This window comes from Streptococcus suis (genome assembly GCF_002960625.1).
GTDB lineage: Bacteria > Bacillota > Bacilli > Lactobacillales > Streptococcaceae > Streptococcus > Streptococcus suis_T.
In genome coordinates, this window is the sequence record NZ_POJH01000016.1 from 57672 (window position 1) to 107290 (window position 49619).

The 49619-nt window shown below is 42.9% G+C and carries 42 protein-coding genes, 3 tRNA genes, 3 rRNA genes and 1 pseudogene; 3 read left to right on the forward strand and 46 right to left on the reverse strand.

The genetic code is table 11. The features are described 5' to 3' along the window. Window positions 1-43 precede the first annotated feature (43 nt). The 32 genes from C1G49_RS02045 to C1G49_RS02195 all read right to left on the reverse strand — a co-directional run bounded on the left by C1G49_RS02045 (window position 44) and on the right by C1G49_RS02195 (window position 31630). Window positions 44-721, reverse strand: a complete 678-nt coding sequence (locus C1G49_RS02045) for an SEC10/PgrA surface exclusion domain-containing protein (protein WP_105124419.1) — start codon at window positions 719-721, stop codon at window positions 44-46. 376 nt (window positions 722-1097) lie between these two features. After that, entirely contained in the window at window positions 1098-2435 is a 1338-nt protein-coding gene (locus tag C1G49_RS02050; RefSeq protein ID WP_105124420.1) for an ISLre2 family transposase, read from the reverse strand. Between the two features lie 309 nt (window positions 2436-2744). Further along, window positions 2745-2984, reverse strand: coding sequence for a hypothetical protein (locus C1G49_RS02055; RefSeq protein ID WP_024396444.1), 240 nt, complete (start codon window positions 2982-2984; stop codon window positions 2745-2747). Between the two features lie 63 nt (window positions 2985-3047). After that, window positions 3048-3845, reverse strand: a complete 798-nt coding sequence (locus C1G49_RS02060) for a ParA family protein (RefSeq protein WP_105124421.1) — start codon at window positions 3843-3845, stop codon at window positions 3048-3050. A gap of 15 nt (window positions 3846-3860) precedes the next feature. Then, window positions 3861-3995 carry a hypothetical protein gene (locus tag C1G49_RS11360; RefSeq protein WP_269088198.1) on the reverse strand — a complete coding sequence of 45 codons (135 nt, stop codon included), beginning with the start codon at window positions 3993-3995 and terminating at the stop codon, window positions 3861-3863. Between the two features lie 91 nt (window positions 3996-4086). Continuing rightward, window positions 4087-4671 (reverse strand): recombinase family protein, encoded by a 585-nt coding sequence (locus tag C1G49_RS02065; RefSeq protein ID WP_105124422.1) that lies wholly within the window; start codon window positions 4669-4671, stop codon window positions 4087-4089. Between the two features lie 106 nt (window positions 4672-4777). Continuing rightward, entirely contained in the window at window positions 4778-6418 is a 1641-nt protein-coding gene (locus C1G49_RS02070) for a helical hairpin domain-containing protein (protein ID WP_105124453.1), read from the reverse strand. Between the two features lie 5 nt (window positions 6419-6423). Continuing rightward, complete coding sequence (locus C1G49_RS02075) at window positions 6424-6798, reverse strand: plasmid mobilization protein (RefSeq protein ID WP_074485284.1); 375 nt, start codon at window positions 6796-6798, stop codon at window positions 6424-6426. Window positions 6799-7000: 202 nt separating this feature from the next. Further along, window positions 7001-7261: a hypothetical protein gene (locus tag C1G49_RS02080; protein ID WP_024396451.1), complete on the reverse strand. Its 261-nt coding sequence runs from the start codon at window positions 7259-7261 to the stop codon at window positions 7001-7003. A gap of 66 nt (window positions 7262-7327) precedes the next feature. After that, on the reverse strand, window positions 7328-10738 hold the full coding sequence (locus tag C1G49_RS02085; protein WP_105124423.1) for a PBECR4 domain-containing protein: 3411 nt from the start codon (window positions 10736-10738) through the stop codon (window positions 7328-7330). Further along, the gene (locus C1G49_RS02090) at window positions 10739-12466 is read right to left on the reverse strand and encodes a DNA topoisomerase (protein ID WP_105124424.1); all 1728 of its coding nucleotides are present in this window, start codon (window positions 12464-12466) and stop codon (window positions 10739-10741) included. 1 nt (window position 12467) lies between these two features. After that, entirely contained in the window at window positions 12468-12809 is a 342-nt protein-coding gene (locus C1G49_RS02095; RefSeq protein WP_024396454.1) for a hypothetical protein, read from the reverse strand. Window positions 12810-12957: 148 nt separating this feature from the next. Continuing rightward, window positions 12958-14799, reverse strand: a complete 1842-nt coding sequence (locus C1G49_RS02100; RefSeq protein ID WP_105124425.1) for a VirD4-like conjugal transfer protein, CD1115 family — start codon at window positions 14797-14799, stop codon at window positions 12958-12960. Then, window positions 14800-15339 (reverse strand): hypothetical protein, encoded by a 540-nt coding sequence (locus tag C1G49_RS02105; protein ID WP_105124426.1) that lies wholly within the window; start codon window positions 15337-15339, stop codon window positions 14800-14802. 63 nt (window positions 15340-15402) lie between these two features. After that, window positions 15403-16314 carry an LPXTG cell wall anchor domain-containing protein gene (locus C1G49_RS02110; protein WP_105124427.1) on the reverse strand — a complete coding sequence of 304 codons (912 nt, stop codon included), beginning with the start codon at window positions 16312-16314 and terminating at the stop codon, window positions 15403-15405. Between the two features lie 67 nt (window positions 16315-16381). Next, window positions 16382-17356: a hypothetical protein gene (locus C1G49_RS02115; protein WP_105124428.1), complete on the reverse strand. Its 975-nt coding sequence runs from the start codon at window positions 17354-17356 to the stop codon at window positions 16382-16384. Beyond that, complete coding sequence (locus C1G49_RS02120) at window positions 17340-17606, reverse strand: hypothetical protein (RefSeq protein WP_105124429.1); 267 nt, start codon at window positions 17604-17606, stop codon at window positions 17340-17342. Before C1G49_RS02120 ends, C1G49_RS02115 begins: the two co-directional genes overlap by 17 nt. Window positions 17607-17633: 27 nt before the next feature. Beyond that, the gene (locus tag C1G49_RS02125) at window positions 17634-18296 is read right to left on the reverse strand and encodes a hypothetical protein (RefSeq protein ID WP_105124430.1); all 663 of its coding nucleotides are present in this window, start codon (window positions 18294-18296) and stop codon (window positions 17634-17636) included. A 20-nt stretch (window positions 18297-18316) separates the two neighbouring features. Next, the gene (locus tag C1G49_RS02130; RefSeq protein WP_105124431.1) at window positions 18317-20908 is read right to left on the reverse strand and encodes a phage tail tip lysozyme; all 2592 of its coding nucleotides are present in this window, start codon (window positions 20906-20908) and stop codon (window positions 18317-18319) included. 11 nt (window positions 20909-20919) lie between these two features. Next, window positions 20920-23286, reverse strand: coding sequence for a VirB4-like conjugal transfer ATPase, CD1110 family (locus tag C1G49_RS02135; RefSeq protein WP_105124432.1), 2367 nt, complete (start codon window positions 23284-23286; stop codon window positions 20920-20922). Then, the gene (locus C1G49_RS11135) at window positions 23240-23596 is read right to left on the reverse strand and encodes a PrgI family protein (protein WP_172041059.1); all 357 of its coding nucleotides are present in this window, start codon (window positions 23594-23596) and stop codon (window positions 23240-23242) included. The genes C1G49_RS02135 and C1G49_RS11135 overlap by 47 nt, the downstream gene beginning before the upstream one ends. Window positions 23597-23666: 70 nt before the next feature. Further along, window positions 23667-24089: a lactose transporter gene (locus tag C1G49_RS02145; protein WP_238595835.1), complete on the reverse strand. Its 423-nt coding sequence runs from the start codon at window positions 24087-24089 to the stop codon at window positions 23667-23669. A gap of 45 nt (window positions 24090-24134) precedes the next feature. After that, window positions 24135-24866 carry a type IV secretion system protein gene (locus C1G49_RS02150; protein WP_105124433.1) on the reverse strand — a complete coding sequence of 244 codons (732 nt, stop codon included), beginning with the start codon at window positions 24864-24866 and terminating at the stop codon, window positions 24135-24137. A gap of 20 nt (window positions 24867-24886) precedes the next feature. After that, on the reverse strand, window positions 24887-25114 hold the full coding sequence (locus tag C1G49_RS02155) for a hypothetical protein (protein WP_024396466.1): 228 nt from the start codon (window positions 25112-25114) through the stop codon (window positions 24887-24889). 4 nt (window positions 25115-25118) lie between these two features. Next, window positions 25119-25352, reverse strand: coding sequence for a YdbC family protein (locus C1G49_RS02160; RefSeq protein ID WP_029749933.1), 234 nt, complete (start codon window positions 25350-25352; stop codon window positions 25119-25121). A 98-nt stretch (window positions 25353-25450) separates the two neighbouring features. After that, window positions 25451-25786, reverse strand: a complete 336-nt coding sequence (locus tag C1G49_RS02165; RefSeq protein ID WP_105124435.1) for a hypothetical protein — start codon at window positions 25784-25786, stop codon at window positions 25451-25453. Between the two features lie 283 nt (window positions 25787-26069). Continuing rightward, entirely contained in the window at window positions 26070-26963 is an 894-nt protein-coding gene (locus C1G49_RS02170; RefSeq protein WP_105124436.1) for a replication initiator protein A, read from the reverse strand. After that, window positions 26963-27154 carry a hypothetical protein gene (locus tag C1G49_RS11140; protein ID WP_024396470.1) on the reverse strand — a complete coding sequence of 64 codons (192 nt, stop codon included), beginning with the start codon at window positions 27152-27154 and terminating at the stop codon, window positions 26963-26965. Before C1G49_RS11140 ends, C1G49_RS02170 begins: the two co-directional genes overlap by 1 nt. A 150-nt stretch (window positions 27155-27304) precedes the next feature. After that, window positions 27305-27934, reverse strand: a complete 630-nt coding sequence (locus tag C1G49_RS02180) for a copper homeostasis protein CutC (protein WP_105124437.1) — start codon at window positions 27932-27934, stop codon at window positions 27305-27307. Window positions 27935-27983: 49 nt separating this feature from the next. Then, complete coding sequence (locus C1G49_RS02185) at window positions 27984-28892, reverse strand: DMT family transporter (RefSeq protein ID WP_105124438.1); 909 nt, start codon at window positions 28890-28892, stop codon at window positions 27984-27986. 74 nt (window positions 28893-28966) lie between these two features. Continuing rightward, window positions 28967-30448 carry a UDP-glucose--hexose-1-phosphate uridylyltransferase gene (gene galT, locus C1G49_RS02190; RefSeq protein ID WP_105124439.1) on the reverse strand — a complete coding sequence of 494 codons (1482 nt, stop codon included), beginning with the start codon at window positions 30446-30448 and terminating at the stop codon, window positions 28967-28969. Window positions 30449-30457: 9 nt separating this feature from the next. Continuing rightward, window positions 30458-31630, reverse strand: a complete 1173-nt coding sequence (locus C1G49_RS02195; protein WP_105124440.1) for a galactokinase — start codon at window positions 31628-31630, stop codon at window positions 30458-30460. A gap of 132 nt (window positions 31631-31762) precedes the next feature. Between C1G49_RS02195 and C1G49_RS02200 the strand changes: the two genes are divergently transcribed. Beyond that, entirely contained in the window at window positions 31763-32761 is a 999-nt protein-coding gene (locus C1G49_RS02200; RefSeq protein ID WP_105124441.1) for a LacI family DNA-binding transcriptional regulator, read from the forward strand. 52 nt (window positions 32762-32813) lie between these two features. Here C1G49_RS02200 and gatB read toward each other — a convergent pair whose 3' ends face one another. From gatB to C1G49_RS02235, 6 genes are all read right to left on the reverse strand, one after another. Continuing rightward, the gene (gene gatB / locus C1G49_RS02205; RefSeq protein WP_105124442.1) at window positions 32814-34253 is read right to left on the reverse strand and encodes an Asp-tRNA(Asn)/Glu-tRNA(Gln) amidotransferase subunit GatB; all 1440 of its coding nucleotides are present in this window, start codon (window positions 34251-34253) and stop codon (window positions 32814-32816) included. Continuing rightward, window positions 34253-35719: an Asp-tRNA(Asn)/Glu-tRNA(Gln) amidotransferase subunit GatA gene (gatA, locus tag C1G49_RS02210; RefSeq protein WP_105124443.1), complete on the reverse strand. Its 1467-nt coding sequence runs from the start codon at window positions 35717-35719 to the stop codon at window positions 34253-34255. The genes gatB and gatA overlap by 1 nt, the downstream gene beginning before the upstream one ends. Next, the gene (gene gatC, locus C1G49_RS02215; RefSeq protein WP_105124444.1) at window positions 35719-36021 is read right to left on the reverse strand and encodes an Asp-tRNA(Asn)/Glu-tRNA(Gln) amidotransferase subunit GatC; all 303 of its coding nucleotides are present in this window, start codon (window positions 36019-36021) and stop codon (window positions 35719-35721) included. Before gatC ends, gatA begins: the two co-directional genes overlap by 1 nt. A gap of 282 nt (window positions 36022-36303) precedes the next feature. After that, window positions 36304-36855 carry a cysteine hydrolase family protein gene (locus tag C1G49_RS02225; RefSeq protein ID WP_105124446.1) on the reverse strand — a complete coding sequence of 184 codons (552 nt, stop codon included), beginning with the start codon at window positions 36853-36855 and terminating at the stop codon, window positions 36304-36306. A gap of 1 nt (window position 36856) precedes the next feature. After that, window positions 36857-37645, reverse strand: coding sequence for a GTP-sensing pleiotropic transcriptional regulator CodY (gene codY / locus C1G49_RS02230; RefSeq protein WP_105118588.1), 789 nt, complete (start codon window positions 37643-37645; stop codon window positions 36857-36859). Between the two features lie 163 nt (window positions 37646-37808). After that, window positions 37809-39023, reverse strand: coding sequence for a pyridoxal phosphate-dependent aminotransferase (locus C1G49_RS02235; protein WP_105118589.1), 1215 nt, complete (start codon window positions 39021-39023; stop codon window positions 37809-37811). 154 nt (window positions 39024-39177) lie between these two features. Here C1G49_RS02235 and C1G49_RS02240 point away from each other — a divergent pair, with 154 nt between their 5' ends. Beyond that, a complete protein-coding gene (locus tag C1G49_RS02240) occupies window positions 39178-39630 on the forward strand; it encodes a universal stress protein (RefSeq protein WP_105124447.1) in 453 nt (150 codons plus the stop codon). Window positions 39631-39648: 18 nt separating this feature from the next. Here C1G49_RS02240 and C1G49_RS11270 read toward each other — a convergent pair. Then, window positions 39649-41014, reverse strand: a pseudogene (locus C1G49_RS11270) (Cof-type HAD-IIB family hydrolase). Between the two features lie 69 nt (window positions 41015-41083). On the opposite strand from C1G49_RS11270, the gene C1G49_RS02255 reads away from it, so the two are divergent. Next, on the forward strand, window positions 41084-42043 hold the full coding sequence (locus C1G49_RS02255; RefSeq protein WP_105124450.1) for an asparaginase: 960 nt from the start codon (window positions 41084-41086) through the stop codon (window positions 42041-42043). Between the two features lie 64 nt (window positions 42044-42107). Here the strand turns inward: C1G49_RS02255 and recG are convergent, their stop codons facing one another. The 7 genes from recG to C1G49_RS02290 all read right to left on the reverse strand — a co-directional run bounded on the left by recG (window position 42108) and on the right by C1G49_RS02290 (window position 49315). Continuing rightward, window positions 42108-44126: an ATP-dependent DNA helicase RecG gene (recG, locus tag C1G49_RS02260; RefSeq protein WP_105124451.1), complete on the reverse strand. Its 2019-nt coding sequence runs from the start codon at window positions 44124-44126 to the stop codon at window positions 42108-42110. Window positions 44127-44185: 59 nt separating this feature from the next. Then, a tRNA-Glu gene (locus C1G49_RS02265) sits at window positions 44186-44257 on the reverse strand. A 23-nt stretch (window positions 44258-44280) separates the two neighbouring features. After that, window positions 44281-44353: transfer RNA gene (locus C1G49_RS02270), tRNA-Asn, on the reverse strand. A gap of 5 nt (window positions 44354-44358) precedes the next feature. Continuing rightward, a 5S ribosomal RNA gene (gene rrf / locus C1G49_RS02275) occupies window positions 44359-44474 on the reverse strand. Between the two features lie 92 nt (window positions 44475-44566). Then, window positions 44567-47469 (reverse strand): 23S ribosomal RNA (locus C1G49_RS02280). A gap of 164 nt (window positions 47470-47633) precedes the next feature. Then, a tRNA-Ala gene (locus C1G49_RS02285) sits at window positions 47634-47706 on the reverse strand. 52 nt (window positions 47707-47758) lie between these two features. Continuing rightward, window positions 47759-49315: ribosomal RNA gene (locus C1G49_RS02290) — 16S ribosomal RNA — on the reverse strand. The 16S, 23S and 5S rRNA genes sit together here with 3 tRNA genes alongside, the layout of an rRNA operon. Between the last annotated feature and the right edge of the window lie 304 nt (window positions 49316-49619).

Consider the following 49619-nt stretch of genomic DNA (forward strand, 5'->3'; position numbering starts at 1 on the left):
AAAAGGAAAACACCCGGTGGACCCGAGTGCCTATTCTACGAACCTATTTGCTTTCTAAAATCCAACCCTTAGGAATGAAAATCATATGGGTCAACAACCAATCAATATCCAGCGAGTATTTTGAAAAGGCAAATCCAATTTCCTCAACACCAGAATCATCCTCATCCATGCCTAAAATCGTCGTCGCATGCCCATAGTCTGCATGACTGTCATCAAAGAGGCGCCAAGTTAGAGCCTTGTAAACCAATTTTTTGGCATCATAGAGCGTATAAGCCTCTCGATATTCTGAAAAGGCTAGACAGTCCTTGCCTTTTGGCTCGACACCCTTAATTTGAGCAATAGCAATCAAGCTATCATAGTTGTGATAACGGAGGGAGCTACTCAAGGATTGAGCCAAACTAACCGCATAATCCAAGGCCAAATCACTGACCTCCACAGCTACAGTTCCCAACTGTTCCCGCAGTGGATTAAGCAAATTCGCAGCAAAGCGAGCTAACTCTTCACGGATCTCTTGAGGCAAATTCTCTATATCTTCCAGAATAACCTTCCTATCCTGCTCAGAACCCTTATAGACATTGGTTTCAAGCCCCTGCTCACCCAGTTTTTCCAGTTCCGAATCAAAACCTGTTTTCCCAGCTTGAACATATTGAGCGAGAGTTTCATAGTAGCCTTCTGGCAAGATGATACGATCTAGGTTGTCAGCTCTTTCAATGATTGTCATGGTTTTCTTCCCCCCTATGTTTGATATTCTTATTGTAACAAGATAAGGGGAAATTGTAAACCTTTTCAACTTTTGTGAATGTGTCTGTTTTTAGGAGAAACTGAAAAAGCATCAAGAGAACGAAAATTAAGACCGAAACACTTGGACTTTTTTCTTGTTTCAGTCTTGAATTATTGCTCTGTTGATGTTACAATATATCTAAACTGATTGAACAAGTGCCCTTTGTTTAATCGGTAAGGCGGAAGGTGTTGTCGCACCTTCCGTCTTTTCTTCGTGTTTTTCTATGAATCATATTATATCACAATCGTATCAAAATGCAAGCATTTTCTATGGAAATATTATCAAAAACCTTGACATCTCAAGTTTTTTTTGATATTTAGTCTCTTTCATCTGTAAGGCTTACACCATATTTCGGCTTAACATTCGGACGTTTTAACTGGGGCAATGTATAGGAGGATTGGACATTGCAAAATTGACCAAGGAGATTACTCTCTTGGTCTTTTATTTTTTGATAGGATTGTCGCCATTCTCCAAAAAAGAGGTCTCTCAATTCTCCTGCATGACTCAAAAGAATAGTCTGACTCATAGTATCTGCGCCTTCTTTGCTCCAATACATCCCCCTGTTTTTCATCCGATAGGTTATTTTACGATGCTGAGACTCCATGATACCAATACCACTTGTAGACAGACCAAACGTTTCAGGACTTTCCGTGTATTTGAAATTTCTCACGAGTTGCCGTCTGAAGCGTTGAAAGTTTTCTAGTTTCTCGTCACTATCAATCAAAGACTCAGCTGTATCTAATACTAACTTCAGCTGACTCTTATCCCTATTTTTGAGGGCTTGAAATGCCTGCTTGGTCAGTTCTGAAGGAAAAGGTCTAAGCTGTGTCTTGATGGCTTGATTCACATGAAAAGCATCCCAAAAATGAAAATGTTCTTTAGGTCTGAACCCACTGACAAGCTCCTTGAAGAGATTAGGAGAGTAGCCCTTTCCACCATCTGAGTTGGTTACAATGACCGTTTCAGGCGTTAGCTCAAAGCGCTCCATAATCAAATCAAGGAATTTGTCTTTAGCCTGATGATAGTGTGTCGATATGACCTCAAATTTATCCTTCAGAATATTTCTTTTACCTGTCTTACTCCCTGTATGGACGACAAAATGGCTGAGTTCTACGGACTTCCCTTTCTTGTTTGGGGTGGATTGTTTAACCCAAACGCCATCGCCTTCAATATACAGCCGTCTGGCTTTGATTTTGCTTGGTCTATCGGATAACTTATCTGCTGATAAGGAATCATAGTCAGCCTTATCCTCTAGGAGCTGACCTGCGACATCGAGGGCATGCTGAACAGTATTCTTCGTGATATAGATTGACTTGAGAAGCTCCATCACTTCAACTACTTTCCGATAGGGCATATAGTTAGACAGCCTTGTAATTTGGTAAAGGAGTTCTTGAGAAAATCGTGACCGTGGCTCAAGTCCTAATTTTTCATCTACTGGGATTCTAACCGTATCACCTTTTTTCCATCTACTCCTTGAAAAAGTCATTTCCCCAAAAGAGAAAATAACTGTCCGCTCCTTCTGATTGATTCTTTTGAATCCCTGTGCTCTCATACTTGGGGCAATAGACTTCTCATAGTCTTCAATCATCTTCAAAAATGTTTTCTGATTGTCTGTTTTTAACCGTTCTGAAAAAACTCTCTCATCCAGCATCATCTCTTCCCCTTTTCTTACAATATGTCTATTATAACGGAAATTAGGACAATAAAAAAAGACCTCTCCATTTGGAAAGGTCACTATTGTTACAATAATATTTATTATTATTTTTATATTGATTTTAATAGCTATTTATATCATGATTAAAATAGCTATCTAAAGAGAAAGGTCTTCTTCTTTGCTGGGGGCTACCTTCTTTGTAGTGCCTTGAGTTTCTTTCTTCAGCCTTTAATCTCGTGATGAAATCCATAAAGCCTCCTTTTATGTTGATTAAAATAGTGGTTTATATAAACATTAAAATCATGATACTTATTCTTGATACTGTTCAATCCACTCATCAAGGAAGGTGGATGCACCACTATATCCTGATGCTTCTGCGATTCTATCCAGCTTCTCCCGATTTTGGGGTTTCAGTGTAAACTGATAAGGAAATTTGGTCTTCCCTGATGGACGACCAGCTTTTCGCCCTCGTTTCTTTTGTGGCTTAGGGTCTTTAATCTCTTCCTGAAGGACTTTACTGATTTTCTCTTTTTTAGATTCAAACGCCATGCTATACCTCTTTTCGATAGTGATTTTTATAATGATTAAAATAGTGATATATAATGATGAAAATTAAGCCATATCTGTGAGTTCCTGAAGCTCATTCAATGTGTCAGTCAAGGCTGAAAAGAAATTCTTATGTTCCCTCTTCAATGTTGAGTCAAGCATCATGTCTATAACCGTTTCATCTTTGGTGGCACGGTTAAACAGTTCCTTTTGAGGAATTAGACCAACGACTGAAGAATCAGTTTTCAAGGCTTCTAATAGCTCTTTTGATTTTGCCGTATTATGCTTAATCATATTTGGCAAGAAATAGAGGTGAGCCGTAATCAATGATTCCCGACTAGGGCGGACAATTTCCGTCCTACGGTATTGTTCTAGGCGAACTTCTAAATTCTCCTTAGCTTCAAAAGCAAAATCACTAGGGGTAATTGGGCTAAAAAGCGTGTGACTGACTGCGATAGCGTTTCTTGTCGCAATCCCAAAATCGGGACGACAATCCAAAATGACATAATCGTATTGGTCAAGATTTTTGGACTCTAAATTATCCCCCAGCCAATCATAGAGATACATATTTTGATTAGGGTCAGTTTCTAGCTTTCTTTCCGATTCATCCAATTTCATTGACCCAGCAATGAGGTCAATGTTAGGAGCAACAGACAAGATAGCAACATCATCCGAACCAGCAAAAACATTGGCAACAGTTGACGTGTCTTCATAAACATCATAGAAATGTGTCAGGTTGCACTGATGGTCAAGGTCAATAAATAAGACCTTGTACCCTTTACTAGCTAGGTACTGACCATTTAGAAGGGCTAGGGTAGTTTTTCCTACCCCACCCTTAATAGCTACAAAACTAATGAGCTTCATTCTTTATCTTCCTCTCTAGCTGATTTCTTCAAATCGTAATTCATCAAAAGTCAGCGGAAACCACGATTTGTATTGAGTTTGAACTTCTTCTAGGGTCTTATCCTCAATACGATTCAGTTCTCCTTGGTCTATACTTGTCACAATAATCATCTTCATTCCCCCTTTTTCTATACTCTTATTATAATATAAATCACTATAAAAATCAATATTAAAATCATTATTTTAATCAATATTTTTATCGCTATCTTTTTATGTCATATTTTTCACGATACCGTCTGAACGTCCTCTCATTGATGCCTGTCAAGCTCGCCACATCCTTATCTGTATAGCCTTTTTGATAGAGTTCAAAAGCGTGTTTCAATCTGATGTCACCATCTGAAAAAAGGGCTTTACGTCCCCTGTACTTACCTTGTGTCTTTGCAATGGCGATACCTTGCGCTTGTCTTTCCTTAATACGTTCCCTTTCAGCCTGTGCCTGATATTTGTATAGCTCCAAAATCAGGTTGTTCAAAAGCCGTCTGAGGTTATCATCTTCAATCCCACGAAGTGTAGGAAGATTCAGAACTTCCAAAGTTGCCCCTTTGGTCTGAATCTCATTCATGACCTCGGTCAGTTCCTTGTTATTTCTTCCCAATCGTTCCAACTCAGTCACAACGACTCTGTCCCCTTCTCGGATATAATTAAGCATCGCCTTCAGCTGAGGGCGGTCTTTACTTGCTCCGCTCATAGCTTCCTGAAACAGTTTATCAACCCCCTTCAGTTGTTCCAGTTGCCTAGCCATGTTTTGGTCTGAAGCGCTGATTCTAGCATAGCCGATTTTAGCCATTTTCTACCTCCATATTTGCCTAACCCTATTGTCCGCTTGTCAAATCCCATAAAATCAAGTGCCACGTTTAAGGACAATAGGGCATACTTTATTGTCCGCTCACGTGCTAACGTTCCACCTCGTCTTTTGGTTTTTGGTCAAGCGTTGGTGATTGTCGTCTTGCTTCAGCGTGACGTTCCAATTTTTCATACTGAGTAAAGTCTTTGATAATACTATCAAATTTTTCCTTCAGGGCTTTCCGTTCGATGGAAACTTCGACCACCTGCTTTTCAATCTCTTTAGGATTGACTGAAGAAGAAATATTGAGTTCCTCCAAAATCTGATAAGCGACCTTAGCATCTATTGGATTGTCAGAAGAAATATCTTCCAGCGCTGAAGCGATTTTGTTCAGGTGCTCGACTTTCTCATCTAAGCGGTTCAGTGATTCTTGCGTTTCTTCAATTTGTTCAAGGAAGCGGTCACGCAATTCATAGAATTGGTCTGATTCAGACACGCCATGACTAACAAGATAGTTATACTCTTTGACTAACAAATCTAGTTTAGAAATGTTTGGATTTTTGGTCAGGATATACTCACCACTTTCATAAGCAAGCTGATTGATAAGTGTTGACCCTCTCATGAATTTGTTACTGGTGGAATTGTCAGGATTGATGAAATAGAAAAAGTCCGATTTCTTGATAAAAATATCAAAGCTCCCGTCCTCTTGCTTATCCACTAAGCGACTTGGAATTTTGACCGTTCCTTGATTAGCTATCCCATATTGCATCTGAAGATAGATGCCCGTGTTGGTTTCATGTTCCACCTGCCACGGTTCAATCTTAACCCTGATTTCAAAATCGTCAGCCTTTTCAGCCTGCTCTTTGTCATACTCATCTTTAATAGATTCTAGCGGATGGACGATTTCATTTTTAGCTATCCGCTCTTCAATTTGCTCCAAAGAATACCGCCCCTTTTTGGATAGAGTGCTATCCCTTGTGTTCCTCTTTTGCTCTTTATCTAGTAATTTGTATTTGGCATATTTACCCAAAAAATCAACTGCAAGACCTAGCGCTTTTGCTTTCTCTTGAAAATCCGCTAGACTGGTTGAATGCTTCAGGAGAAATTCAAGACGGGATTTTATTTCTAGCTTGAAGATATTCTCTTTTTGATAAGCAGAATATTCTTTGTGACCAAATTGATTTTTATGTTCAAGGATTTTAGCACCTGCTAAATCCGCATACTTATCAGAAATTTGTTCAAGGGCTTTCTTCGTTCCTTTCTGCCATCTGAATTTATTCAAGGTTATCGAATTAGTGGAATTGATATAAATGTGATTGTGTAGATGCCCCTTATCCATGTGAGTCGCAATGATAAACTGATGACTGCCACCTGTCAACTCCAAAGCTGTCTTTCGTCCTATCTCGTGAACCTGTTCAGGTGTCAGATTGTCTTCAGGAGAAAATGACTGAATGACGTGGTGCGCTAAAACATCATTTTTGAGCAACTCCTCATTATTGATAGGTCTGCCCTTTTCTAAATTGGCAAGTTGCTTTAACATCATAAATTCAGAATAGGCGGATTCAACATCAATGACTAAATTTCCTGAAACCAGCTGGGACACAAATTGACCATTTACCATTTTGACAGGAAAGTTCATTTTAGAATCAATCAATTCAGCTCCAATTGTTTTAGCCCCATCTTCAATATACTTGAGACCGTCTGACAATTTATTGACGGATTTTATTTGTTTGACTTTGGTAACAACCAATTCATTCACTCCCTTCTTTCTTTCAGAACTCTTTCAATGATAGCAACTTCCTTGTCAAAGTTTTCATCCATCAGTCGCTTAACTTCCAAAAGTGATGCCTGTAAAGATTGATAATTTTCAAGACTAACCTCTTCATTGGTATTGACGTATTTGGCAAGTTGGTTGATATTTGTTCCGATCCGATTGATTTCAGTTCGCAATTTGACCAGTTCGGAGTAATCAACTGTTACCACTTCACCTGTCAAAAGCATATAACGGGCGTAGGTATTAAAATTCTTAAAGCCGTGAAGTGTCATCCGTTCTTTTATCAACTCATTTTCTCGTGGTGTGACCCTAAATTTTCTTTGAATCTGACGATACAATTTTTTCTCATCACTCATGTTTTACCTCATTCTTTTTCTTGACATCCTGCCTAGTTCCCTCTATACTTTTCAAACTGGCAAGCATAGCAAGGTGGTACCACCTTGCAGAAATTAAAAGATTTTCCCACTCCCCAAATCTGGCAATTCTGCCAAAATGGGGATGGGTCAATCTTTCAAGTTTTGGGGAATATCCCCAAACCCCTGAGTGTCCTCTCGGACATTAGTTGCTGTCAACTCGTGACAGCAATTCTTCTTTTAGTTCTTGATATGATTCATCTGAAAGAGAGTCAAGATAGCTAATAGTCTCTTGGTATTCTTCAGCTAAATCAGGGTCAATTTCTTTTAGTTCATCCGCATCCTCATCTAAAAGGGCGATGGCTTTTCTGCGCTTGGCTTCAATGAAATTGTCATTTCTTGCATACGCTCCATTCTCAAAATAGAAGAGGTTGAGAAGTAGGGTTGTTTCGATAGTGTCGTTCATGGTGTTAGTCCTCCGTTTGTTTTCTACGACTCATAAAGCCTGCTGATAATTGAGCGACAAGGTCTTTTACAGGCTCATCTCGTTGTCGCTCTTCTGCGCTTTTTTTGGCTCGTCTTTCGCCTGCGCTTTCTCTTTAGGCTCAACTGATTTTTCCTTTTCTTTAGTTTTCAATCGCTTCAGTTTTTCCTGAAAAGCATCTTTGGTCAGTTCCTTATTTTGGTATTTTTCAAGTGATTTATCAATTCTTGAAATCAAGCTGTCTGCTTCTTTTTGGACAATTTTGATTTGTGCTTCAAGGTCAGATAGCCCTTCAGGGTCTTGTGACCATGTTGCCAAATAACCGAAACTGTACTCACTTGTATCCAGTCCGTAATGGCTGGCAACGACAAAAGCGACTGACTCTGCTTGTAGTTCTGCGGTACTTCTTTTCAGTGGCGCTTCTTGTAATTTTTCCAAATTGTGCAAGTCTGAATGTGCCATTTCATGAAAAATAGTTTTTAGGGTCTGTTGCTCAGACATCCCTTGTTTAATCACAATATGATTGTCTTTAGGAGAATAATATCCATTGGCTGTTCCTGTGTCATTGCTGAAAGAAAGTGGTACGCCATTAGCTTCTGAAACCTCTTTTGCTGACTTGTAGAGGTTGCCATAATCTTCATAAGTTCCCTCAAGGTCATAGATAGGTTTAGCTAATTCTTTTCCGCTGGTTTGTGAGACATCAAAGACAGGGACAAGTTTGAAGGACGTGTAAGTTTGTTCATTGCCATTCTCATCAAGTAGTGGCTCTTTGGTTTTCGGGTCTTTTCTTTTTAGCGTAATCGGGGCAAAAATTCGTAAAGCCTTCTCGCCTTTATTGACATTTCTTTCAAAATCATCCTTCCACTTTTTGAAAGAAGCCACGTGAGAAGCATCAGGATTTTGAGTCATAATCAACTGAATATTTCTCGGAGAATAGTTGTGAAACTTGCTCATTGTCTCAAGGTATTGTTTGTAGGTATCTGATTCAAAATAATCATTGACACCATCCTTCAATAGCTGAGAAAGTCCTTTACTGTCTTTTGCTTCAATCAGTTCTGCGACAGTTCTAGTTGGTTTTACTGATGAAGAATTTTGAGAATTGGGATGGTCAACATCTAAAGGACTTGACCCATAACCAACTTCCTCATTATCAGATTTTCCATCACCATCTGTATCAGGGCTAAGGGGATTTGTTCCCTGATTTTTCTCCTGCTCATCAGAAATACCATCCCCATCTGAGTCACGTTCCATTTCTTCCGTCCGGTTAAAAAAGTTAGACAATGCATCTGTAAATGTTAAGGGGGATTTTAGTAGTAAAGCATCCGTTAGATTAGGGTCGCTTAAGTCCACGACTTTATCTTGAATCGCTTCAGGATACTCTTTCAATACAGCTTCAAATATAACTATATTATCATCTAAGTACTGATAAGGATTGAGTTTTGAAACCTCCTCCTCGCTAACTGTCCAATTGTAATGAAAGCTAGCTTGATTTTTGATTTTGTCCAATGTGATTGTTACATAAGGATATTGTTGCATCGTTTCTTTTCCTCCTTTTAATTTGGGTGATTTAAACTCATCTTTAAAGTGAAGTTCCTTTAGCGTTTCCATCATTGCTTTACCGCCATCTGTGACTTTTTCCTGCTTCAGAGCAATCTCTTCTATCACCCCATCACGTTCACGATAAATCCCAATGATTTCATTTTTGGTAGCTTGTTCCAGCTCAGAATTCAGGATTTTTCTAGCCTTGAAGACTGAGACTGGGACTGTTCCATCTTCTGTATCTGCTCGAAACAGAAGCATAATATCTTTATCATCTGCCTTGATAAGGCTATCAAAACGCCCCTGATACCGCTCAATACCTTGTAGATTATCAAAATAAAAAGAGTCTAATTCTAGCGCGACACTCAAGTCAGGAAGCACCTTGATTTTATTAAGGGCTGAAGCATCGTTAGACAGTAACATATCCCGATACGTCAGCTCTCCTCCATTCGCAAAATCATGTAGTGTCTTCTCAGGTGTCTGTCCTTCCCCCAACGGCTTCAATCCTGTCAAGTGCATGAAGTTTTTCTCCTGAAAATTGACTTGTGCCACATTTCCATCAGATGTAAAATAGCTAACAGTGGTATTCGCCAACTCGTCTCGATAGAATCGGGCCGCTTCCTGAATATCATGACCTCGCCTATTGATTTTGTCTAGCTCCCTTTGAGTGACAGAATGTTCAAGACGTGTTCTTCTTGACTTTAGCTCATCAGTTATGCTAAAATGTAGGTACTGAGAGGATATGGTAGGACGACTGGTAACAGAGCGTTCAAAGGTACTTGTTTCAAGTACGGGTGCGGTGCTACCTTCAGCTTCGGGCTGTAAAGAACCCATGTGCAGATACGTCCTCTCCTTTTTTTGTTGCTCATTCAGCCCTTGACTTCGGTCATGGGCTTTTTCTTTGCTCTCCTTCAGGTAGTCATTCCAGTCCATCTTGTCCTGACCTTCTGCTCTCGGTGGGAGGTCTTGAGTCAAGCCAATCCCTTTAGCGGTCAAGCGGTCAATGAAGTTACGTCCTGCAACGTCATTGTCAACTGCAAGCGTGATAAAATCCTGATGCTTGCCTTCGTGAAAGAATGTTGTGACCTCAGCCATCTTAGCTAAGAAGGTTGGAATTTTATCTTGTTCGACCTCACCTTTAATAGCGCCTGTCTCAGCCAATAACTCCGCCACATGACGGCTGACCGTTGATTCTTTTAAACCATCCATCGCCACCAAACGGACATCCTGAAGGCTGTCCTGATGAAGCTCATAGTAACTCATCAAGTCTATTGGGGCTTCCGCAAAGACTAAGCGCTTTGGTGTCCCAATATCAACGTGCATCCCTGTCATGCCATCTGAAGCCCTCATAATCTGTTTTAAGCGCCCTCTTTCGTATAGCTCATGATTTTCCTTAATGCCTTGTAGAGATGCGCCTATGACTTCATTCTGACGGTCTAGGCTCTTGAAGACGATGACTGGCTCAAAGTAGTCACCCGTCTTTTTAGTGGCTTGTGATAAGACGCCTTTTTCTCCGAAAAAATCGATCGTCTTATCAGACAAGCCCCTCACGTCTTTTAGGTAGTCCCTCGCTTCAATGAATTTGGTCTCATAAGGCTCAAGATAATAGCTGAAGGGTTCTTTTTCAGACACGTTTGTCACATCAACCACGTCAAAACTGCCTTCCTCCAGAAAGTGTTTTGCCTGCTTAAAAGAGAGTTTTTCGCCTGTCAGTTCTTCTTGAACAACTTGAACCATCTTAATCACATCCCCACCAGTTGAACGGGCAAACCAGTTGAAATAGTTGTCCCTGACGTTGATAGTGAAAGAATCGTGTTCCATCCAAGCGTAAGTATGGCTTCCTGTTCGGTGTAGTTGCATTCCTAAGCTCTCAGCTACCTCTAAAATGGATAGCTGCTTCAGTTCTTCAATACTTGCCATCTATCCTGCTCCTTTCTCTAATTGTGCTCTTATGGCTTTTTTGGTTTGCTCGATAAACCAATCTTTAGACTTTTGACCTTGACCAACTAACTGAAGGGCTGTTTCCCACTTTCCAGTTGTTTCAGGATTGGTGTACATCACTTCAAGATTATCCAGGAAAAGGACAAGCATTTTCCCCCTATCTGTTGGGAAAAGTTGACCTGTCTTCTTGTCACGTGTGATATAGTCACGGTCAATAATGGTCTTAATGATGCCTGCTCGTGTTGCAGGTGTTCCTAAATTGTACTTAGGAAGCACGTCATCAAGCAGACTGCTTTCTGTTAGCCTTGCAGGTGGTTTTGTCTTATCTTCCTTAATTTGGGCTTCAGTGGCTATTCTAGCCCCCTCCTGGTAAATAGGTAAGACGGAATCCTTATTTTCCTTTTCAGCTAGTTTTGTCCACCCCTCATTAGTCATCACATTTCCTTTAGCGCTGAAGGTATTCCCATTGTTATCAAGTGTCACTTGTGTTGCTTGGTAACGGTAATCAGGAGCAAACATGAGAAGAGTTCTCTTGAGGATTTCCGTATAGATGATTTTTTCATCTCCTTCAAGTGAACTCACGTCTGACATGTTTTCCGTTGGGATGATGGCATAGTGCTCCATCTGTTTATCTTGCACATACTTCTTCCGTGGCTTAACGTTAGGTAAATCAGCTTCAATACCCAGGATAGCTTTATAATCGTCAAGGTGTTTAACCAGGTATTCAAATTCATTAGGGGTAATCAATTTGTGGTCAGTACGTGGATAAGACGTAACCCCTTTTTGATAGAGCTTTTGAGCTATTTCAAGGGTATAAGCTGAATCAAAGTGATATTTCTTACTCATTTCTGATTGAAGACTTGTCAAATGGTATAAATTTGGCGCAGAAACCGCCTTATTTTCGCTTTGAATAGATTGAACGACCGAATATCCCCCAAGAACCTTTAGAACCTCCTGTGCGCTCTCTAGGGTCTCAAATTTGGTGTTGTTTTTGAAGATTGTCCCTGTATCATCAATCAGTTCTACCTTCCAAAACGGTTTAGGCTCAAAAGAATCAATAGCCAGGTCATTTTCAACGATTAGAGAAACAATCGGTGTCTGTACTCGACCAACTGAAAACTTCTTCTCCTTCTCCCCTAAATAACCTAACTCCTGGAGCTTCAATGATGTCCAAGGGCTAAAATTAAAGCCGACCAACCAATCTGAGTTGGCACGTGCTTCCGCTTCTTCTGCATATTGTCGGGTTTCTTCCGCTGGTCTCAGGTGCTGAAAAGCTTTGACAATCCCTGCATCTGTCAGGGAATTGACCCACAGACGATATTTGACCTTCTTCAGAGCATTTGGAATCATCCTTAAAATAAGATAGGCGATAGACTCCCCTTCACGGTCTGCATCTGTTCCTATGATAATACTGTCTGCTTGATTGACCTCACGCTTAATCAGATTAAACTGCTTCTTCTTATCAGCCTTAACCTCATACTCAAAGGATTCAGGGAAGGCTGGCAAGTTAGCCAAGTCCCAATTTTCATAGTTCTGATAAGGATTCTTTATCTCGACCAAGTGACCAACGGCTGAAACGACTGTCACTTGACCGTCTAATAGGTCTGTCTTGACCTTCCATGCTCCTTTTTCGTTGGTTGCCTGACCCAAAGCGTGAGCGTACTTTTTGGCTTGGTCAGGCTTTTCAGCAAGTACAACGTATTTCACTTTACATCACCTCTATTTTTTCCTGAAGGAGCGCATCAATATTGTCCTTCAGATAATTCAGTTCCTCTTCAGTTGCCTTGACCTCCTCAACCTCAAGGACTCCCCGATAAGTAGTTGGATAGCTGAAAAGCTGGGGAGCGACTGCTTGAAAACTGTCTAAGTCAAGAGTCTTTATCAGTGTTGAAATAAACTGATTCAAGACCTCCCCATCTTTACTCTGTTCTGTGACCTCCTGCTCAAACGCAAACTGTCTGAGAACTTCAGCCATTGTAGCTAAATCAACAGCTGAAAAGATGGTTTCAAAATAGCCTATCCCCCTCGTATCTTGTCTTGTTTCCTTCATGTTTTTCCTCCATTTTACGAACAAAAATTGAAACCAGGTTTCCGATTTTTGACTTGAATTCCGAACTTTCTTCCTTCCTGGTATCCAGGTAATTGACGTAATTGACGAACGAAACCCGTTAGGCAGCCTAACAGGTTTTAACATCAATCTAGGCAACTTTCTCAAAAGGAAGTTCAGTCGCTAAGATTTTATCTGCATTAGTTTCAATTAAGCGTTCATGATTGACATTGGCATCCCAATCATCCATATCATTCATGGAACGGATGTACCGATACCAATTCGCATCACTTGGGCTATTAGCAAGTTCCTTGGCTCTTGGATGCTGAAGCACGTTTGTCTTTTTATCCCTGAAAACATTCTGTTTTGAGATAAAGATAAGGGCTTCATCTACTCCGATACGTGCCACTTCATCAGGAGTCAATAGGTCACGTTGGATAGTCTGAATAGACTGACTGCTTGAGCCTTGTGTTCCTCGTGTCTGTGATTGGTTTTTGACATTGATGGTCTGCTTCCCGCTTCGCATTGAGAAATAATTCATGGTTTCCTTGTCATTTGTTCCCAGATAGACCAAGGTAGCACAGTTATTGAAAATAGTCTCCCACTGGTCTTTATAGAGTGCCTTCAGCTGGCTGATGGCTTGAATAATAATATCAATCGAAATCTCACGAGAACGAACTGAAGAAAGGGTTTCCGTGAAATTAGGGAAACGTCCAAAGTTGGCGAACTCATCCAAAATTAAGCGGATATGAAGTAGGTCTTCAGGTTTACAGGTTGGATGATTTCCCTGAAGGATTTCATCAGCCGTCATAGGAAGCTGTCTAAACATCATGGTAAACATAGTAGTCGCAATAAAGTTGAACGACTTGTCCGTTTCAGGAATGGCAATAAAGACAGCTGTTTTTTCTGTCTGCCACTTCTCCATCTCCATTGAATCACGGGCGGTCAAGTTTCTCACGGCATCATGGTCAAAGACCGCAAATCGTGAAGAAGCCACAGATAAAACACTAGTCATGGTTTTACCTTCAAAGTTGCTTTTGAAAAGCTCCCATTGACGGTTAGCGTAGTTATTCGGTAGCTCTTCTTCCAGCTCATCAAACATCCGCTCAACCACACTAGGCGTTTCTTCATCCTCACGCTTGATATTTCTCAAAAGGTCTGCGACTTGAGCAATGTTTGGCTCATACTTTTTTAGCACCTTCCCGTCAAAGTATAGATAGCCTATCAGCGCCCTCATCAGAAGCATTTCCGCCTGATTCCAAAAGTCCTCGCCTGTATTATCAGAGCGTTTTGTCCCTGCGATAATGGCTTCTGCCACCCTGTCAATATCTAGCTCATCGTGCATATAGTGAAAGACGTTGAACTGGTTAGAATTGGTTAGGTTCACAAGGTCAAAGACTTTAATTTTATAGCCGTTGTCTTCCAACATCTTTCCCGTCTCACGGACAAGAAGCCCTTTCGGGTCAGTGATGACAAAAGAACTATTCATCTGCATCAAGTTAGGCTTTACAAAGGTAAAGGTTTTCCCGTCCCCTGGCAACCCTACTGTCAGGGTATTCTTGTTTAACTGTCTGTTAAAAGGCAGTCGCTTATTGAATAGCCCCATCCGTCCGTTTTGAGAGAATATCATATCATTTTCAGGTTCTTTATCCCTGAAGGAAGCTATCTCCTTGACCGTGGCATACCTTGCCGACCCGTATTCCTCCCCGTAGCGATAGCGCCCTTTGTCGTTGAGACGAAAGTAAAACATCAAAACGATGAAGAAGGCAATTCCGCCACCGTATAGGCTCGGCTGAGTAAAGGAAAAATCAATCAATGACTTACTTGTCCAGTTCGCCATCATCCAATCTAAACGGGCGCTGTCAAACAAGACCACGCCTTCCGTAGCTGGGGCAATGGTGTAAAGTTTAACTAACCAATGCATCATATAAAAGACGACTAACCCGATAATCAAATAGGGTAAAAATTTTCGTTTCTTCTGTTCTGTGACCATCTATAACCCCTTTTCATCTTTAGCAAGCGCCTTTTTAGGCATTTTGTCTTTGACTTTTGCTTTTGCCTTAATCTCAGCCTTGACCTGTTTCTTGTAATAGGCTAGCTTTTCAGTCACAGTCATGTTTTTAGGGCTTTTAATAAGGTTTTCCTTGAGCTTTTCTGCCTTGTTGGGGTCAGTCAAATCATTGATAACCCCCTTAAAGCTTGCTTCTAGGGCTTGAACATTTTTCGCATCGATGGCAATCGTACTTGACCCGTTGCCATTGTCCTTGATAGAAAAGCCCACATCATACCCTTTCAGGTACTCTTCCAACCGCTCCGAATTGACTTCGCTATTCAAGAACGTTTCAAAATGCTTGGTTTCCTTTGTCGCCATGAACTGATTCCAGTTGGTTTTGTCCGAAAAGGTCTTATTCTCCGCATAGGTTTTTATGTTTTGATAGCCATTCTCAATAGCGTAATAGAGTGCCTTCAGGAAGAGTTCTCCTGTCAGTTTGTAAACATCCGCTATTTTCATCCCGACTCGTTCTTGGTCCATTTATGTCCTCCTTTTCTAAAAAGAAAAGCGCTTAATCTCTCGTGATTAAACGCTTGATTTGACTTAATTATCTTTGACCATTTTTTTCTTGAATAAGAACGCTCCTAGCATCATGATAATTCCTGAAATTGTTAGCATTGTATTTTCCTTTTCGCCAGTTGTTGGGAGTGTTTTTGTTTCACCTGTATTGGTCTTAACAGAAATTGTCTTGTCCGCATTGACAACTCCTCCTACCACTTCAGGAGCAACTGTTGCTGTTGTACCATCGTTATATGCCACCACAACTTGGCTATTTTGTGTGGAGACAATTTGATAGCCTGTGTTGGTGTAAACGGGTGCTGAAGGAGTCACGTTAGAAACCACTTGACCTGTTACTGTTGACGTTGTCCCAACTTGACTAGCTCCTGCATTAACCGCTGTTTGAGCAGAAACAGCTGGGTTATTGGTTGGAACAGATGGATTTGGGGTTAGTGTTGTTGTCCCTCCGTTTACCGTTGGAACGGTTACTGTCCCATCGCCATCAGATGATGGTTCTGTTGTTGTGGTGGGTTCTGTTGGCTGGGCTGGCTCACTTGGCTCAGTCGTAGTGCTTGGTTTTGTTGGTTCAGTTGTCCCATCTGTTGGCGGAACAGTCGTATCTGACGGCTGTGTGACCGTTGTGGTGTCCGTTGGTTCTGTTGTGGATGGTTCTGTCGGAACGGTCACATTCGGGTCAGTAGGAGTCACCACATCGCCCCCTGTTGTGTCTGTTGGCACTGTTGGCGTTTCTACTGGGTTAGTTGGGACTGTCGGAACAGTCGTATCATCTGATGGGGTTGTTGGGGTAGGTTCTGAATTGCCAAGTGTTGGCTCAACTGCCACCGCTGGGGTGTCCGTTGTCACGGGCACATTTTCATCCGCAAAAGCGGTCAGTGAACTAGCAGAAGCCAATACGGCAACTGAGTAGAGTGTCATCATTTTTGTCCATTTTTTCATTGTGTTTCCCTCTTGTTTTTTATAGTGATTAAAATAGCTATTTTAATCATGCTTTTAATAGTGATAGTTATTCTCCAAAACTAGAGAACTTAGGCTGACCGACTAACACATAGCCATAAGTGGCTGATTCTGATTCCTGAAAAGGAAGGGTTAGGCGGACAGTCTTGACAGTGTCACCCTTAGTTGTGACCACAAAGGTCACGTTGATAGTGTCTTTAGTTTTTGAAACACTTTCATAGATGGTGGATTGCACTTGTTCATCTGTTTTGGCTGATACGCCTTCAGCCTTCAAGTCCTTACTCAAGAAATCCTTGAGGTTGTCATCACTGCCTGAATAATAGTTAGCAATGAAGAACCTACCGACCACCTCGACCTGCCCTTGATTCTCTTCAAAGGTCATACGGTCTTCAAGCGCTTTAATCATTTGAGTTTGTTTCTGAAGCACGGCAAATGAAGCCAGAGACAAGCCTAGCGCTCCAACCGCTAGTACCTTCCAAACAAGCCCCCTTGATGCTGGTCTTGCTTTTGGTTGATGTGGCATTCGGGGAGACGTGCCTTTTTTCTTCCCTCCTTTAGGGGATTTGACCGTCTTAGGTTTGGCTGACGGTTGACCAAGTTCCAAACGATGCGGATTTGGTCTTACCTCCTCTTCAGGGGCTTCAAGACTCTCTTCTGATTCCTTCGGTGCTGAGATTGGCGCTGTAAGCCCCTGTTCCATGTTTTCCATGGATGAGTCTTCATAAACCTCCTCAGAAACGTTATTTTTTGGTTGGGACTTGTGGCGCTGAAGGAAAGTGAAGCCCTTCTTCTCCCTTTTCAAACCAAAGCCATCTAGGGCTTCTTCTACGATAAACTGAAGAGGAAGAGACAAGCTCCTATTATCAAGAACCTCCCCATCTTCTGCCACTTGCTCTAGCTGAAGCGTGATAAGCTCGTTTCGGTCTTCTGCCCAAACCGATTTTTCATTGATAACGGACAGGAGTTCATCCCGATTAGCGCAGGTTTCTTGTTGACGGGTTTGAAGATTAGTGATTCGAAACATAACCGTCACCACCATTCTCAGTAGCATCCTCAGCCGTATCTTTGGCGAAACGTTCCAGCTCCTCAATAGATTTGCCTGATTCAGTCATCAAAGCGACAATATATTCAGCTTTAGTGGATTTCAATTGCTTAGTCAGCTCTTTTTCCTTGGTGACCAGTTGATCTTTTTGAGATTGTACTTTTTCAAGCTCTTTTTCCAATTTTTCTGTTTTTGCTTTCAGCCCTTGGCTTTGTGATTTTCTAGTGACCATTCTTTTTCTCCTTTTCGGTTACTAATGTTAAGAAGCATCTTCTTCAGAACTGGATTCAGTGCTGTCTTCAGATGCTGACGTGTCTTCTGAAGAGCTTTCTGTCTCTTCTGATGACTTGGTAGTGTTATCTAAGATTCCGTAGTCTCCACTTTGGTCAGTCAAGATGATTGATTCCATCTTATTGACCTTAAATGCTCCATTCTCATTGACATAAGTGAGCCGAAGCGTAAGTTTATTCATCACATCCTTTTGAGCGGTATCATAGTTTTTCTTTTCATCAAGAAGCGTATTAACATAGTTGACTTGTACGATGACAGACAATTTTTCTTGATTGATAAAGATTTCAGATGACTTGTATTTAAAGTCAACGACAAATCCTTTATAGGTTAGGCTGGTGGGTTCTTCTTCTTTAGCAATTTCTTGTTGATAAAGACCTGATGTCATGTATTCCTTATAACGGTTTCGATTCTCTCCAAGGTCTTTTTTAGTGAAATAGTTAATCAGGAAATCCTCGACCTGCTTTTGAGTCAGGGCTGTTTCTATGGTCTCTTGTTGAGCTTCTATTTTGGTAATTTTATTTGGACTACCTGACAGGGTTTGACCGATTCCCACACCGACCACCACAGCCACAATGACCAAAAACACATAGCTGATTATTTTCAAAGCCTTGAGCTTTTTCAAATCTATCATAATCTTCCTTTCTTCTTTGACTATTTTGGGGGTATCGCAAATGATAAATAACTTTGATTCGTCCAAACGCCCCAATGAATTTTATTTTGAATCCCCTTAATGTTACAATCCGAGATTAGAAATGTTCCATCAGGGTTAACGTACTCTACATAAGCAACATGTCCATATCTAGCATCTGTTCCCCAAAAGCCTCCCTGTATAGACATAACCGCTCCAGCGACAGGTTTGTCACTATATCTCCATCCTTTCGCAACTAAATTTCTTACCCAATCTTGACCGTTTCCTAGCCAATTGTAATGTGGGGAACCTGCTTCAACTAAACGATTATAGACATACCATGTACATTGACCAACAGGGTAGGTATTTCCTGCCAAACTAGAAGTAACAGTGGCTGATGATGGGTATGATTTTAACTTTGCTGTGTACTCTGTTGGAAAGTTCCAGGATGCTTGAAGGGTGGCGCTTCCACCTCGCGTCCTACCTGAAGACGGATTTTTCAGAAAGGACTGCACTTGTTGGGCATTATTTTGACGTTCCAATAACTTATCTCCAGCATTTCCTTCCCAAAAAATAAGAAAATCTTGAGTTAGCTTTTTAACATCTTCTTTTGAATGAAGGATATCTTTAAGTGTCCGAATATAATACGGACTATCTCCGTCCCACATGAAGTCTAACTGAAGTTCTAAGTCATACCATTTTTTTCCTTTTGACCTAGCATAGTTTAGTAAAGCAGTATGTCGTGTAGAACCATCTTTTGTATCCGTCCATTGACCCAAGCCTAGTCCACGCCTGAGAATATTGGGGTGTCTACCGTCATAAATTGACGGACCATTTATTGACAACCAATTTGGATCATCCCATGAATTTCCCGATGCTCCAATCGGTGGACTTAGATGGTCTCCTTCCGCACGTCTAGCTGTAATATGGCTTTCTGTCCAAAAATTTCCAAGCATCGCCGAGACACCATTGATAGTGATGGTATCATCTTTTTTCTTCAGATAGTTATAGATGTCGGTGATTTTCTTACCAATATCACCATTAATATCCATATTTGAGATGACGGATGTGGTCTGATTGTACTCTACTTTTGGCAAGTAAAAGCCGACATTGACCCAAGCCCATTCTTTCTTTTTCTTGTTCTTGAGTTTCTTGTAATAGACTTCTTGACCAGCCATATCACTCACTTCACCGATTTCATCGCCTGCCTTGACCCTGTCTCCATTTTTAACTCGAATCCGTGCCACTTTTTTATAAGTGAATTGAGCATCTTTGGTCTTGATGGTCACATCCTTCCCTTTGATAGTGACCCTTCCCTCCATAACCGCATAGAGTTTGTCACCTTGATTTGCCTGCAAAATAGAACCGTTATACATCTTGTCTTTAGACGTATAGCCAAAGCGTTTATCAATACGGATTGGAGAAAGCTCTTCATCGCTGACTTGGTTGTTGAAAGGATTGTCAAGGTCATTATAAGTGATATAATAGCCAACCTGTTTAGTTTGGGCTAGGATTTCATCATAATCTGAGATAGCATCTTTACTGAGTTTCAGATACTTGTTATCCGTTGACGTGTAAACATCCGCCATCGTCTTCAAGTTATCTTTATCCCCGTTTAACTGCTCCCATATATCAGACAATAAATCTCTATATGAATGTTTGACTTGATACCACTTTTTGTCTTTTTCGTCATACTTGGCATCTAGGGTAAAGTCTTCATGTTTATACCCCATAAACATCATAATGTCGTTAATATTTGTCCAATAGTCCACTTCATCATTTGACTTTTCACGGTCAATCTTGGACAAGTATGTCCAAGTGTCCGTGAGGTCAAATTCATTTTGTGATACTGTGCTACTTCCGCCACCTGTAATAGCCCCAAGAAGGGCGATGAGGAAGAACCCAAGAAACATGATGAGATAGGCTTTGGCTGATAAGGGATTTTTCAGCACTGTCAGGACTGGTTTAGCCACTTTTGCCCCAACTTTTTTAGTGACGCTTGCAGTTTTACCCGCTTTTGAGGTACGCCAGCGCATCCGTAAGCGGTCATACTTGGTTTTGACTTTGGTTTCCCATCGATTGGCGACTGGGGTTCTTGTAAATCCTCGACCACGGGAAAGGTTATAGATGCGGTTTCCTGCCCCGTATATGCCCCGTGTTGCACCCTTTCCAATCTTGACGGTATAATTGCCCAACTTCTTAGCTTGTCTCACTTCAGCGTGTGTTCTGCGAATATTCTGACGGGCTGAAGCAATATCTTCTAAAACGTCATTATCCTGAAAAGCAGAATCCACGGCTTGAGAAGCCTGATGATGCGCAACTCGTCCGACTTTTTGGAGGTTTGTCCCTCCGTTTCGTTGAATCGCTTGGCGCTTTTTAGATTTAGCGCTCTTCTTATTCTCTCTTAGAGTTTCAAGTTCTTTACTAGCGACCGTCCGTCTTGCCTTTGTTTTCTGTCCCAAATAACGCTTTTCAGCATCCGTTTTGGGGTTCAGAAGCCGTGCTTCCCTCTTTTCAGCCTGCTTATAGCTGTTTTTCGTTGTCTTGAGGTCAGACTTGGCTTCCTTGTACTCACGTTTGGCATCTCGGAGGTCTCGTCTTGTTTGTCTTGACAACGGTACACCTCCTAAGCATCTGTGGTCACAAGCTCATACAGTCTTGTGTGTTTAGGAATAGGATTTTCAAAAGGAACAACCACCTGACCTGCGACAATCAAGCCTGTCCCTTTTGCTTTTGGTTTTTCAATATACCTGATGAGGGTTGGCGTTAATGTAATAGCTTTTGCAAGAGCTTCAAGGTCAGATTTCTTGTGCTTCAAGAGAATCATAAACTCACTATTTGAGACCAACTTCCGCCCTTCTTCTTTATTCATCAGGGTTTCAATATTTTGAGTGATGGCTGTTGCAATCGCTCCATATTTACGAACCCGAGAATAAAGTTCTGTAAAGAAGATTGCCTGTGCTTCTTCCTTGAAGAACAGTTGGACCTCGTCAAAGTAGATGCGAGTGGTCAACTTCCCTTGTGAAGCGACAACCTGATTCCAAATATAGTCTTGAATAACCATCATGGCAAAGGGTTTGAGTTTTCCTGATAAGCGCTTCAGGTTGAAGACCACAAAGCGGTCAGTAATATCTACGTTTGTTTCGTGCGCAAAAATATTCTGTGACCCTTTGGCATAGATTTCTGACTTCAGGGCTAGCTCATGTGCTTCAGGTTCTTCTTGCTCTTGAAGAATATCATGCCAATCCTTGAGGGTTGGGGTTCTATCAACTCCTTCAAAGCGTTTGTAAGTTTCACGAGTCACACGGTCAATAATCGTGTATTGAATATCTCCCACTTCGTCAAGAATTGACTCAAACAACCCCATCAGCAAGTTCGACTTATCCCCAATAGGGTCATCATCTTCATCTTTCAGCTGACTCACATCAGGCAAGTCCATCAGATTCAAATGAGACTTAGACCCGATGAAAATATCCACCAACTGCGCCCCAAATTCTCGCCCAATATCAGAGTATTCATCTTCAGGGTCAACAATGATGATACGGTCTTCAGGGTTCTTCAGGTAGGTTGGGATAATTTCCATAGTCTTCACGGTAACAGATTTACCTGACCCTGAAGACCCAAGCACCACGCCTGACCCTGTATTCAGGTCAGCCTTACGGTCAACTGTGATAACGTTATTAGACAGTTGATTTTGTCCGTAGTATAGCGCCCGTTCACTTTCTGATTTGAGGTCAACGTTAGTGAAGGGAACTTGAGTCGCAAGGTTGGCTGTTGTCATATCACGAACAAATCGACGTTTGACATTTAAGAAGGTATGACCGATAGGAAGGATGGTGTTCAGCCCCTCCTCCTGATAGTAATAACATTCTTGAAAATCTACGCCCACCTTACGGGAAGCGGTCTGAATTTTATCCGTGATACTTTTCAGCTCCTCTTCATCTTCAGCCTTAAAATAAATGGCAATCAGCCCTGAAAAGGCTTTTTGGTCATTATCGTCAATCTCTTCCTTCCACCGTCTCGTGGATTCAGAGACTTCACGTGCTCGACCACTAACCGCCAATTCTTGGTCAATCCCTTCCTGTGCACCTGACCGTTGTGCCTTAACCATTTCAGCCTTGATAGTGGTGTCAGCGTTGTTAATCTTCTTCATGAAGCCTGAAGGCTCATAGGGTTCAGCTTGAACCGTGATAGCCAATTCGACGCCAATATCCGTTAAGTTCTTAATCATGCGGTCAGTCAGGAAGGTTGGGAAGTTTCGGGCATACATGACCTTAGCGACCCCTTCATTGATACGGAAACGATTTTCCAAAAAATGAAGCCTGTTAGGGGCGATAAAATCTTTGGTATGCAATTCAGACAAGGCTATATCTCGGAAAGTGTACGGAAGTTTGTGCTTCCCTAGAAGTAGCTCCGCAAACACATCTAGCCGTGCCTTCCCGTCCATTTCCTCAAAAGCAATATCCATCTGAGAATATTGATTTTCAAGGGAGTTTCCTAATTCACTCAGGTTAGCATCTGCCTGCCCTCGATTGTAGGCTTCTGTCTTTAAGGTGACATATTTTTCAACTTGAAAATTCTTTGAATCACTTGAAAAACGGCTTTCAATCATCTCATTGTATTCCTTACGAAAATTATCAAAGCCGTCACCCACTTCATCATATTTGATTTGGTCAACGGCATTGTCTTCAATCCTGCGATTGATAACTAAGAGCTGAAAAGTCGTCCCTGCATCTAGTGAGTTGAGCGCTTCGGCGTGTGTGTCAATCACGTCAATCTTTTCATCCTGATTGGCTGAAAGATAAGCCACGTCTCCCAAGCGGTAGGTTCGTGACCATTCATTTTTTGCAATGTGCATCAGCCCATTTTCAAATAGGCTATTGTATTTAATTGTATTCTGAGTTGAAGCTTTCAAGGAGCGTTTCAGCCGTGCTTTACGTTCCTTTTCAGCTTTCGTCAGTTTCTTTGATTTTCTTCCAAGATTTAAAATCATCAGTCGTGAACTCCTCTCCTTCCTCAAATTCAGTAATATAAGCCCGTTTTTGGACTTTGAGATTAAACAGTACCTTATCTTTGAATGATTCATCAAAACCTAGCCCATAAATAACAAAGGGCGGGGCAATGAGAAGCGCCACAAGGTACATGAAAATGTCCGAGAGTCCCATTAAGGAAATGGTGATAGTGATGCTGACCACTATCCCTATGCCAACCATCATCACTAATAGCCGTTTGGTCATGCCAAAAGCTATCGGTCTTTCATAGTTGTCAAACTCCTTTAGGAACTCGCTTCCTAGTTTGTTCATAAAACCTCTTTCTAGCTACAATAAAAACACCTTGCAAGGCAAAGTGTTTGTTCAACATATTCAGTTTTGGTTATTCTCTTATTTGAGCTATGGTTACAAAGATTGAAGCAATTAAGCCTAAAGCCATGATGGTCAAAATAACTGTATTGTTAAACGGTTGAACATCCAGCGAGGAATTACTTAAGACAATAGTGTCATAAACAATATAAGCAATGACCCAAAAAATAGCAAACCCAATAGACAACTTAATCCAGTTCAAAAGAACGCTTAAGAGGAAAAAGGGAGTCGCTATCAAGAAACCTAAAATCATCACAATTCCTGAAAAAAGAATCCCAAAGAACGAACCAATTCTAGACCAAATTGAGCGTTTCGCTCGCTTAGGAGCTATTGGCTGAACAGGCGTAGGTCTTTCAGCTTGTTCTGAACGATTTAGAGACGATGACAGCTTAAAGTGATTCCCTTCTCGTCTAAAATGATACTTGGTTTCTGACATAATCTCACCTCCCAATATATCTATTTTACCAAATTTTACGTGCTTTTACATGGCATTTAAGAGAGTTTTTGCCAAACGTTGGCTACCAAAGAGCGCAATGATATAGACAATACTTTTCGCAATTGATGCAAAAGCTGTCACCCAATCTCCCTCACCAGCCTTAAGCATATCATCCGTAACCAAAGCAGGATAGAGCTTGACAATAATGACCAGAAGCAAGCCTTGTAAAGCGTAAGATGCAAAGAGCTTGAAAAAGTTAATCGCAATTTGCCTTGTTTGTTCTGACATGAAGAAAGCTATAATGAGTGGTCCGACCGCTTTCAAAATATACATTTGGAAGAATCTCATAAAGACCAATATTTTAGCACTAACATTTGCGACAAACTCCGTTGCTTTTGCCACTATGCTAACAATTTGCTTAAAAATCCATCCACTGATGCCTGAAGTGTCAACGTCAGAGCTGAAATCTTTTTTAGGTAATACACCATTGACAAGAGCTATTCCCTTATTAAATACCAAGATGATAAAATCGAAAATTTCTGAAAAGTTGTAAACCAAGAGAAAAGCTATCACATAGCCTAGCGCTACTTCCATCCAAAGCTGAATGGTCAAGCTACCACCTTCTTGTCCTAACCTGCGATTCCATGACAAAATATCAAAGAGAAAGAAGGTTAGAATCAAGATAGATGCTACTGGTAACAACGCATTTCCAATTTTATCCGCATACTGATTGACTGTTGAACTATATTCAGCTAGAGAATTTGTGATATTATCCATTCACTCTAGCTCCTTTCGACTTATACAGAAATACTTTGAAGCATTGTAATGATAGCTTGGCAGACAGCAGCGCCAATCACGCCTACTGCTCCACCGTTGACCATTGAGTTGCCACCTTTTTCTTGGCGCATAGAGTCGTTATTGTTACGACCACCAAAAAAGTCAATAGCTCCTGTAAGAACCCATACAAGACCTGTAATACCAACTACTACTTGAACAATTCTAAAAACACTAACTGCTGTATCCATAATTTTAATCCTCTTTCTGATTTTTGTTTAGATTGATTTGTTTAATTGCATCTGCAAGGACTTTCATCTCGTCCTTGAAAAGTGTGACACCTTTGCCAACTCGTGAATGGTCATTTTTCCATGACCGAATATCATATTTTGGCTCAGCATCATTCCATGAAATAATATTAAGTTCCTTTTGCCATCCTGTCTCAGTGGTGGATAAGGTTGCAATATGTTCAACCACCTCAAAACGGATAGGCTCATTATTATCTTTTTTCGGGTGACGGTCAGACTGGTTTCTTGCTTCCTGTTGGTCTTCAAAACTCCAACCATTCCCATTCTTCCAATCCGTCATCAATCTCCTCCTGTTTGTCGTTTTCTAGTGCGGTGATATCCTGTCCCTGTCAACTTCAGAACATTGGTCAAACCGAAGCGACACCTTCTCGCAACTAAAATTCCATTTCGTTCAATCGTGCGAATTGCTGAAAAGACATCCTTGTACTCGACTTTGAGCTCAACGGTCATTGGTTTTCCTGCAACATGGCCTTTTCTTTTCAGCGTGCCATATTTTGGCTTTAACGTGAGTATCTCACCACTGTCAAGATAGGCTGAAGCACCACCTTCACGTCCTAATTGTGTTAAGTCTCTGATGCAAACGTCATTGTTTGCAAGGTCTTCAAATTTATTCATTCTTTTCTCCTTCTCGAATAAATTTAGGTTGATTTACACCCATGCTGTATAACCTCCTTTTGGTTATAGCCGTGTTTCATACGCACCGTTTATGGTCATAACGGCAAACCTGCGAAAAATGCAACTTGTGACTGAGACTAGATAACTAGTTTTACACTCCGCCCCCAATTTTGTATCTCATAGTCACGCTGTATCAGGGCAGAGGGGGTATTCAATTGTCAATGGTCAGCAAGTAGTTTCACGACTTGCTCAGGTCAAATAACGTTATACCTGAAAAGAATAATTATCCTACGCCTTTATTCTGTTCTTTGCGTATCACTTGATTCATTTCAGCTAATATGCCATTGAAAACATATTCAGCAATCACCTCAGAAGAATAAGCAAATCTCATATTTTCTAAAGCATATTGATAACGTGTATCAAAATGAATCATCGCATAATCAGCAGACGTCTGAGAAAAATTCTCTTTTAGCAACTGGTCATGTACCAACTCATAGATATACTCACGGTCATACTTGGTAGCTTTATCAACTTTTCTTGAAATAGCAGAATATATTTTTTCTTCTTCAAAAGTTTGAGAAACTATTTCCTCATCGTCATCAAAATGACTGACTTTATTATTGTTCTCTTTAATCTCACTCACTTTAGTATAAGTTGAGTCGTAATTTGCGACTTCTTGAAGTCTAATTCCACGACTTCTTGAAGTCGTATTTTCCGACTTCCGGAAGTCGGCTTTTTCGACTTCCGTTGATTTCACTGGATTTAAGAGCTGTTGGGCTTCCTCAAATTCCATATTAAGAATTTGAATATCTGTGATAGCGTTCTTGACATAGATGCGATTAGCCTTATTTAAACCTTGTCTAACTTCATCAATCAGCCCATATTTAATTAACTCTTTTTTCAACTTCATGACTTTATCTCGACCACAACCAAGGTCTTCAGACAAGTCCTCAATGTTGTAATAAATAAAAATATCGCCCAAATCATCCACGAATCGTAAGTCACCTTTACGAGTGCTATCAAGCGAGGCACTTAAACGGTCACGGCAAAGCATAAACATCAACTTAGCTTCTGCTTTCAGTTTGCGGTAATAACTAGATTTAATAACCACTTTTGGAAGCTGATAGAAATTGTCGCTATTCAGTGCTTGCTCTAAGGATATTCTTCCGTATGCCATTATCTTACCTCACCAACTTTCAGCATCATACCACCTTGTTCAGGAAACTTAATCAAGTTATACTCTTCAAGTTCCTTCAAAGATTCAACTACTTTTTCACGTGACCATCCTGTATCATTCATCAATGACACAATAACCATATTTCTTGATTGTCTTTGTTTAGCACGCAATTTTTTATGATTTGATTTCATAATTGAACCTCCGAGAGTTAGTATGAGAAAAAACAAAAGAGAACGCTTTTCACGTTCTCTCAATGTTATTTATTCAATTCTCCCAATTCAGGACACATACAACTTTTGTTACATATTTACACCAAGTATATGAATACAAGTAATTCATCGCTACCAAAACAAACGAGTTCCATGAACCTGATCCACAGGTATTTTTTCTAGTAATTCAGGCACATTGTCCACTGTCAAGCCACCACCAATTAAGATTTCAAGCTTACCTTGGGCATAGGAAACAAGCTCCTGCAACCAATCGACATTGTTCAAGGCAGACCCCGTCAAACTGCCTCTTGTCAAAATCCGTGTCACTCCATGAGCTGCCAGCCAATCAATAGCCTCAAATTGACGTTGGCGAGGGATTTGATCAAAAGCCATGTGAAATACAATTTGGCACCCCTGCGATACAGCAAACAAGCGTTCCAAAGTGACTTGATCCAGCCAATTATCCTCTGTTAAAACACCAAATACTAAACCATCTGAACCCAGTTCTTTAGCTACTTTGCAATCTTCCACCATCATCTCAATCTCTGCCTCATCGTAGCAAAAATCACCACCACGAGGGCGAATCATGGTCATGACTGTGACTTCATTCTCATGAGCCAGTTGACAAACGGATTTAATCACTGCATAACTTGGCGTTGTTCCCCCAACTGCTAAATTATCACAAAGTTCTATCCGCTGGGTACCCATTGAGATAGCTTTGGCAAGATCTACATGGTTTTCCGAACAAAATTCTCTTATCATTGCAATTTCCTCTTATGTATTTTACTTTAGTATACCAAAAAAGAGTATATTAACCAATACTCTTTTCCGTAATCAAAAAATCCTTTAGCGAAATCAGCAAAACTGCTAGTAGAATACAAACCATACCGACTAAATCCATGCTCGTAAAAACCTCATTAACCAACCACACTGCAAAAATAATGGAAGCAACAGGTTCAATAGAAGCTAGCAAGCTGGCATTGACCGGGCCGACCATGGTAACCCCTTTGAGAAAGACTGTATAGGCAAAGATGGTCCCGACACCAACAATCCCCACTAAGCCAAACATACTTCCACTATCTAATTGAAGGGGTTCTTGCCAGGTCTGTAAACCAAAAGTAACCATCAACCCTCCCATCAACATCCCCAGACCAATGACCGACAAACTACCATACTGGTCAATAACTTGGGCAGGTAGGATAATATAGAGAGCATAGGTCAGGGCTGAGAAAAGTCCCCATGCTAAACCAAGCGGGGTAATCGCTAGTTCCGTCAACTGTCCATGGGTTGCAATAAAAAAGGTTCCTACAATTGCCAAGACAATCGAAATCACTTCGACCCCTGTCGGTCTTTGCCTATCTTTCAAGCAGGTATAGGCTAGCACTAAGATAGGGCAGAGGTATTGGAGAACTGTTGCCGTCGCCGCATTTGTATAAGCAATAGCTTGTAAATAGGCCAGCTGATTGAGGGCTAGACCAAACAAGGCAAAAAGACATACAGCTAGCACGGCGCGTCCATTTTTCAAGAGTGCAAGCAAATTTCTCCTAGCTGTCACAGCACACAGACCGAGCAAAACAAGACCTGAAACCATCAGGCGCATGGAGGTAATCAACTGTACAGACATGCCTCGTCCGATTAAATACTGTCCACTCACCCCTGACAAGCCCCAGGCAATCCCTGCTATTAAGGTTATCAAGGTTCCCCATCTTTTTTCTGTCATCCTAACTCCTTCATCTCGTGTCAATAGTCCCATTATACCAAAAGAGTAGGACACCGTCCCACTCTTTGCTGTCATTATTTTTTGAGGCCCACAAACTCCACAAAGCGCATAAAGGCTGCCTGACCTTCTGGAGTTCGTTTGTAGACACCAGCATCTTCTAGGACACGGGCGAAAATTTGTCCGACAGATGCTCGAATGATTTCTTCAGCCCTTTCTTCTGTCACATCTGGATGCTCAGCCTTCAACCTATCCGCCCAAGGCTGATGGTAGGCTGCTACCTGACTGTCTTGACCTAGTAAGTATTTCTTAACTTCAGCCAATTCCGCCTTCAAACGTGGTGGCAAAATCGCCAAGCCCATGACCTCAATCAAGCCAATGTTTTCTTTCTTGATATGTTGGACATCTGGGTGTGGATGATAGATGCCGTCTGGAAATTCTTCCGAAGTCTGATTGTCGCGGAGAACCAAATCCAACTCATACACATCCCCTCGCTTCCGAGCAATCGGGGTAATGGTATGATGAGGAGTGCCATCCGTTTCAGCCTTAATCTGAACGGCATCATCTGAGTAGCTCCGCCATTTTTCCAAAATCTTAGCCGCCAGGCTCAATAGCGCTGACTTATCTGACGAGCTCAAACGAATAACCGACATAGGCCACTTGACAATGCCAGCAGATATGGACTCAAAGCCGTCAAAGACCAGCTGGCGTTCTAGCGGCGCCTTTTCCATGGCAAAACTGTGCCGCCCACCCTGATAGTGATTATGGGTCAAGATGGAGCCACCCGAGATTGGTAGATCTGAGTTGGACCCGACAAAATAATTTGGAAAGATGTCCAGCAAGTCCAAGAGCTGTTCAAAGGTTTGGGGACTGATCACCATAGGCACATGCTCTTGGTTCAAGAAAATAGCATGTTCATTGTAGTAGGCATAAGGCGAATACTGGAAGCCCCACTTTTCCTTGCCAAGATCTAAGCGAATAATGCGGTGGTTGGCGCGTGCTGGATGATTAATCCGACCTTGATAGCCCTCGTTTTCCATACAAAGCAGGCACTGAGGGTAATTAGAAGCTTCTGCTAAGCGAGCCGCCGCAATAGCCTTAGGATCTTTTTCAGGTTTGGACAGGTTGATGGTAATTTCAAGATTGCCGTAGTCTGTCGGTGTTTGATAATAGATATTTTTGGCAACAGCCGCCACCTTGATATAGTCATTTCGCTTGCTCAAGGCATAGAAATCTGCCACAGCCTGCTCTGGACTATCCTGGTAGGTCTGCCAAAAATCACGATTGACCTGACTAGGACTTGGCGTGATTAAGTCCATCAAACAAGCCCCAACCATGTCCTGTTCTTCCAACAATTCTCCAACAAAACCAGTTCGAACTCCATGAGCCAATAGCTCATCTTTTAATTCAATCAAGTCCTCTAACTCCGTTTGGACAGTCAGAACCTGGTCTCCCACCAGAGCCAAGACTCGATTACGCAGGTAAAGGGCATCCATTTCTTCAAAATCACTGTTGGCAATAACCTGCTCAACAAAACGATCCACCAATCCAGCCATCATTTCTCCAATCTATTTTCGAGATAAAAGGCGAGAGCCACCAGCAATCTCCGCTACATAGAAGCTTGGCTCATAGCCAACCACTTCAGTATAGGTCTTGCCGACATTTTCCGTGAAGGCTTCAACCTTATCCTTGTGGACAATGGCAATGCCACAGCCACCGAAACCAGCTCCTGTCATCCGAGCACCGAGAACCCCTTCTTGCTCCCAAGCTGTGTGAGCCAAGGTATCCAATTCCAAACCTGTCACTTCATAATCATGCTCCAGGGAAACATGGGAAGCATTGACCAGACGACCAAAGGTTGCCAAATCTCCTTCTTCCAAGGCCTTACGAGCCTGCAAGGTCCTTTGGTTTTCCAATACAGCGTGACGGGCACGCTTGATGCGGTTTTCATCTTTGATTAAGTAACTATATTGGTCAAAGGTCCACTCATCCAATTCACCTAGAGTTTGAATAGTCAAGACTGCATTCAATTCTTCTACAGCTTTTTCACATTCCGCACGGCGCTCGTTGTACTTAGAATCCGCCAATTCACGACGTTTGTTGGTGTTCATGATGACGATCACATGGTCCCCCAAATCCAATGGCACCAATTCATATTCAAGTGTATTGGTATCCAGATAAATGGCACGTTGGTCCGCTCCCATACCGATCGCAAATTGGTCCATGATCCCAGAATTGACACCGATAAAGTGATTTTCCGTTTGCTTACCAATTTTCACCAAATCAAGACGAGTCAATTCAAGTCCATACAATTCTTCTGCGATAATGCCGATTAAAAGTTCCAAGGAAGCTGATGAAGACAAGCCTGAACCATTTGGAATATTACCGTAAACAAAGACTTCCATACCTGTATCAATGACATGCCCTGCTTCTTGCAAGAATTTGAGAACACCCTTGGCATAGTTGGTCCAGTTGTCCGCCTTATCAAAGACTAAGTTGTTCAAATCTACCTCAATCACACCAACCTCTTCAAAGTTAGCTGAATAAAAACGTAGTAGCTGGTCATCCCGTTTGCGAGCAGCCCCATAAGTCCCCAAAGTAATAGCCGCAGGAAACACATGACCACCGTTGTAGTCTGTATGCTCACCAATCAGGTTAATCCGACCAGGTGAGAAGAAAGTTGCATCCGCCTCTTGACCAAACACATCGAGAAAGGCTTGCTTGAGTTGTTCTGTGTTCATAGGAACCTCCTTGATTTTGTAATCGTTTTCTTTTATTGTACAACTTAACAATATAAAAGTCAATGTATTTACTAAAAATTTACTAATTTTAGTATTTGTGCTATACTAGATACAAATAGATAGGAGAATAGCATGGTTACCATAAAAGACATCGCTGAAAAGGCTCAATTATCATCTGCCACCATTTCCCGCGTACTCAAGAACGACCTGACCCTATCCGTCAGCCAAGAAACCCGCGACCGCATTTTCAACTTGGCACAGGAATTGGGCTACACCAAACACATCAAAAAACAAGCACCACAACAAAAAGGCACCATCGGCATTATCCAATGGTACACTGAAAGCGAAGAGCTAGCCGACCTCTACTACTATTCCATCCGTGCCAGCATCGAACAGACCGCCAGTCTTCTCGGCTACCAAATCGTCCGCTCCTTCAACGACCTGACCAATCCTCTACTTCAAGGACTGGATGGCATCATCGCAGTTGGTAAATTTTCTTCTGGGCAAATAGCAGAGCTGGCTAGCCTGTCAGCTAAGCTGATCTTTGTAGATTCTGATACACTGACCGAGGGATTTTCCTGCATCACGACTGACTTTGAACACTCTGTACAGACAGTTATTAACCACTTCCATTCACAAGATCTGACAGACATTGGTCTCCTAGTTGGACAGGAAGAAACCACAGACGGCCACCAACTGCCAACAGATCCCCGCCTGACTGCCTTTCGTGACTACCTAGACACCTTGGGCATGCTCCAAGAAGACTACATCTACCAAGGAAAATTCTCAACCCAGTCAGGCTATGAGCTGATGAGCCAGGCTATTGAGGACCTTGGCGACCAACTGCCCCCAGCCTTCTTCATGGCCAATGACACCCTGGCGGTCGGTGCCCTGCGTGCTTTACAAGAACGTCAAATCGCAGTGCCCGATAGAGTCCAACTCATCACCTTTAACGATACAGCCATCACCCGTCAGGTCTACCCAGCCCTGTCTTCCATCAGCGTCTTCACCGAGGAAATGGGCCAGGAAGCCATGCAGCTGCTGGACCGGGTGATTGCTAGTCCGCACCCCTACCATCCCCGTAAGATTAAGCTAGGGACTCAGCTAGTTATCCGGGAGAGTTCTTATTGAAAGTGTAAAAACCGAGAGTTCCAACGAATTCTCGGTTTTCTGCTATTCAATTTTAATCCAACAACTTAGCCAATTCCTGAGCCAAGAGTTGTTGAGCAACTTGTGGGTTAGCTTGTCCCTTGGTTGCTTTCATCAAGAAGCCTGTAAAGGCCTTGTCTGCATTGCGTTTGCCAGACTTGAAGTCAGCTACGGCTGCTTCGTTATCCGCAAAGACTTGGTGGATAATCGGAATGAGGACTGCTGGGTCTGAAATCTGTACCAAACCAGCCTTCTCAACATAAGCCTTAGCTGAGCCGCCTTCCTTAGCCAAGTGAACAAAGACTTTCTTGGCAATCTTAGATGAAATAGTACCATCCGCAATCAAGGCAATCATCTCGACCAAGTTTTCAGGTGTTAAGGCGATTTGCTCAATAGTCTTACCTTCAGCATTGAGGAATTGAGCTACTTCACCCTGCAACCAGTTGGAAACTTGTTTAGCATCGCCACCTGCTGCCACTGCTGCTTCAAAGAAGTCAGACAGAGCTTTGGTTGATGTCAATTGACCTGCATCATAGGCGGTCAAGCCCAAGTTTTCCACGTAGTTGGCACGGCGAGCCTTTGGAAAGACTGGCAATTCTGCACGCACTTCCTCAATCCAGCTATCATCAATCTCATAGAGTGGTAGGTCTGGCTCTGGGAAGTAACGGTAGTCCGCTGAACCTTCCTTGACCCGCATAAGAATGGTTTCCCCAGTAGATTCGTCATAACGGCGAGTTTCCTGCTGGATTTGACCACCTGAACGCAAGATTTTGGCCTGACGTTCTACTTCATACTGCAAGCCCTTGCGAACATAGTTGAAGGAGTTGAGATTTTTCAACTCAGTCTTGGTACCAAATTTCTCTTGACCATAGGGACGAAGGGAGATGTTGGCATCCACGCGCATAGACCCCTCTTCCATCTTGACATCTGAAATACCAGTGTACTGGATGATTTCTTTAAGGGCTGTCAAGTAGGCATAGGCCTCTTCAGGCGAGCGCATATCGGCTTCTGATACAATCTCAATCAATGGCACGCCCTGACGGTTGAGATCTACATAAGAGTAGCCGTCTGTCCCGTGGGTATTCTTACCAGCATCCTCCTCCAAATGCGCACGTTCGATACGGATTTTCTTGGTTGAACCGTCTTCTAGCTCAATCTCAATCCAGCCATTGTAGCCAATCGGCTCGTCAAACTGGGAAATTTGATAGGCTTTCGGGTTATCAGGATAGAAATAGTTCTTACGGTCAAAGTGCATATCCTTGTGAATGTCCATGTTCAAAGCCAAGGCAGCCTTAATACCAGCATCCACAACACCCTTGTTAAGAACAGGAAGAACACCTGGGAAAGACCAGTCAATCACGTTGGTATTGGCATTTGGATCCTCACCAAAATGCGCAGATGAAGGTGAGAAAATTTTCGAGTTGGTATTCAACTCCACATGGACTTCTAGACCAATAATCGTTTCAAAGTTCATTAGTTAGCACCTCCAAAAATCACTGGTTGTTGCTTGTGGTAATCTGTTGTCGCCTCAAAGGCAGCAGCTACTTGGTAAATGGTCTCTTCTGAGTATTTTGGACCAATCAACTGCAAACCAACTGGCAAGCCTTCTACAAAACCAGCAGGAATCGAAAGACCAGGAAGACCTGCCAAGTTTACAGGAATTGTTAACAAGTCCGCCAAGTACATAGCCACAGGGTCATGGTTGAGCGTGTCCAAACCAAAGGCAACCGTCGGAGCTGTCGGCCCCAAAATCAAGTCATAGTCCGCAAAGACTTTTTCAAAATCTTGGATAATCAAGGTCCGCACCTGACCAGCCTTCTTGAAGTAGGCATCGTAGTAACCAGATGACAAGCTAAATGTCCCTAACATAATACGACGTTTGACTTCCTCACCAAAACCTTGGCTACGGGTTTTCACGTAAATCTCATCCAAGTTTGTCGCATCTTCTGCACGGAAACCATAACGGATTCCGTCAAAACGTTGCAAGTTAGAAGACGCCTCTGATGAAGCGATGATGTAGTAAACAGCAACCCCATACTTAGAATGTGGCAGGCTGACTTCCTCGATAATCGCCCCCAGGCTTTCCAAGTGCTTAGCCGCCTTGAGAATGGTTTCCTTAACCTGCGGATCAATCCCTTCGCCCATGTATTCTTTTGGCAGAGCAATCTTCATACCCTTGATGTCCTGACCAATCTTGCTAGTGAAGTCAGCAATTTCATTGATGGTTGATGTCGCATCCTTGACATCATGGCCAGAAATAACATTCAATAATTGAGCATTTTCCTTAACTGTCTGTGAAAATGGACCAATCTGGTCAAGAGATGAACCAAAGGCAATCAAACCAAAACGTGACACCGTTCCATAGGTCGGTTTCATACCAACGATACCATTAAAGGCTGCAGGCTGGCGGATGGAGCCGCCTGTGTCAGAACCGAGTGACAAACGGACCTGACCAGACGCAACAGCAGTAGCTGAGCCACCTGATGAACCACCAGGAACTTTTGTCTGGTCCCAAGCATTTTTTGTCGGTTTGAAGGCAGAGTTCTCATTAGAACCTCCCATAGCAAATTCGTCCATGTTGGTCTTACCAACAACAATCATATCCTTGGCATAGGCCTGAGCAACCGATGTCGCATCGAAAATCGGCTCATAATTATAAAGCATTTTTGAAGCAGCAGTGGTCAAAATCCCCTTCGTAGAGATATTGTCCTTAACTGCCAAGGGAATACCAGCCATGACATTGTCTGCATCGATTCCCTTTTCATCAAGGGCAGCAGCCTGCGCCAAGGCCGCATCTTCTGTGATAGTCAAGAAAGCATCCACTGCTCCCTCACGGCTCTTAATGTCTTCCAAAGTTGCCTTGGTCAACTCAACCGCAGAAATCTCCTTTTTGACAAGGAGGTCATGCAATTCATCAATGGTTTTATTGTTAAAGGTCATTAGGCATCTCCTCCCGCGTCTAGAATAGCTGGTACCTTGATAAAGTTATCTTGGGCTTCAGGCACATTTTTAAAGAGCGCCTCACGGCTCTCACCTTTTTGGGCAATATCTGCACGTAAAACATTCTTACGGTCAGCCATGGTTGTCGTCACCGCAACACCTGTCGTATCCACTTCATTGAGCAATTCAACCATATCGACAATCTTGCTCAAACTTGTCGCAAATTCCGCTGTTTCCTGGTCCGAAAATTCCAGCTTGGACAGCTTGGCAACGTGACGGACTTCAGCTTCAGAAATCTTCATTCTTACTTTCCTCCTAATGGAAATCTATCTTCTCATTATACCATATTTCCAGCTCCACACAAAGGTAGATATTCCCTCCGATGGAAGCTTTTTTTCGGCAAAAAGAGGCTGGGCTCAAGCTCAACCTCGCTTCTCAGGGTTCGTGTCAACATCTCAGCGCAGTGGTTGATTGGCAGATTTGTTCGTGTTTTACACTCCAAATCTGACCTAATCAACTGTGCGGGGGCGGGAAGACGAACTCTTTTTTGACCAGTCGAGTTCTTTCCCGCTCCCTCCTAAACCCTAATCTATAATGGTCGCACCAAGCACATGGCGCAGATGGTTGAGAGCAAATTGATGGCTCTCCTCCGTCAATGCGGCAATTGCAGAAGCCACGACCTCAATCCGATAGCCTTTATTGTAGGCATCAATAGCTGTATGCAGGACACAGATATCAGACAGGACACCTGTCAAGACCACCGTATCCACCCGACGTTCTCTCAAACGAACATCCAAGTCCGTACCAGAAAAGGCCGAATAATGTCGCTTGTCCATCCAACGAACACGGGCATGATCCTTGTTTTCACTATAAAAATCCGCCAAAGGGCCGTACAAATCTCGCCCGTCTGTTCCCATGATATTGTGAGGTGGAAAGAGCTTGCTTTCAGGATGCAAGTCATCCCCCTCTTCATGACCATCAATGGCAAAAACGATATAGTCCCCATTTTCAAAGGCTTCCCTTGTCACCTGGGCAATCCGCTCAGCAATAGCCTGAGCAGGTTTCCCCGCGGTTAATTTGCCATGGTCAGCCACAAAATCAACCGTATAATCAATCGAAATCAATGCTTTTGTCATCTTAGTAGTCACGTTTCTTAATTTCATCAAAGATAGCTGGAATGAGGACCTTCAAATAAGTTCCTTTCATACCAAGCGAACGACTTTCAATAATCCCTGCACTCTCCAACTTGCGCAGGGCATTGACGATCACAGAGCGAGTAATGCCGATACGATCTGCAATAACAGAAGCCGTCAATTGACCTTCATTACCATTCAATTCGCCCAAAATAGCCGCAACAGCCTTCATTTCAGAATAGGAAAGGGTATTAACCGCCATATTGACCGCTGCACGACGACGAATATTTTTCTCATCCTCTTCTCGCTGGAAGTTAAGTAGTTGGATACCTACTACTGTTGCCGCAATCTCAACCAAAATCAAATCTTCTTCGTGGAATTGCTCTTCATTGCGCCAGATAATCAAGCTTCCAAAGCGGATGCCCGTCACATGGATAGGAGCAATGGTGGTCAAACCATTCGGGTAGATCGAACGAGATTCCACAGGAATAGCTGTCAGCTCACTCTCAACTGGCAAGTTAACCTGGGTATCATAGACCTGAGCAATCGATTTTACATATTCTTCTGGATACTGTTTGTTAATATAGAACTCTTCAACCCTGTCATTATTGGTCTTGTAGTTCATATGATAACCCAAAATCTCACCCTCACTATTGATAATGCAGGCGTTGCAATCAATTATATCAGATAAGTGCTCCGCTATGGCATTGTAAGGCAATTCTTCAGCCAATTGCTCTTCGGAACGCTTCAAAATAGAAGTAATATCCCGAGTTTTTTCTAATAATGTTGTCATATGTTCCTCTTTTTACTGTAGTTACACTTATTATACCGAATTATTAGGCAAATTTCAACAATTATCAGAAAATTTACTATTTTTGAAATAGTACTTACAATTAAAAGCATAAAAAGAAAGAGGCTGAAAATTCAACCTCTTATCACTATCACATTTCGTCTGATTATCTACGATATTGACGCAAGAAACGAGTCATTTTTTCCTGAATTTCTGCCAATTCATCTACACGTGGCAGATAGACAATTCGGAAATGGTCCGGATCTTTCCAGTTGAAACCACGACCATGAACCAGCAAAACTTTCTCTTGCTTGAGGAAATCCAAGACAAATTGTTCATCATCGTCCACTCGGTACATATCGCGGTCAATCTTAGGAAAGACATATAATCCCGCCTTTGGCTTGACTGCTGATAAACCAGGAATATCATTGATAGCCTTAGTAATAAATTCTCGTTGTTCGTACAGACGACCACCTGGCATGAGTAGTTTGTCAACAGATTGAACACCGCCCAAGGAAGTCTGAACAACTTGCTGAGCCAATACGTTTGAACACAAGCGCATATTGGATAACATGTTCAAACCTTCAATATAGCCCTTCACATGTTTCTTTGGTCCAGACAAGACCATCCAACCCACACGGAAACCACAGATACGATGGGATTTTGACAAACCATTCATGGTCACGACAAATAAGTCTGGTGCCAAGGTCGCAATCGGAATATGAACCGCACCATCAAAGACCATCCGATCATAAATCTCATCAGAGAAAATAATCAATTCATGTCTGCGAGCAATATCAATAATTCCCTCCAAGACCTCTTTGGGATAAAGAGCACCCGTTGGGTTGTTAGGGTTGATCAAGACAATGGCCTTGGTCCGTGAAGTCACCTTGGCCTCCATATCAGCTAAATCTGGGTACCAATCCGCCGCCTCATCACAGACATAATGGACAGCCTTACCACCAGCCAAACTCACAGCTGCCGTCCAAAGTGGATAGTCAGGCATAGGTACCAAAACCTCATCCCCATTGTCTAGCAAGCCCTGCATAGACATAACAATCAGCTCACTGACACCATTACCAATATAAATATCTTCGATATCCACATTTGGAAACTTCTTCAACTGACAATACTGCATAATCGCCTTACGGGCTGAAAAAATTCCCTTACTATCAGAATAACCTTCTGACTTACGAGCATTGTGGATGAGGTCACGAATAACCTCATCTGGAGCAGTAAAACCAAATTCAGCAGGGTTTCCTGTGTTTAAACGCAGAATTTGCTCTCCATTAGCCCGCATACGCATAGCCTCTTCCAAAACTGGACCACGAATATCATAAGCTACATCATCTAATTTCGTTGATTTATTAAACTGTTTCATGTCGTCACCTCGACTTTCTTCTGTTTTCTATTTTACTTCAAAAGTCAAAAAAGTACAAGAATCCCTTTACATTTTCTCCCAAAAGGCTTATAATATAAATGTAATGATAACCTATACTTCTAGGAATGAATACTTGCTGAAAGGAGTGACTAGTATGACACAATCTTACAAGACCATCCTCGTAGCTGTCGATGGATCCACAGGTGCTGAATTAGCTCTACACAAGGCAATTCACGTTGCCAAACGCAACCAGGCTCGATTGGTTATTGCCCATGTAATCGACACGCGGGCCCTTCACAATGTTGTTGCTTTTGATGCTTCTGTCTATGAAACATTAGAAAAAGAAGCGGAGCTATTGCTAGAAGAGTACAAACAAAGCGCTGTTGAGGCTGGATTGGCAGAAGTTCAGATCTATATCGAATTTGGTAATCCCAAGACCCTATTAGCAATAGATATTCCTAAAGAAACTGGTGCCGATCTCATGTTACTTGGGGCAACAGGGCTTAATGCCTTCGAACGCCTCCTTATCGGTTCTTCATCTGAATACATCATGCGCCACGCAAATATTGATTTACTCATCGTCCGCGATGGTGAAAAAAGCTTATAAAACAAGAAAAGACTTGAACTAGGCATCAAGTCTTTTCATCTGTCTTTCAAGCTCTTTAGCAATCTTTTTCTCCGGTGCAAACTTCTCTTCCCAGTCCTCTGGCTTTAGAATTTTGTGAGTAATCGGATCAAAATGCGCCCTACCATCCGGAAAAACTTTTCCCATATTGGCAGTATGCACCAAATCAAAAATAGGTGCTGGATCTACCCCCATTAAGACAAAAGAACCATAGGTAAAATACAAAATGTCCAAGAGAGCATCTGCCTGGTCCTGCAATGATCTACTAGCCGGACCCTTGCCTTTCACCTTTTCAACGGCCTTATCCAAGCCGTCATGCAACTGATGAACATAGTCTTGGAAAGCCTCCTCACTTTCCGAAGAGGCATGCAAAAATTCTACTATCTCCTCAAGCTTAAAGCTAGAACGGTACAGCGCCATCTGCCCATCATATACCCTTGGGCTTTCCTGAGTATCCCCATCCATCAAGTCATGAAAAGCTTTCACACGATTAAAATTCTCATCTCTGCTCTGAAACATTGTTTTCCTCCAGTAAACCTAACTGAACGAATGCCTTATAAATACCATCGCGGTTGTTGGTATCTGTCACAAATGAGGCCACCTTGCGCACTCTCTTAGTTCCATTTCCCATAGCTACAGAATGTTTAATGGCCTTTAACATTTCATAGTCATTATTCGAATCGCCAAAAGCCACAACTTCATCTAGACTAAAACGATATTTCTCAGCAACCTTTAAAATTCCAGATAGTTTTGAACTCCCCTTGCTGATAATATCCGTTGCATAGGGGCTGGAACGAGTAAAAGACAAGTCCTGATATCCTGCTTCCAATTCTCTGGTTTCTCTCTCTGTTGTCAGCATCATGAGCTGATAAATCGGCTGTTCCAAATACCCCCTCAGGTTTGTCTGTCGCTGCGGTCGAACCAAGCGCACCAGACGGTTAAAAATAAAATTCACCAAACCAGCAAACTTATCGGGAATGAGGCGACTAAGACGATAGGCAACATTTCCTGTCCCTGTGGACATAATTCTGCTACCAAAAACTCCCTTCGATGTTCCAAGAGCCAAATCCTTATGGTTGTTCCGAGCATAATCCATCATCTGTTCAACTTGTCCAACTTCTAAAGCACGGCTATGGAGGACCTCTTCTCGCGAAAAAATGTATTGACCATTGTAAGTAATCGCTAAATCCAAACCTAGACTAGCCATATATTGCAATACAAATCGAGGGTCCCGACCAGTTGCCAAGCCAATCAGTATCCCCTTTGCTTTCAAGGAATTGATGGCTGAGATGGTTGATTTACTCACTGTACGTTTATCTGTCAATAAGGTACCATCAATATCAAAAAATACAGCCTTAATCGCCAACCATCTCACCACCTTTCTTAGAATTGTGTTACAATTAGTATAACACAAATTGAAAGAAACAGAAAATTTATGAAAAAAATTCTCGCCCTACACACAGGTGGAACTATTTCCATGCAAGCCGACCAAGAAGGTCATGTGACAAGCAGTCAAGTCAATCCAATGACACAAATCGACACACCCATTGAAGAAATACAAGTCACATCCATCGATTTTCTCAATGTTCCAAGCCCTCATATCCGTTTGGAACACATGATGACCCTCTATCAAAAAATCAAGACTGAACAAGCAAACTTTGATGGTTTTGTCATTACCCACGGCACCGATACACTTGAAGAAACAGCCTATTTTCTCGATACCATGGCCATCCCGGAAAAACCAATTGTATTAACTGGGGCCATGCGTTCATCCAATGAACTTGGTAGCGACGGAGTTTACAACTACCAAACAGCCCTCCGTGTCGCAGCAGATAAAAAATCCGCAGACAAGGGCGTTCTAGTCGTTATGAATGATGAAATTCATGCCGCAAAATATGTCACCAAAACCCACACAACCAACGTTTCTACCTTCCAGACACCTACCCATGGACCACTTGGATTAGTTACCAAACGTGACATTCTCTATTTTAAAACGGCAGAACCTCGTGTCCGATTTGACTTATCACATATCTCTGGAACAGTTCCAATTATCAAAGCCTATGCAGATATGGACTCAGTTCTCCTTGACTCGCTTCCAAGCTCAGCAATTTCAGGCTTGGTCATCGAAGCCCTTGGAGCAGGAAACCTCCCACCGACTATCCTTCCTGCCATCCAAAAACTCCTTAAGCAAAATATCCCAGTCGTCTTGGTTTCTCGTTGCTTCAACGGAATTGCAGAACCCGTTTATGCCTATCAAGGTGGAGGCATTCAGCTTGAGCAAGAAGGCATCCTCTTTGTCAAAGAATTGAATGCACAAAAAGCACGACTGAAACTACTAATTGCCCTCAATGTAGGTTTAAAAGGACAAGGCTTAGCAGATTATATTCAAGGCTAAACCTCACATATACTCTAATACTTCAAAAGACCGGCACTGTGTAACTGCTCGGTCTTTTTCATCTCTAATCTAATTCTTCTCTATCCTTCAAATGATTTAACAAAACGGACCAGTTGGGATCTTTCTGCCAATTTTCTTCACTGACAATCTGACTTGCAACCCGTCTAGCTTCCTCCAAAATCGGATAATCTTCCACAATATTAGCCACTTGAAATTCTGGTAAACCTGATTGCCGAGTTCCAAAAATTTCACCAGACCCACGCATTTTTAAATCTGCCTCAGCCAGTATAAAACCGTCCGTCGTTTCTGTCATAATCTTCATGCGTTCCTTGCCCGACTCTGTTTTAGGATTAGCTACCAAAATAGCATAGGATTGCTTATGCCCACGTCCAACACGCCCTCTCAACTGATGAAGCTGACTTAAACCAAAACGGTCGGCATCCATAATAACCATAACTGTTGCATTAGGGACATTGACACCGACTTCAATAACGGTTGTCGAAACCAAAATATCAGTCTTTTGCTCCTTAAAGGCCTGCATAATGGAATCCTTTTCTTCATTTTTCATCTTACCATGCAACAAATCCACAGTAAACTGTCCACCAAAATGAGCTTGTAACTCAGCCTGCAAGTCAATTGCATTTTTTAAATCCAAAGCTTCAGACTCTTCGATTAAGGGAGAAATAAAATAAACTTGAGCTCCCTTATTTAATTCCTTTTCAAGCCATTCTAAAACGGTAGGCAACTGCTCATGCTTGACCCATCGAGTAATAATGGGTTTACGCCCAGCAGGTAATTGGTTGATAATAGAAACATCCATATCTCCAAAGGCCGTTATAGCCAAGGTTCTAGGAATAGGCGTTGCTGTCATCATGAGCACATCAGGGTTATCCCCCTTTTCTCTAAACAAACGCCTTTGTTTAACACCAAATCGATGTTGCTCATCAGTCACGACAAGCCCTAGCTTGTGATATACTACACCCTCTTGTATCAATGCATGGGTACCAACTATCATCTGAACCCGTCCATCAGAAATCGCCTCTAAAGTAGTCCTACGCTCGGAGACCTTCATCCCACCCGTTAAGAGCGCAATAGATAAATCTGGGAATAACTGGCACAAACTCTCATAATGCTGTTCTGCCAAAATTTCTGTTGGAACCATAATAGCCGCTTGCATACCAGCACTTACCGCTGCCAACATAGCCAAGCCTGCAACTACTGTCTTACCAGACCCCACATCTCCCTGCAACAAGCGGTTCATATGGAGAGGAGCTCCCATATCAGCCAAAATCTCTTCCAAAGCAGTTAGTTGCGCGTCCGTCAAAAGAAAAGGTAGTTTCCCTATTTGTTTGTCTAATTCTACCTTATCAAAATCAATCTCCAAACCACTAGAAAGATCACGGTTCCCAGCTTTTAACAATTGCAATTGCAACTGGAAATAAAATAATTCTTCAAACTTAATACGGCGCAAGGCTTGACGGTATTCATCCAGATTAGACGGAAAATGCATAGCAAAAACAGCCTGTTTTCGATTTAAAAGACGATACTTCTCTAATAAAACTACCGGCAAATTCTCATCCAACAAATCCAAATAACCATTATCAAGTGCTGATTTAATTGCTTTGACCAACTGAGATTGAGAAATACCTTGAGCCACATGATAGACCGGCTGTAAATCCTCAGCTACCTGAGCCAACAACTTCATACCAGTCAAACTAGCCTTTGCCTTATCCCACTTACCCCAAATTGCGATGTCCTGCCCCAGAACAATCTTATCAGCTAAATAGGGCTGATTAAAAAAAGAAACCGACAGAACTATCTCACCCTGCTTAATCGAGAAACGTAGGCGATTTCTCTTATAACCATAATACTGCACATTAGCCGGAGATGCCACGCTACCAACCACTACAGCCTTTTCCCCATCTTGCAAATCTAATATAGACTTACTTTCAAAGTCCTCGTACCGAAATGGATAGTAAGTTAATAACTGCCCAATCGTCTCAAGATTCAATTTTAAAAATTTCTCTGCTGATTTTGGACCAATTCCAGGCAAAACCGATAAATGATCTGATAAAGTTTTCATAATTCAATTATACTATAAAAATAGCAGTAAAAACAAAAAAAGGGCATTGCCCTTCAATATAGTCCGTACGGGATTCGAACCCGTGTTACCGCCGTGAAAAGGCGGTGTCTTAACCCCTTGACCAACGGACCATGTAACTAAAGATTTCTCTTTACTCCGCCAACAGGGCTCGAACCTGTGACATCATGATTAACAGTCATGCGCTCTACCAACTGAGCTATGGCGGAATTTCGCTAAGCGACTACCGTATCTCACAGGGGGCAACCCCCAACTACTTCAGGCGTTCTAGGGCTTAACTGCTGTGTTCGGCATGGGAACAGGTGTATCTCCTAGGCTATCGTCACTTAACTACTGAGTTTTGTCAACTCAAAATTGAATATCTATATTCTAACAAGAAACCGAACGCTTGTCAATATTGACTTCGTTGAATTTTGCTTATCTAGGATAAGTCCTCGAGCGATTAGTATTGGTCCGCTACATGTGTCGCCACACTTCCACTTCCAACCTATCTACCTGATCATCTCTCAGGGCTCTTACTAACATAAAGTTATGGGAAATCTCATCTTGAGGTGGGTTTCACACTTAGATGCTTTCAGCGTTTATCCCGTCCCTACATAGCTACCCAGCGATGCCTTTGGCAAGACAACTGGTACACCAGCGGTAAGTCCACTCTGGTCCTCTCGTACTAGGAGCAGATCCTCTCAAATTTCCTACGCCCGCGACGGATAGGGACCGAACTGTCTCACGACGTTCTGAACCCAGCTCGCGTGCCGCTTTAATGGGCGAACAGCCCAACCCTTGGGACCGACTACAGCCCCAGGATGCGACGAGCCGACATCGAGGTGCCAAACCTCCCCGTCGATGTGAACTCTTGGGGGAGATAAGCCTGTTATCCCCAGGGTAGCTTTTATCCGTTGAGCGATGGCCCTTCCATACGGAACCACCGGATCACTAAGCCCGACTTTCGTCCCTGCTCGAGTTGTAGCTCTCGCAGTCAAGCTCCCTTATACCTTTACACTCTGCGAATGATTTCCAACCATTCTGAGGGAACCTTTGGGCGCCTCCGTTACCTTTTAGGAGGCGACCGCCCCAGTCAAACTGCCCGTCAGACACTGTCTCCGATAGGGATAACCTATCCGGGTTAGAGTAGCCATAACACAAGGGTAGTATCCCAACAGCGCCTCAGTCGAAACTGGCGTCCCGACTTCGTAGGCTCCTACCTATCCTGTACATGTGGTACAGATACTCAATATCAAACTGCAGTAAAGCTCCATGGGGTCTTTCCGTCCTGTCGCGGGTAACCTGCATCTTCACAGGTACTAAAATTTCACCGAGTCTCTCGTTGAGACAGTGCCCAAATCATTACGCCTTTCGTGCGGGTCGGAACTTACCCGACAAGGAATTTCGCTACCTTAGGACCGTTATAGTTACGGCCGCCGTTTACTGGGGCTTCAATTCAGATCTTCGCTTGCGCTAAACCCTCCTCTTAACCTTCCAGCACCGGGCAGGCGTCACCCCCTATACATCATCTTACGATTTAGCAGAGAGCTGTGTTTTTGATAAACAGTTGCTTGGGCCTATTCACTGCGGCTGACGTAAAGTCAGCACCCCTTCTCCCGAAGTTACGGGGTCATTTTGCCGAGTTCCTTAACGAGAGTTCTCTCGCTCACCTGAGGCTACTCGCCTCGACTACCTGTGTCGGTTTGCGGTACGGGTAGAGTATGATACAACGCTAGAAGCTTTTCTCGGCAGTGTGACGTCACTAACTTCGCTACTAAACTTCGCTCCCCATCACAGCTCAATGTTATAGATACAAGCATTTGACTCATATCACACCTCACTGCTTAGACGGGCACTTCCAATCGCCCGCTTTAGTTAGCCTACTGCGTCCCTCCATCACTTCATACTCTAGTACAGGAATATCAACCTGTTGTCCATCGGATACACCCTTCGGTCTCTCCTTAGGTCCCGACTAACCCAGGGCGGACGAGCCTTCCCCTGGAAACCTTAGTCTTACGGTGGATGGGATTCTCACCCATCTTTCGCTACTCATACCGGCATTCTCACTTCTATGCGTTCCAGCACTCCTCACGGTATACCTTCTTCACACATAGAACGCTCTCCTACCATAACACCTAAGTGTTATCCACAGCTTCGGTAAATTGTTTTAGCCCCGGTACATTTTCGGCGCAGGGTCACTCGACTAGTGAGCTATTACGCACTCTTTGAATGAATAGCTGCTTCTAAGCTAACATCCTAGTTGTCTGTGCAACCCCACATCCTTTTCCACTTAACAATTATTTTGGGACCTTAGCTGGTGGTCTGGGCTGTTTCCCTTTCGACTACGGATCTTAGCACTCGCAGTCTGACTGCCGACCATAAATCATTGGCATTCGGAGTTTATCTGAAATCAGTAAACCGAGATGGCCCCCTCATCCAAACAGTGCTCTACCTCCAAGATTCTTAATGTCGACGCTAGCCCTAAAGCTATTTCGGAGAGAACCAGCTATCTCCAAGTTCGTTTGGAATTTCTCCGCTACCCACAAGTCATCCAAGCACTTTTCAACGTGCCCTGGTTCGGTCCTCCAGTGCGTCTTACCGCACCTTCAACCTGCTCATGGGTAGGTCACATGGTTTCGGGTCTACGTCATAATACTAAAGCGCCCTATTCAGACTCGGTTTCCCTACGGCTCCGTCTCTTCAACTTAACCTCGCATCATAACGTAACTCGCCGGTTCATTCTACAAAAGGCACGCTCTCACCCATTAACGGGCTCGAACTTGTTGTAGGCACACGGTTTCAGGTTCTATTTCACTCCCCTTCCGGGGTACTTTTCACCTTTCCCTCACGGTACTGGTTCACTATCGGTCACTAGAGAGTATTTAGGGTTGGGAGATGGTCCTCCCGGATTCCGACGAGATTTCGCGTGTCTCGCCGTACTCAGGATACTGCTAGGTATAAAGACTATTTCGAATACGAGGCTATTACTCTCTTTGGCCTACCTTCCCAGGTAATTCTTCTATACTCTTTAAGTCCACATTGCAGTCCTACAACCCCGAAGAGTAAACTCTTCGGTTTGCCCTGCTGCCGTTTCGCTCGCCGCTACTAAGGCAATCGCTTTTGCTTTCTCTTCCTGCAGCTACTTAGATGTTTCAGTTCACTGCGTCTTCCTCTACACTACCTTAACAGTAGTGAGTGACAGGTATTACCTGCCGGGTTCCCCCATTCGGACATCCCTGGATCATTGCTTACTTACAGCTCCCCAAGGCATTTCGTCGTTAGTCACGTCCTTCATCGGCTTCTAGTGCCAAGGCATCCACCGTGCGCCCTTATTAACTTAACCTTATTAACCTAATTCTTTCAAATTAGAAAACTCATTAAATATTCACAGCGTTTTCGGTTTATTTTCTTGTTACTATTTCTTAATGTATCCTTTCAGATACATCAGGAATGTTTGATAGATATTCAATTTTCAATGGACAAAATCTTAACAACTTCCGTTGTTAATGGAGCCTAGCGGGATCGAACCGCTGACCTCCTGCGTGCAAAGCAGGCGCTCTCCCAGCTGAGCTAAGGCCCCACAAGACCTCTCAAAATTAAAGAAGACTAACGTACAGGTTCCATTTCCTTAGAAAGGAGGTGATCCAGCCGCACCTTCCGATACGGCTACCTTGTTACGACTTCACCCCAATCATCTATCCCACCTTAGGCGGCTGGCTCCTAAAAGGTTACCTCACCGACTTCGGGTGTTACAAACTCTCGTGGTGTGACGGGCGGTGTGTACAAGGCCCGGGAACGTATTCACCGCGGCGTGCTGATCCGCGATTACTAGCGATTCCGACTTCATGTAGGCGAGTTGCAGCCTACAATCCGAACTGAGACTGGCTTTAAGAGATTAGCTTGCCGTCACCGACTTGCGACTCGTTGTACCAGCCATTGTAGCACGTGTGTAGCCCAGGTCATAAGGGGCATGATGATTTGACGTCATCCCCACCTTCCTCCGGTTTATTACCGGCAGTCTCGCTAGAGTGCCCAACTGAATGATGGCAACTAACAATAGGGGTTGCGCTCGTTGCGGGACTTAACCCAACATCTCACGACACGAGCTGACGACAACCATGCACCACCTGTCACCGATGCTCCGAAGAGAAACCCTATCTCTAGGGCGGTCATCGGGATGTCAAGACCTGGTAAGGTTCTTCGCGTTGCTTCGAATTAAACCACATGCTCCACCGCTTGTGCGGGCCCCCGTCAATTCCTTTGAGTTTCAACCTTGCGGTCGTACTCCCCAGGCGGAGTGCTTAATGCGTTAGCTGCGGCACTGAGTCCCGGAAAGGACCCAACACCTAGCACTCATCGTTTACGGCGTGGACTACCAGGGTATCTAATCCTGTTCGCTCCCCACGCTTTCGAGCCTCAGCGTCAGTTACAGACCAGAGAGCCGCTTTCGCCACCGGTGTTCCTCCATATATCTACGCATTTCACCGCTACACATGGAATTCCACTCTCCCCTTCTGCACTCAAGTTTGACAGTTTCCAAAGCGTACTATGGTTAAGCCACAGCCTTTTACTTCAGACTTATCAAACCGCCTGCGCTCGCTTTACGCCCAATAAATCCGGACAACGCTCGGGACCTACGTATTACCGCGGCTGCTGGCACGTAGTTAGCCGTCCCTTTCTGGTAAGATACCGTCAAGTGAGAAACTTTCCACTCTTCTCACAGTTCTTCTCTTACAACAGAGCTTTACGATCCGAAAACCTTCTTCACTCACGCGGCGTTGCTCGGTCAGGGTTGCCCCCATTGCCGAAGATTCCCTACTGCTGCCTCCCGTAGGAGTCTGGGCCGTGTCTCAGTCCCAGTGTGGCCGATCACCCTCTCAGGTCGGCTATGTATCGATGCCTTGGTGAGCCGTTACCCCACCAACTAGCTAATACAACGCAGGTCCATCTCATAGTGAAGCAATTGCTCCTTTCAAACATCTACCATGCGATAAATGTTGTTATGCGGTATTAGCTATCGTTTCCAATAGTTATCCCCCGCTATGAGGCAGGTTACCTACGCGTTACTCACCCGTTCGCGACTCACTTATCTCGGTGGAGCAAGCTCCGGTGAAATAAGTGCGTTCCACTTGCATGTATTAGGCACGCCGCCAGCGTTCGTCCTGAGCCAGGATCAAACTCTCATAAAAAGTTTTGATTCAAACTCAAGCTATCACTAGCTTTCCGTTTTATTGTTTTTGTTCATTGACGATCTATCCTTAGATAAATCACCCTGCACGTTTGGTTCGTCTTCTTTAATTTTCAAAGGTCTTGTCGTTATCGCTCTTGCGCGACAACTATCTTAGTTTATCATTTCTTCAACTGCTTGTCAACACTTTTTTGAAACTTTTTTTCATTTCTTTTTTGTGTTGTGCCACTTCAGATTTGACAACTCAATTATTCTATCATCTTCATTTGACCTTGTCAACTACTTTTTGAAACTTTTTTTCAAAC

Coding starts and splice junctions, on each gene's coding strand:
- C1G49_RS02045 (WP_105124419.1), bottom strand. CDS start 721: ATGACAATCATTGAAAGAGCTGACAACCTAGATCGTATCATCTTGCCA.
- C1G49_RS02050 (WP_105124420.1), bottom strand. CDS start 2,435: ATGATGCTGGATGAGAGAGTTTTTTCAGAACGGTTAAAAACAGACAAT.
- C1G49_RS02055 (WP_024396444.1), bottom strand. CDS start 2,984: ATGGCGTTTGAATCTAAAAAAGAGAAAATCAGTAAAGTCCTTCAGGAA.
- C1G49_RS02060 (WP_105124421.1), bottom strand. CDS start 3,845: ATGAAGCTCATTAGTTTTGTAGCTATTAAGGGTGGGGTAGGAAAAACT.
- C1G49_RS11360 (WP_269088198.1), bottom strand. CDS start 3,995: ATGATTATTGTGACAAGTATAGACCAAGGAGAACTGAATCGTATTGAG.
- C1G49_RS02065 (WP_105124422.1), bottom strand. CDS start 4,671: ATGGCTAAAATCGGCTATGCTAGAATCAGCGCTTCAGACCAAAACATG.
- C1G49_RS02075 (WP_074485284.1), bottom strand. CDS start 6,798: ATGAGTGATGAGAAAAAATTGTATCGTCAGATTCAAAGAAAATTTAGG.
- C1G49_RS02080 (WP_024396451.1), bottom strand. CDS start 7,261: ATGAACGACACTATCGAAACAACCCTACTTCTCAACCTCTTCTATTTT.
- C1G49_RS02085 (WP_105124423.1), bottom strand. CDS start 10,738: ATGGCAAGTATTGAAGAACTGAAGCAGCTATCCATTTTAGAGGTAGCT.
- C1G49_RS02095 (WP_024396454.1), bottom strand. CDS start 12,809: ATGAAGGAAACAAGACAAGATACGAGGGGGATAGGCTATTTTGAAACC.
- C1G49_RS02100 (WP_105124425.1), bottom strand. CDS start 14,799: ATGGTCACAGAACAGAAGAAACGAAAATTTTTACCCTATTTGATTATC.
- C1G49_RS02105 (WP_105124426.1), bottom strand. CDS start 15,339: ATGGACCAAGAACGAGTCGGGATGAAAATAGCGGATGTTTACAAACTG.
- C1G49_RS02110 (WP_105124427.1), bottom strand. CDS start 16,314: ATGAAAAAATGGACAAAAATGATGACACTCTACTCAGTTGCCGTATTG.
- C1G49_RS02115 (WP_105124428.1), bottom strand. CDS start 17,356: ATGTTTCGAATCACTAATCTTCAAACCCGTCAACAAGAAACCTGCGCT.
- C1G49_RS02120 (WP_105124429.1), bottom strand. CDS start 17,606: ATGGTCACTAGAAAATCACAAAGCCAAGGGCTGAAAGCAAAAACAGAA.
- C1G49_RS02125 (WP_105124430.1), bottom strand. CDS start 18,296: ATGATAGATTTGAAAAAGCTCAAGGCTTTGAAAATAATCAGCTATGTG.
- C1G49_RS02135 (WP_105124432.1), bottom strand. CDS start 23,286: ATGATTTTAAATCTTGGAAGAAAATCAAAGAAACTGACGAAAGCTGAA.
- C1G49_RS11135 (WP_172041059.1), bottom strand. CDS start 23,596: ATGAACAAACTAGGAAGCGAGTTCCTAAAGGAGTTTGACAACTATGAA.
- C1G49_RS02145 (WP_238595835.1), bottom strand. CDS start 24,089: ATGTCAGAAACCAAGTATCATTTTAGACGAGAAGGGAATCACTTTAAG.
- C1G49_RS02150 (WP_105124433.1), bottom strand. CDS start 24,866: ATGGATAATATCACAAATTCTCTAGCTGAATATAGTTCAACAGTCAAT.
- C1G49_RS02155 (WP_024396466.1), bottom strand. CDS start 25,114: ATGGATACAGCAGTTAGTGTTTTTAGAATTGTTCAAGTAGTAGTTGGT.
- C1G49_RS02165 (WP_105124435.1), bottom strand. CDS start 25,786: ATGAATAAATTTGAAGACCTTGCAAACAATGACGTTTGCATCAGAGAC.
- C1G49_RS02170 (WP_105124436.1), bottom strand. CDS start 26,963: ATGGCATACGGAAGAATATCCTTAGAGCAAGCACTGAATAGCGACAAT.
- C1G49_RS11140 (WP_024396470.1), bottom strand. CDS start 27,154: ATGAAATCAAATCATAAAAAATTGCGTGCTAAACAAAGACAATCAAGA.
- C1G49_RS02180 (WP_105124437.1), bottom strand. CDS start 27,934: ATGATAAGAGAATTTTGTTCGGAAAACCATGTAGATCTTGCCAAAGCT.
- C1G49_RS02185 (WP_105124438.1), bottom strand. CDS start 28,892: ATGACAGAAAAAAGATGGGGAACCTTGATAACCTTAATAGCAGGGATT.
- galT (WP_105124439.1), bottom strand. CDS start 30,448: ATGATGGCTGGATTGGTGGATCGTTTTGTTGAGCAGGTTATTGCCAAC.
- C1G49_RS02195 (WP_105124440.1), bottom strand. CDS start 31,630: ATGAACACAGAACAACTCAAGCAAGCCTTTCTCGATGTGTTTGGTCAA.
- C1G49_RS02200 (WP_105124441.1), top strand. CDS start 31,763: ATGGTTACCATAAAAGACATCGCTGAAAAGGCTCAATTATCATCTGCC.
- gatB (WP_105124442.1), bottom strand. CDS start 34,253: ATGAACTTTGAAACGATTATTGGTCTAGAAGTCCATGTGGAGTTGAAT.
- gatA (WP_105124443.1), bottom strand. CDS start 35,719: ATGACCTTTAACAATAAAACCATTGATGAATTGCATGACCTCCTTGTC.
- gatC (WP_105124444.1), bottom strand. CDS start 36,021: ATGAAGATTTCTGAAGCTGAAGTCCGTCACGTTGCCAAGCTGTCCAAG.
- C1G49_RS02225 (WP_105124446.1), bottom strand. CDS start 36,855: ATGACAAAAGCATTGATTTCGATTGATTATACGGTTGATTTTGTGGCT.
- codY (WP_105118588.1), bottom strand. CDS start 37,645: ATGACAACATTATTAGAAAAAACTCGGGATATTACTTCTATTTTGAAG.
- C1G49_RS02235 (WP_105118589.1), bottom strand. CDS start 39,023: ATGAAACAGTTTAATAAATCAACGAAATTAGATGATGTAGCTTATGAT.
- C1G49_RS02240 (WP_105124447.1), top strand. CDS start 39,178: ATGACACAATCTTACAAGACCATCCTCGTAGCTGTCGATGGATCCACA.
- C1G49_RS02255 (WP_105124450.1), top strand. CDS start 41,084: ATGAAAAAAATTCTCGCCCTACACACAGGTGGAACTATTTCCATGCAA.
- recG (WP_105124451.1), bottom strand. CDS start 44,126: ATGAAAACTTTATCAGATCATTTATCGGTTTTGCCTGGAATTGGTCCA.